We start from the raw sequence: 57671 nt of genomic DNA, 5'->3' as shown, positions 1-57671 counted from the left end.
AGGAGTTTGGGTAAAAGCAACATAGATTTTGCTTATGAAGCATTCATTAAAATTAAAGAAATGGGTGAATGCTGTGCGGTAGCGTTAGATTTCTCTAAGTTTTTTGATACTTTAAATCATGACTTATTGAAAAAGTCATGGTGTAAACTTATCAACAAAGAAAAGCTTCCCTCGGATCACTTCAATGTTTTTAAGTCCATAACTAAGTTTTCGACTGTAGATAAAATGGACCTTTATGAGTTATTTTCAATTTCCAAAAGTAACCCTAAAATTAAGCATAAACAAATATGTTGTGCCAAAGACTTTAGAAATAAGGTACGAGATGGGGGGCTAATAAAGTCTAACTTAAATGATTATGGTATACCCCAAGGTTCTCCTATAAGTGCGCTTCTATCTAACATTTATATGCTGGACTTTGATTTGGAAATGAAAAAGTATGCAGATATTCATGGAGGTTATTACTTTAGGTACTGTGATGATATGCTTTTCATTATGCCTAAAAGACTGAAAAAGAATGTTGCAGGATTTGCTGAAAAACATATCAAAAAGTTAAAAGTACACATTAACCCACAAAAGACAGAAATTAGACAATTTAATAAAGTTGGTAATACCCTTGAAGCTGATAGTCCTTTGCAATACTTAGGTTTTATCTTTGATGGTGAAAATATTTATTTACGCTCTTCTTCTTTGGCCCGCTATTCAGAAAAAATGAGAAGAGGAGTCAGCTTAGCCAAACAAACGATGAGGAAGTACAATAATATCAGGGCTATGAAAGGGGCAGATGAAAAAGATCTATACAAGAAAAAGCTTTACAGTAGATACACTCATCTTGGAGGGCGTAACTTTATTACTTATGGTCTTAGGGCTGCTAACAAAATGAATAGTAATACTATAAAAAAACAACTGAAGCCTCTATGGCGTCGTTTTCATGAAGAGATAGAGAAAGATTAGCTCTTTATAGATTAGTCGTCTTTCACTAAGTTTAGTTTGTATAAAAAGGCAAAGAAGGCAACTAAACCTAAGATTAGAGCACAACCTACAAAAAGCGGTATCATTAGCTAAATCTCCCTTCTTTAATTGCTTCAAATAGATCATGCTTTAATTTGTCGTAGTGGCGAGTAGCGCGGATAGCCAGCACCATTAACACCCATATTTGAAACCATTCATAATCAGTCATAAGTACACCTTAATGTTTCGTATTACCCAAGTAGATATTACCTTCCCAATTGCAAAGCTCTAAAATCCAGTTACTAATCTTCAACCGTTTAGTTGGATTTAGACCTGTGAAAGGAAAGAAAACCTGAGCGCTACGATTTTTAAATGCGGAAAAGGACTCCAGTCGAATATCCCAAATATCGTCATGTTCATTCATAACATCAAATGCAAACGCTTTTTGTGTGGTTAAAGCAACGAACATCTCTTCTTCCGTTTCATTGCGAAGATTAAGCTCTAAACCTAATGGCTCACACTCATCCTCGATACCAGCTAAGCGGATCTTCAGCTCATCATATACAGGCTTAAATGGCCAAAGCTCTTTATTTGTCATCATTTCCCCCTTTAAAATTAGGCATGCCTAATTTACAGATAGGTATCGTAGAGCTCGCCACGCGCTTTAGCGTCTTCAGCTTCTGCGCGAGTCATCTCTTCACCATCAGCTATAATGTTACCCATACCATCATCCAATTCATCTAGCTGATCATTTTCTTCAGAAACTGATAGCAAAACATCAACAACGCCTAATGCCACCAACCCTGTTACTTTTAACGCTTTTTTCCACATAGGAGACTCCTAAAATTAGGCATGCCTAATTTGGTTGATAATTGAGCTTGCTTTTAGTTAAGCCAATAAATCCTTTTAAATCAATATGGAAGATGTCTCACACGTTAAAATTTGAAACACTAAAAACAATAACTTTCATGTGGTTATAGTAAATTATTCAAAATCTATACTTTTACTTTTTTCAAAAAATAAGAATAAATAACTAGCTTTTTGCTCAATAATTGCCATCCTATTAATGCTTAACTTATAAGCGTTAATTTTTAAATCAATCTGATGGAGTAGAATTATGGCTGTTAAACATGTGCCAACTGGAATTGTTCACAAAGGAAGTAAAGGTGGAACAACAGGATGTGGTTTTGATACTAAAAAGGAAGCTACCCATTGGGTAGACTCTCACTCTAAAATCAATTGCGATAAAAACGGATGTAAAAACTGAGGGTTAGTAGATCAATAAACTAGGGCGATGTTAGTGTATTCGCCCATTCAAAATTAGGCATGCCTAATTTTAACTTCCCAAGTAAGCATAGGTTATCTTCAAACGTTCATGACCTAACTCTTGGCTAATTTGCTCTCGGACTTTGGTATCGTGATCATAATTGGCGGGCGACAGCTCTTTTCTATGCGGGCCGCCGTCAGCAGGGCATTTCCAACCTGTAAGCTCTAAATAACGCTCCCTTGCGTAATGGTGACGTAATCCGTGATTTTTATTTAATCCTACACGAACAGTTTCTCTGTCATACTCGCGCATTTGATCCACATACATTCGCTCAGGTTCAATTAGTGCGCCTTTGGTAACGACAGCAATATCACGTATGAGCTGTCGTTGAGATTCTTTTAAGATCGGAATTTTGCGGTATTTACCACCTTTAGCCCATGAGCCTTTTATTTGTAGAGTGTTAGCATCTATCAAAGAATAGGATAAGCTAAATTTCATACACTCTTCTTTTCTAAGCCCAAACTCTTGTTGTAAACGCAGGGAAAGCTTGATCAAGTCACTCTTGATCTTGGCATGCTTATCCATGTCTAACGTTTTTGACTTGCCAATGGGGTTGTTACGAACTCTTGGAATGCCGTAATCATCATTGCTACGTGAACAGATATTAGGTTTACCTATTTTTTCGGCAATCCAACGTAAGGCGGCCATTCTGTTTTTAATCGTTTTTGGTGCTAAACCTTCATCTTGCCAACGCGTTACAAGGTGATTGATATGTTTGGTTTTAAGACCTGATGGATCTCTTAATCTATAACCATGGCTAAGTAGTTGTGCTGCTGCAAGGTTTAATACTTTGCTACGGGTAGCTCTAGTGCTAAAGCTACTTTCGCGGTGTGTGTCGTTTACCATTTGGTGAAGTCGATATCCTAATTGGCTCATTTCATGTTCCTCATAAATTTAAAAAGTAATTTTGAAAGTATTGAGAAAAACACCAAACCGAAGACCAGGGGGCGAAATGCCAAAATAGGTAAGTTTTAAAGCCATATGAACGGTGCGTAACCGAGCATATTGTCGAAAGACATAAAGGCTAACTGGTCTAAAGCAACAAAGCTGAGCCGTGTGATTTCTGTCGAAATACAAGCGCGGACTACTGTGGTTTATATTTGTGTTGTTTATAGGGGGTGGTCGTATGACCCATAATGCTGCGAATGCAGCTCCTCAGGAACGTGTTACGGGCAGTGAGTACGCCCTTTTTCTTGATGCTCATTTCGAGCTAGTTCATAAATAAAATTATCACAGTGATCAGAGATTGCAACACCTTTTTGACACGCTCAAATCTCCATCCCTCTTCTGGCCCTGCAATTTTTCAGGGCGGATTGGGTGTCGAGGCATCATGAGCAGTGGCCTCGACGGGCGACTCTGCGAGTCGTCCCTACCTTTTTCTAGTAGGGACGACTCGTCGCCAATCCGCCTTAAAAAAACCGGGGAAAACTTAGGGGGGGTTTTTCTGACGCACAATGTAGGAAGGTCAGTTATAGTTCAAATCAGTGGTTGCACACCAGCCTCGTCTACTCTACAGACGACCTCTACCTAGGTTGCCGTATGGCTAATGGTACAACCGGGCGTTGCCCAAGAGGTGAACAATCCTAGTAGATGCTTTTTGGGTTTTTAGTCTACCATCTCAAAGGATAGTCGTATCTAGATAGATACGCGGCCTTAGATACTGTCAAGGCGACAAAGGTGTGCAGCTGCTATTTTACCTTTCGTAAAAATTAGCTAAATATGAAGACCGCCATCCCATCCAGCCGTTCTTTCGTCTTTTCCCACTTCGGCATTACCTGGCTCATCAGCCGGTAAAACCGCTCGCTGTGGTTATGCTCAGCTATGTGGCAAAGCTCGTGCAAAATCACGTAATCAATACACTCACGAGGCGCTTTAACCAGGTGAGGGTTCAGGGTGATTCGGCCATTGGGTGAGCAGCTGCCCCATTGGGTTTGCATCGTCACAATACGCAGTTGAGGACATTCATCCACCCAAAGGGCCTGCTCCAACATGGCATCGAAGCGTTTGGCGAAGGTTTCCTTAGCCCGTGCTTTGTACCAGTCAGTCAGTAGCTCTTTCACCTTGTCGGTGGACTTCGCTCGTACTGAAACTTTCAGTTTGCCACGTAGTAGTTTCACGCCTTGAATCTGCTCAGGCGCTTCAATCACTTTCAGCAGGTACTGTTTCCCAAGGTAGTAATGACTCTCACCACTGATGTATTGCCGAGGGGTGGTGAATTCAAGCTGTTTGCGGAAATCCCGAAGCTGCTCGTATATCCAGCGCCCACGCTTTTTAACAGCAGATAACACGGCTTCGCTTTCAGCACCCTCAGGAGCCGATGCGATTACCCGACAATCGGGATGAACCTTAATTAATACCTTGCCTGTGGCTTGCGGACGCTTAACTCGCTCAAACGTAATGTCCTCGTCACCATAGCGGAAGCTCATGGTCTGACTTTGGGGTTTAATCGGCACATTCATCTGGTTATACCCATTCAAGCACCGTTCAACCCGACCCGAGTGATCTGAACAATCATCTCAACAATCTTCTTGGCCTGATCCATTCCGCCACCAATGGCTTTGCATTCCTGGAACATGTGCGGCAGTAGCTTTTTACGAATGTCGGCTTCGATGTTCTGTGGATTGATGGAGTTTTCCGCGACAGAGGTTTCTACCGCCTGGTCAATTTCAAAGGCGACTTTTACCCACTTATCCTGAACTTGCTGGTCGAGGACAGCCAAAGCTTCAGGCAGCACTTTCTTGAAAACACCAAAGTATGCCTGGGCATGGCGATTACCGGCAAAGACATCGGGTATGTCGTTCAGGCGTCTGTCTTGAACTTGCTCTTCGAATTCACGGAACAGCATGTACTGTTTCAGTGGGTGGTCGAATAGTTTTTCAGCTTCCTCAATGGCTTGGCGCAGCAGCTTGGAGAACGCTTCCTGAGTATAAGGGTCATCCCGCAGCTCTTGCTCAATCATGCGGGTTACGCGGGTTTTGATGATGTCGGTTTCGTTGCGGGTTTTATCCTCGCTCCAGTCTTCCGGCTGTTCTTTTTGCCCCATTTTACCCACTTCATACACGCCACAGGGTTCTTTAACCTCTACACCTACCACGTGCTTATCAAGCAGCTTTTTAACCTGTTCGGCGTATTCGTCGTAATCAATCCTCTCGCCCGCATCTTGCTGCACCAGTTGGCGCAGGCTTGAGAATTGCTTAACCGTTTCTTTGTAGTGGCGGCGATCCTGGTCGCTAAAGCTCTTGTCTTCAAAGAAGGTGGCGGATTGCAGTGCTACCTTCAAGCAACTAGCGAAGGCCGTCAGGGCTTCGTAGAAGTCTTCACGCACCTTTAGATGCACGTCAACCAGCTCGCCGCTCTCTCCCGGCGCTAAAGGCTTTTGCTCTTCAATCTTCGGTACCAGCACCTGACGCAATTGCTCGATGTCGTTCTTATTCTTCACGCCATCGAATATGGCCCATAGCTGCTTATAAAGCTGTGGCAGGCGCTTGTATTCGGTACTCATCTGGTTGTAGAGGCCAGCAATATCATTGATGTCGTAACCGCCCTGAGTACGGGAAGCCAGATCCTGATATTTCTGAATGGTGGTATCCAGCTCAGCCAGAATGCCGCGATAGTCGATAAGTAAGCCAAACTTCTTCTTCGGATGCAGACGGTTTACCCGTGCAATCGCCTGGATCAGGTTGTGCTCTTTCAGCGGTTTGTCGATATACAAGACTGCGTTTTTCGGCTCATCAAAGCCCGTGAGCAGCTTATCAACCACGATGAGTATCTTCAGTGAATCATCTTTGTCGAAGCGCTCGATAAGATGCTTGGTGTAAGCCTGTTCATCCTGGCTGCCAACATTGTCTTTCCACCATTGGGTTATTTCCGGTGTGGTGGCCTCATCCACAGCAGTGTTACCTTCACGGCTATCGGGTGGGCTCATCACAACGGCCGATTCAAACAAGCCTGCTTCGTCCAGATACTTTTTGTACTTGATGGCAGATGCTTTGCTGTCGCAGGCTAACTGGCCTTTCAAACCTTCGTCGATGTTCTTTACAAAGTGGTTGGCAATATCCAGGGCAATCAAACGAATGCGGTCATCCGCACCGTATACTTGGCCTTTTTTGGCAAACTTGCGCTTCAGGTCGGCCTTTTGCTCGTCTGAAAGTCCTTCGGTAATACGCTCAAACCAACTGTCGATAGCGCGTTCATTTACATCCAGATCGGGAATACGCTCTTCGTATAGCAGCGGCGTCACCGTCTGGTCTTCTACGGCGCGCTGCATGGTATAAGCGTGCACAATGGGGCCAAACTTATTGGTGGTCTTGTCGTCTTTTAACAGTGGTGTGCCGGTGAAGGCGACAAAGGCAGCATTAGGCAGCGCCTGCTTCATACGAATATGGTTTTCACCACCTTGGCTGCGGTGGCCTTCGTCAATCAGCACAATGATGTCAGAGCTGTGGTTTACACACTCTGGCATTTTGGTTGCGGTATTAAACTTCTGAATAAGCGAGAAGATAATCCGCTCAGTGCCTTTGCCAATCTGTTCGGCTAGGCGTTTGCCTGAGGTGGCCATCGCTGCTTCTTTGTCTTTCTTCCCGGCCAGCTTGCCGCCAGAGGCAAAGGTTTTGCTCAGCTGGGTTTCTAAATCTACCCGATCAGTCACCACCACAATACGGCATTGCTTCAGGCTCTCGTGCAGGATCAGCGCCTTGCTTAAAAACACCATAGTGAATGACTTACCCGAACCTGTGGTATGCCAGATTACACCGCCTTCACGGCCACCTGTGCTACTTCGGGTATTGATGCGTTCAATCAGTCGTTTAATACCAAACACCTGTTGATAACGGGCGACAATTTTGCCAGCCTTTTTATCGAACAAGGTGAAGTAACAGGTCATCTCAAGCAACCGGGCAGGGCTTAACAAGCTGATCAGCAATTGATCCTGGCCCGTAACAGCCAGTTCTCCCGCAGCGGTCAGGCTCTGGTACCAATCCAGGTCTTTTGCCGGACGGTGGCTGAATAAGCCCGCTAACTGCTCATTTTTGAGCGTTTTGTTTTTGATGGCGTACATCTCGGCATCGGAGATGTCTTCTTCACGCCAGGCGGCCCAAAACTTTGCGGGCGTGCCACAGGTACCATAACGGCCTTCGTTGCCGTTTATGGAAAGCAACATCTGGCTATAGGCGAACAATAAGGGGATTTCATCATGGCGCTGGTTACGTAGGCTTTGCGAAATGCCTTCGTCAATGGTGGGGCCTTTTTTCGCATTACCATCCGGGCGCTTCGCCTCAATCACAACAAGAGGAATGCCGTTTATAAAACAGACAATATCCGGTCTGCGGCTCTCGACTCCGCCAGAGCGGGTAACAGTAAACTCTTCGGTAAATACAAAGCTGTTATTGGCCGGGTTTTGCCAGTCAATTAGCGCAACCGTCGGGCTGGCCTTTTTACCATCCACAAACTCAGTGACCGATATGCCATACATCAAGTGGTTGTACAGACGCTCATTGGCAGTTAACAAGCCTTCGTTAAGTGCGGGGCTGCATACCTCGGCAATCAGGTTGTCGATAGCCTTTTCAGACAGCGGGTAGCTCTTACCGGCAAAGGTAAAAGTACGCTTTTGAAGCTCACTGTGTAGCACTTGCCGTAAAACCACTTCATCGGCTTTACCGCCACGAGCGGCTAACGCGAGTTCAGGAGAGAGGAATGACCACCCGAGGTTGGTCAACAACGTCAGCGCCGGTAACTTGGCACTGTATTCTTCCTGAAATTTGGGTGTGTATTGTGTCATTCGTTATCTCTCTTCAACCCCTGGTACCCGAGGTGCAGCTTCGGGTTATGGTTTTGTTCTGTTTTGTCGGCGCATGTTTTCTACAGCCAATGCAAAATCGGCATTGGTAACGTCTTCTTGCCAACGAGACCAGAAATCTATTGTTGCGCTCAGTGGCTTTTCAGCAGGAGGATCAATTTTTATTCTACTCGGCAGCAGTACCGAGTCACCGACAACCATGGCTTCGCCAACATCCATGATGGGTAATGCTTCTAAGAGGCTTTCTAGGCTTTCTGGTAGTAATTTTCGAACAGTTGCTTGGTCATCCGCGTTTGTTAAACGCAATGAAATGATGTTGTTACACTGGCTTAGAATGGTGGCACTTACATCTGAAGGCCGTTGGCTCACAATCATGAGTGCAACGCCGTATTTTCGACCTTCCTTAGCTATCTTCTCAAATGCTTCGACCGCTCTGCGTTCAACTGGGTTGCCTTCTTTTCTTGGCAGATATAGGTGAGCCTCATCGCAGACAAAAGCAACTGGTCTGCGGCTATTCGGAGCAGTCCAAAATTGAACCTGATAGATAATACGAGCAACCAGGCCAATTATTACTGGCAGTATGTCAGCAGGAACCTCTGAGAAGTCGATTACTTTTATGCTTTGCTTTTGATTGCCAAAACCCATCAGTTTTTCAGCAATCATACTCAATGAATCGTATTGGTTGTATTTGTCCGGGCTATTGAATAAGAATCCATAGCGACGGTCATTCAAGCGGCTGGCCATGCGAACTAACAATCTAGAAAATTCGCCATTGAATGGGCCGTTTTTGGGGCCTCGTGATCCTTGAACCTTCTCTTCGTTTAGATATTTGAGTTTCCCAATAACTTCATTTAAGGAGTATGGGATCGGGCTGTCTAGAGTAAAAGACTGCAATAGATCGGTTCGACCATTCGCTTTTAAGAATGCTTTCTTTTGCTCTGTTATGGCATCTTGCACAACCACCACTTGGTTATGTGCACTGAACTCGCTGCGATCAACGAATAATGATTGAATCTCTTCCGAATTAAGCAACCAGTACGGCAGAAAGAGCAGTGAGTCATCATCTACGTTAACCTCATCCGGCCCAGGTACTCTCAGCTGCTTAGCATAAGAAAGTTCCTTGTACTCACCATGTAGGTCGAATACAACAAGGTTTGAAGAAGGTAGCTGCGAGCTTCTTTCCAAAATAGAGGCAACCGTCCATGATTTACCTGAGCCGGTACTGCCAAGCAAAGCGGCATGGCGCTGGAAAAGTTTATTGCCATCGACATAAGCGCGTGCGTTTTCATTAAGCTTATAAGAGCCCAGCTCCAGTGAGTGCTCTCCGTCGCCACACTCAGAAATAACACGCATGAATTCTTCTAGATGAGCGTCTTTAAGTACGTAACAGGTTGAGTCGATTTCAGGGACGTGATCAAGTGATCGTGAAAACTTATATTTTTGATCGACTGCATCCCAGCGGGCTGCACCCATCAAGGTGATCTTAACTGTATTGACTACGCTATCTTCAAAAGCATCTATCTCGTCAGCATCATCTTCAGCTATTTCCGGTGTAAGTGGCTGAGCGACCACCGCTTTGATGACTTTATCAATCATGCCAATCAGCCAACATTCAGTTGCACCACTGAGTTGCACGGTTACAAGCTGGCCAACTCTGGCTTTACGTAGATCTTTATCACTGTTAACCAGAATGGTTACTTTTCGGGTGTCAACTTCACGGATGTTGCCAAGTGTGTAGCTGTCATCATTGAAAGTAAAAAGTGCCATGTTACCCTCCTAAAAATTCGTTGGTAAAAGCGTCAAAACGCCATAATTCCTTGTCATCAATATGTAGCCAGTTTTCATACTTTGAGTTGTAGACCCTGCTTTTGTCTGAGTCAAACTGTTTGCAGATGAGCCACATGTTCGGACATTTATCTAGCCACTCTTCAATTCTTGGGTTCGAATCCCGAGTGATCACCAAAGCACGGCATTGGTCTTGTTCAAGCTTTTGTCTAAATGCGTTGTTAACAAGCTGGGAATTGTTAAAGCCAAACCCCAAAAATAGGAAGCTAGTATGGTTTCCGACAGCTGTGTCGTACTCAGCTAACTGCGCTCTGTCCTTGTGTAATCGTTGATATTTGCCCGTACCAGGAGTGATCATGGCCCGTACAACGCCGTCAGGCTTGTTGAGTATCCAGCTGTTACATTCAATAAGCTGAGCTTCCCATTCAAATGTATTTAACGAACCGTGTGGCTTGTGTAGTCGGATATGCTTGCACTCAACAATTCGTAATGGCGGCCTTGTCTTACCAAGGCCTTTCTGAATGGATTGAACTGACTTTTTTGCCTCAGCCCAGTCGTAGCGACGAAGGAAGCCACCGTGAAACCCGGTAATGTAGGGGATCTTATGCCGGACGAAGGCGTATTCAGCCAGCAAATCGTAATTTGGCGTGGCGACGTGAAGTTGTTTATCTGCCTGCGGTAAAGCTTCAACCAGTTTTTTCAATAGCGAGCCAGCAGGCCAATCGCACGTGCCTGACATGATTGAATGAGCGTAAGCATTATCCTGGTGCGCAACAAAGCTGGCAGTAAGCTCGACTATTCGATTGGTCAGAGCTTCTTCTTTGATGAAATCCATTGCAGATTCAAAATCATGACTACCGATATCAAGAGCAGAGACCACTTGCTGCCATTGTTGTGCTTGTGCTTCGGTCATTCCATGAGCAAGCTCGGCTCGAAGGTGGCGCTCAAGAGCTGGCATCCCAAAACTCAGATCAAGTGCACATGAAGTTCCTGTGCCAAATAATACAAACGGCTTGTCTGTAAAAAACTCAGCAATCGCTTGATATGCAACGTCCTTTGTTAGCTCCACGTGCATCCCCCTTAGCTCACCAAAACTCTTCGCTTTCCCGTCAATAACTGCTGCATCAGGGCTTTTTTCTCTTGCTTTATCGCTTCCAGCTTTTGTTGAAGGGCAGAGATTTCCTTATCGGCAGTAGAAAGTACTGCAGCGATTTTTTGTTGTTCTTCGCTACCCGGAAATGGTGTGACCAGACGAGAATAGATCGAAATCCAGTGTCGCTGATGTCCTCCGACAGAAAAATCCAGCAACTGCATTGCTTCGTATACGTACTTTATTGAAACACCTTCCTTGGCTGTCAGGATTTTCATTGCGCTGGATTTAGCCTTAAAAGGGAAATCCACGAACTTACTGTCAGTAGTAAAATCATCGAAAATTATGGCTGGCAGTTTTTCCGAAAATATTCCCGATTCTTCATCTGTATATCCGAGGATGAATGTCTTTCCAGCCGTAAGAACAGGTGTTGAAAAGTCATCACTGTAGTCTGTGCTCTCAACCAAATAGGGAGTCGGTTGTTGATAATCCAGCAAGTCTCCTAACTCGACCCTTTTCCACTCCCCACTAAACCTAACTCCATTCTTATCTAGTAATCGCTTTTTGCCGGTGAGCAGTTGTTGCATCAGGGCTTTTTTCTGCTGCTGGCTTTTGGCGAGCAGTTGTTCGGTGGTGGTGATGGCCTTCTCCCAGGTGGATAAGATTTGGGCGATTTTCTTTTGTTCGGGAAGTGGGGGAACAAGAACAGGAAACTCTTTAATTTGGGTTGAGTTAATACTTGCCAAGTTAGTGCTTCTCTTCGCACAGCTTAGAAAATAGGTTTTTCCATAATTGCTGGCCGCCAAAGCCGCAAGAAAAAAGGAATCTATAATGTCTTGGTTAGGTCGAACAGCAAATACGTGGTTTTGATGTAAACATGGTTCAATCTGACCCAGCCAGACATCCCCACGGCCTAGCTTATCGTAATCACCACCCTCGTTCATAAGTACATCACCGTACTTCAATGAATAGCGCTCAAGTTTATCTTGCTCGATCTCAATTGTTTTTACTTCAGTTAAATCGACATGCCCATCTTGAACATTAGCTACACGTAAGTATGGGACCTCAATGGGCGCCTTGAGACCTTTTTTTCCTTTCGCCACACCAGAGCGAACTTCGGCAATCTTTTCAAGAGCGATTCGATTCCAACCATTAGGCACCATATCCCAACTCCTCCAGATACTTGGCCATCTCGGTTTTCGGTTCGACCTTTTGGCCAATAATCTGTTCGTGCTCCATAAAATTATTCATGGTCTCTTTCCTCGTCACTAAGGATATCGGGGTTCTTAAGAGATTTTTTTTCTGCGGACGCCAATCTGCGCTCTACCTTCTTAATATCTTCTGCTGGAGGAAGGTTTTCCGGTCTTATACCTCGATTCAACAAAGTGTCTCGTACAGCTTGGTTATTAGTTACATGCTCACTGGATATTTGATGCTCGCGGGTCATTTGCTGTTCACGGGCATTATGTATAGTAATTTCAGTCGCAAAGTCTTTCGCTTTGAGAATAATAGTTGGAGCAAAGTCTGCCAGAGGGCGATTATCAGGTACTTGCCATTGAGCTTTCATAGCCTGTGTATTCTTGCCAAATAGGGCCGCATCACCTTTACTACGGATCAAAGCAAAGTTTTGATTACCACCTGTTTGCTCAAAAATTACACTAGATAGCTCTTTTTCCGTAGCTGATAGTTTTTGCCGTGCGAGTACTCGCTCTGCTTCCAATAAACGTTGTTCTATTAGCTCCGCTTTTCTGGTTTGCATGGCAAAGTAGGTTTGGGCAAACGCTATTTCTTGTTTACGAGGATCACCATTTTGTGCAATTAAATAACAGGCATAGCGAGTGAGCATTACATCATCTATTTCTCGTTGGCTACCCGAGCCTAACTCGACCATTTTCCCGACGTCGGCAAAATGGTCGTCAATGGTATGACCGCTAATTTCACATGCAGTTTTAGCTTTTGATATAACACTGACAAAATTATCCCATTTGCCATAACCCAAAAGATGTTGTAAATCGCGTGCAAGCCAGTACTCGACACTATTTTCAGTTTGCTGAGCATGACCTTCAAAGGTGGTTGTTAGAGATTTAATTTGCTTTTGTTCCATGTCATGTACTCCTTATTTGTCATCATTTAAATAGTTCAACTCAACCAAATAGCTAGTCATCTCGTCTTCTATTTTTGCTAATTGAAACTTCAGTTGCTCCCGCTCTGCTCGCACAGCCATCAAGTCAATTTCTTCCTCTTCTTCAAAGGTATCTACATAGCGTGGGATATTCAGGTTGTAATCGTTCTCTTTGATCTCATCCATACTAGCAACGTAGGCGTATTTTTCGACGCTGGTGTTATTGCGATAGGTCTCAACGATCTTGGCGATGTATTCATCAGTCAGCAGGTTCTGGTTTTTGCTTGCTTTAAACTCACGGCTGGCATCGATAAACAGAGTACTGGTATCTGACTTATCCTTGTTAAAGATCAGGATCGCAGCGGGGATACCCGTACCATAGAAAAGTTTCTCCGGCAGGCCGATAACGGCATCCAGCAGGTTTTCGTCGATCAGCTGTTTACGAATTTTTCCCTCGGACGAACCACGGAACAGCACGCCGTGTGGAACCACCACGCCCATTCTTCCGCTTTTGGGTTTAAGGGTTTCGATCATGTGCAGGATAAATGCGTAGTCACCTTTGGTTTTCGGGGGTACGCCACGGCGGAAGCGGCTGAACTTATCGTGTTCGGCTTCGTCGTGGCCCCATTTATCCAGACTGAATGGCGGGTTGGCGGTCACGATATCAAACAGCATTAAGTCGCCATTTTTATCCAGCAACTTGGGGTTACGGATGGTGTCGCCCCATTCAATTTTGTGGTTGTCTTCGCCGTGCAAAAACATATTCATTTTGGCTAGCGACCATGTAGAGCCGATAGCCTCTTGCCCGTACAGGGCGTATTGCTTGCTGTCGTGGTTGGCCATGACCTTTTGGCCACACTTCATCAAGAGCGAGCCGGAGCCACAGGCGGGGTCGCAGATGCTGTCGCCTGGTTGCGGGTCTAACAGCTCGGCAATCAGGTCACTGACCTCGGGCGGGGTATAAAACTCACCGGCTTTCTGCCCGCCGCTTGCGGCAAAGTTTTTGATCAGATATTCGTAGGCGTTACCGATCACATCCAGCGTGCCTACACGGCTGGGTTTGAGGTTCAGTTCGGGCTTAGCGAAGTCTGCCAGCAGATGACGCAGAATGGTGTTCTTTTGCTTTTCTTCACCCAGTTTGTCAGTGTTAAAGCTGATGTCCTGGAACACGCTTTTACCGGCGTCTTTCAGTTTGGTGCCGTTGGCTTCTTCAATGGCGTGCAGAGCCTGGTCAATGCGCTCGCCGTTACCAGGTTCGTGACGGTGCTCAAAGAGTGTATAGAAGCTGGCTGCTTTAGGCAGTACAAAGCGCTCGCTTTTCATCATCTCCTCGATGAGTTCAGGCTCGTCGCCGAACTCGGCCTTATAGCCATCGTAATGATCTTGCCATACGTCTGAGATGTACTTGAGAAACAGCATAGTCAAGATGAAGTCTTTATAAGTATCGGCGCTGATGGTTCCACGGAATGTATCACAGGCGTTCCAAAGCGCTTTGTTTATACTATCTTGGTTAATTTTTTCGTTTGCGCTCATTTTTAACTCGTCTCTTTAAGTAATTGCTGAAACATGCCTTGCAGCATGGTTTCACGGTTTTTTAATAGTGCTTGGGTAGCTTTTTGTTCTTGCTCCCATAGGTCATTCAAGTGCAGAATTTTCCATTGTGTTTCGATACATGGAACTTCGAGTTTTAACTGAGATACTGTTTTAGTATTCAGCATGGCAATATTTGTACCCTGACTTCCAGCACCTATAGACAGCGAATGCTGAATAGCAGCTCGGTTAAGCGACCAACATAGAAATTGCGGCAAAATTTTTGGTTTAGGAGTGAGCACTAAAAATTGGCTACTAACAACTAGGGGTAGATCTGAAGTAGAGCTACTCCCTATGTATGTAGCCCTGAAGTACCCGCCTTTTGAGCCCCTGGCTGGTATGATTACAGTACCAGATTCAACAAACGCCTTATTTTTACCTTCCCATTTGATTAGGGGCAATTGGCTAGGTATAAGTAAAGAGCTATTACTATGTTCCCATATTTCACGAACATCTTTTATTTGAGCTATGTGAGCATTGCCAATCTCTTTATCTACCTCTTCAGTTTTCTCTCGGAAAGTAAACCCGCTTCGAACATCAGCTATATTACTTAGTAGCTGATAATTATTGTGTATTTTCATATGAGCGCCATTCTGAAGAGTTATTTGTCAGCATGCAGCCAGCAATAGCTTTTGTATGTGACTCAGTTAAGAATTCGATTAAATCCCAACCAACGCTATCTGCATTTTCTTTAAACCAGTTTTGAACAGTCGCTGTTAGTTTTTGGCGTTTTTCGCAATGAGCTTTGTTATACAAAGAAATAATACGAGCAGACGAGCAGAAAAAACTACGGTCATTTGTTTTTATTATCTCTGGTGTTGGAAAAGGGTACTTTTCTTTACCAGAGATACGACTTTGCTTTGATTTATTTGATATAGATGTAATTTTTTTCAATACGTTTTCAGTTTTAACTAGTGTTACCTTTATGGCTTGCACACTTTTAAAACTCTGATACTCTTGTTCCATAATTCAATCTCCTCTTATGCTTCTCGGCATGGTTGATTTTGAATTGCAGTGATAGGCGGCAACCTATCACTGCAAAATCTTCAATAAAAAATACAGTAGAAACTCTATGTATTGGTTTCATGTATACATAGTGATTCAAAAATTTATTTTTGTCAATATTATTTTTACAGTAGAATCTCTACGCTAAACTACTCCTTTCAAACCCTGTAAAGCCATAAATCGGAACCCCGCAAGCTGGGCCCCCTTGCTCCGCAACCCTTCGGGCGATTTCTAGCTTGACTGGCTTTTCTCTGCGTAGTGAAGGTTATCCAAGAGGTATGCGGCGCTCTGAGTGGCAAGCACTCGACGCTTTCCACACCTCCTGGATACAACTGGCTTATCAAATAAAAACGGGAAAGAGGGAAGGTAAATAAATTTATATTTATCTGTTTTTATTATATTTTCCCAGTTTCCCATATTTCCCAACCTAATATCCTTTATTGAAATAGGCTAGGTAAGGTGGTCATTGCCTCTTTTCGCTTACGATCTATGATGTCTGTATAGATTTGTGTCGTTTTTAATTCTGAATGACCAAGTAACTTTGATACGGTATAAATATCAACATCATTAGTTAGCATACGTACAGCAAATGTGTGTCTCGCACAGTGAAAGGTAATGTGCTTTGTAATACCTGCTCTGAGCATCCATTGGCTTAGGGCAACATTTGTATAGCTTGAGTATCTTAAGCCTTTAAAAACACGTTCATGGGCTTCTCCTGGCGAGTCTAAAAGCATAGTGGCATCAGATGGAAGGTATAAGTACTGAAGTTGCCCTGTTTTAATGTGATTAAAAGTTGCTCGTGGATCTATCATTGTGAGTTTTTCCCACGTTAGCTTTTGAATATCACTCCAGCGCATACCTGTGAGGCATCCGAATAAGAATGCTCGCTTCAGTACATCATACCGGCACTCTGTTTTATAAAGTGCAGTTACTTCTTCCTCTTCTAAGTAATTACGAGGGTTTTGCTCTATCTTGATGCTTTTTACTTCGTTTACAGGATTTCGACGAATAATGCCTTCATGAAATGCTTTGTTTAAAGCTGCTCTCACTTTGTTGAAATAGCATGATGTAGTATTTGAAGAGAGTAGCTTATCTGATTTTGTTCGTGCATGTTTTATTAGGTATGTTCTGAACCCAAGTAATACATCAGCATCGAAGTCAGCAAAGGATAAAGGGTTACCATCACAATATCTCTTCAGATGCATTAACGATGACTCCCACAATGATACGTTTGATGGGCTATCAGTGTGCTCTTTGTCGTTTATTATTTGCTGCATGTAGCTATAAAAGCTTTCTTGCTGTTTTTCTGAGTCTTCAAAGTGGTGCTTGTTGTTAGCTAAATCGACAATCGCTTGCGCTCTTATCTTTTCTGAAATATCTAAGGTCTTTTTATTGTGGTCACGTTGGAACTTGTCCTTAGGATTAGCATAAATGAACAAGTCCATTGATTGTCTTTTACGGCGTTTAACTCGTTTGCCGTTTTCGTTTAGGTAAGAACCATAATTTCTGGTTAACAGTAGTTGTTGGCGGCCTGTACTATCAGGTGACTTTTTCTCGATAGTTAATTTCATAATAACTTCCTCTTTGGTGGACCAATAGTGGCCCACAACAAAGAAGTAGGTGGGCCATTCGAGGCCCATATTATGAAACTAAAGGAAACTATTGAAAGATAAAAAAGTTATTAAATGTATGAATAAATTAGTTTTTTTAACTTAAGTTGGATGTTTGTTTCCTTTAGTTTACCTTGTTATTTACCGATACAGAACGAGCTGAAAATTTTGCCAAGCAAATCATCAGAAGTAAATTCACCAGTTATTTCGTTAAGATACTGCTGTGTTAAACGCAGTTCTTCAGCGAGGATTTCACCGGCCACGTGCATCTCTAATTGTGTTTTACCGGTATCTAAGTGATAGGCTGCGTGTTCCAGTGCATCTAAGTGACGACGGCGTGCCATAAACCCGCCCTCTGTGGCACCATCAAAACCAATGCAGGCTTTTAAGTGCTCACGCACTAGTTCTATACCGTCAGCATTTTTAGCGCTTAAACTGATGACCGGATATTGTTGCTCTTGATCCATACCAACCGTATCACCCGATAAATCGGCTTTATTCCTGATCACGGTTACGCCCATACCTTGGGGTAATTTAGCCATAAATTCAGGCCAAATAGCATGTGGATCGGTATCAGTTGTATCGGTACCATCAAGCATAAATAATACCCGATCGGCTTGGTTTATTTCATCCCAGGCACGTTCAATACCTATTTGCTCAACTTTATCTGGGCTTTCTCGTAAGCCTGCGGTATCGATTATATGCAGTGGCATGCCATCTATATGTATATGCTCACGTAATACGTCACGAGTGGTGCCTGCTATTTCAGTTACGATGGCCGCTTCTCGCCCTGCTAATGCATTAAGTAAGCTTGATTTACCTGCATTAGGGCGACCAGCAATTACGACGCGCATACCTTCGCGCATTATGCTGCCTTGTTTGGCTTGATTGGTTACGGCATTAAGCTGCTCAATAATGGCATTTAAATCACCGCCTACTTTTCCATCGGATAAAAAATCGATTTCTTCATCAGGAAAATCAATAGCGGCTTCTACGTACATCCGCAAGTGAATGACTTTTTCAACTAAGGTTTCTATGTGCTTAGAGAATTGGCCTTGAAGTGACTGTAGGGCGCTTTTAGCCGCTTGCTCACTGGTTGCATTAATTAAGTCGGCGATTGCTTCTGCTTGAGTTAAATCAAGCTTGTCGTTCATAAACGCACGCTCAGAGAATTCACCAGGCTTTGCTAAACGTACACCGTCTATTTTACTTATTTCTTTAAGTAGCATATCAAGCACAACAGGGCCGCCATGGCCTTGAAGTTCGAGTACGTCTTCACCGGTAAATGAGTGTGGGCCGGCAAAGTAAATCGCAATACCTTGGTCAAGTTGCTGACCTGCAAGGGTGTTAAATGGCACATAGTCGGCATAACGAACTTTAGGGACTTTGCCAATTATTTTTTCAGCAACCTGTTTGGCTAGGTTTCCTGAAACGCGAATAATACCAACACCGCCTCGGCCTGGGGCAGTGGCTTGTGCTGCAATTGTATCGTGATTGATCATGCGGTTTATTTGCCAACTTAAATAACGTAATGGCGGTATTGTAACCTATCAAATAGGCACTCGCGAATGCTGTTATAAAAAATTGGCAATAAAAAAGGCGACCTAAGTCGCCTTTATATAAGTAGGGAGGATTAATCGCCCCTTACTTTAATACCTTTCTTTTCCATGCCACGGTAGATGATTAACATCTGGACAATAGAGATAAGGTTAGACACTAACCAGTAAAGTACTAAACCAGATGGGAACCATAAGAAGAACACAGAGAAGATAACCGGCATAAAGGTCATCATTTTTTGCTGCATTGGATCGGTAACCGTCATAGGTTGTAGTTTTTGCGTTACAAACATACTCGCACCAAATAAGATTGGTAATACGTAGTATGGGTCTTTCGCAGAAAGGTCAGTTAGCCAAAGTACAAATTCAGCGTGACGAAGTTCTGTAGACTCTAAGAATACATAGAACAAGGCTAAGAAGATTGGCATTTGTAGTAAAATAGGGAAACAGCCACCCATAGGGTTTACTTTTTCTTTACGGTACATTTCCATGGTCGCTTGGCCGAATTTTTGACGATCATCGCCATACTTTTCTTTTAGCGCTTTCATCTTAGGCTGTAATGCACGCATTTTAGCCATTGAGGTGTACTGTGCTTTAGTCAGTGGATACATTAATGTTTTAACGATAATAGTGATAGCAATAATTGCTACACCCCAGTTACCTAAAATGCTGTGTAACCATTTTAATAGTACAAATAACGGCTGAGAGATAAACCATAACCAACCGTAATCAACGGTTAAGTCTAGGTCAGTGTGAATCGCTTCAAGTTTATCTGACTCTTTAGGGCCCATGTAATAAGTTGCAGTAAGTACTTGCTCACTACCAGCTTGAACATTTACCGCTTCGTCTTTAACACCAATAATAGCTGCGTTACTTTTAGTGATTAAACTATAAAGTGTATTCGCTTGATCTTGCATTGGTACCCAAGCACTTACAAAGTAATGCTGAATAAAGGCAACGTAACCACCTTGGGTATTAATGTTTAGGTTTTTATCGGCCATATCTGAAAAACTATACTTTTCGTATGGTTCCTCATCTGTACCGTATGCAGCCCCTAAATAGTTTTGATCAACCATGCTGCCTTTTTCTTGTACGGTACGCTTTATTTGTGTGTAAAGCTGTACTTGTACAGGCGCGCTGGTGGTGTTGTTAACTTTATATTCTAAGCCAACATCATACTGACCCTTTTTGAATACATAAGTCTTAGTAAAGCTTACACCGTTGCTGTCGGTAAATTGCAGTGGAACGCGAAGCTCATCACCTGTTAAGGTGTAAGAGGTTTGCTCTGATTGGTAAGTAGGACGACCATTTGCAGATGCATCTGGGCCATTTAAACCTATTAAACCACTTTGTGAAAAGTATTGTTTACCATCAAACTCACCAAGTAGCATGTAAGGAACATCACTGCCTTTGGTTTCTTTATAATTAATTAAGTCTGTTTCAACAATGTCACCGCCTTTGGTGTCAATTTTAACTTTGAACACGTCAGTTGTAATATCAATGACTGAGCGTTTAGCTAAAGTAGTTGAAGCAGGTAAACCAGAGTCTGATGAAGCTGGAACATAATCATCTGATTCCGGTGAGTTTGCTTTTAGTGTTTGTGTAGTGGCACTAGGATCGGCTTTTGGCGTGTTGTAGTCATTATTCCATTCTTGAAATAATAAAAACGACACTAGCATTAGGCCGATGAATAAAAACGTGCGTTGCGATTCCATAACAGCTCTTATTTCTCGTGTTGGTGGTTAATACGGGTTAATTTTTCAGGAACGGGGTCGTCTCCACCTGAATGTAAAGGATGGCATTTTAATATGCGTTTAACTGCGAGCCAACTGCCTTTTACTGCACCATGCAAATTAATTGCTTGAATAGCGTAGCTAGAACAGGTTGGATTAAAACGACAATGCGGACCCAATAGCGGGCTAATCCACTTTTGATAACCGCGGATCAATAAAACTAAACAACGTGTTGGTAACGCAGCAAGTGGTTTAAGTAACCTCATGTTGTACATGCCCCTACGTTATGTTTAGTGAATAGATACCATGTATTTAAAGACTTACTTTAAGATTTTAAACGCATGATTAAAAGGTGAGCTAAAGATACCTTAATTAACCCTGTAATTCTATTGCTATTGAGTTTGTTTAGTCGATTTAGCTGATTTGTTTGGGCGTTTTTTAAATGGTGGCGGTTTAGGGGCACCGGGTTTGCAGCGTTCATTAATTTTACGCCACAACTTTGTTAGTTGTTTGGTTAATTCTTCATTGGACTGTTCATCAATGCCACTTTTTACCATCAACACAATATCTATATTATCGAGAGTATGTTGGTTTAAACGAAAACTTTCGCGAGCAAGACGTTTAATACGGTTTCGTTGACATGCCTTTTTTACACGTTTTTTAGCAACAGTAAGGCCTAACCTAGGTTTTGACTGGTCACTTGGTTTTGCTAATAAAGTAAAGAAAGGAGTTGCAGCCCGAGCGGGTTCATTAAATATGCGAGAGTAATGCGAGGGAGTTAACAGACGTAACTCCCTGCCAAAGCTAAAGTCTTCCACTTATAAATTAAGCAGAAAGAACTTTGCGGCCTTTAGCACGGCGACGAGCTAATACTTTACGGCCATTTACAGTTGCCATACGAGCACGGAAACCGTGTGTACGTTTGCGTTTTAAAACGCTAGGTTGAAAAGTTCTTTTCATAACAATCTCATCCGATCGGTTAAAGTTAAAACATCCTATGCAGGTCGCGATCCTGGCACAGGTGCCATTGCGAGCGCGAGATATTATAGATGAAGTGACGAAAAGTCAATCATAATAGAGCGCGTAAAGCATGTTTATTTGTGATCAATTTTCATGATCCGATAGGATCATCATAAATAAGAAGTTTTCCACAGCCCCTGTATAAAAAGTGAATAAAAGCATGGGAAAAGTAAATTAGATCATAAATTATAGTCGCGATCTGCTGCCAGTTTTGTTATGATCTCTAATCAGGCTTTAAAATAAAAAGCTATTTAAATCAGTCTGTTATTATATTTATACATCGATATCAACAATTTTATAAAAATCAATCTTTTACTTGTGGATAAAGTGCATTCATAATAGTCGGTCTTGGGCTGCTTATTGAGCCATTTAAACGCAATACAGGTGTGATTTTTGAATCATTATTGATGTGCGGGAATAAAAATTATATCTCTGGGAGTTTTACTGTGTATCTGTCGGTTTGGCAAAGTTGTTTATATGTATTGCAAGATGAATTGCCTTCGCAGCAATTTAGTATGTGGGTCAGACCACTTCAAGCAGAAAGTACCGAAGATACCTTGACGATTTATGCGCCTAATCGTTTTGTACTTGATTGGGTAAGAGAAAAGTACCTAAATAGAATAAATGAGTTACTGGTTGAAATTTGTGGTGTAGAAGCCCCTGAATTACGCTTTGATGTAGGCAGCAAGCCGCTATTAAATGCACAAGCTGCGCCGGTAGTTGAAACACAATCAGCACCAAGTACGCAAGCAACGGCAAAACAACAACCACGAGAACAAAAGCCAGTTGTTGAGCCCGCTCCTAAATCGGGTTATAAATCAAACATTAAAGAAAACTATACCTTTGACAGTTTTGTTGAGGGTAAATCTAATCAATTAGCAAAAGCGGCTGCCACTCAGGTAGCAGATAATCCTGGCTCTGCATTTAACCCTGTTTTTATTTACGGTGGTACGGGCTTAGGTAAAACGCATTTATTACATGCGGTAGGCAACGGTATTATGGCCAATAAGCCAGATGCTAAAATTGTGTACATGCATTCAGAACGCTTTGTGCAAGACATGGTTAAAGCACTGCAAAATAATGCGATTGAAGAGTTTAAGCGTTATTACCGCAGTGTTGATGCACTCATGATTGATGACATTCAATTTTTTGCTAATAAAGAACGTTCACAAGAAGAGTTCTTTCATACCTTTAATGCATTATTAGAAGGTAACCAGCAAATTATTTTAACCTCTGACCGTTATCCTAAAGAGATAGAAGGGGTTGAAGATCGCCTTAAATCTCGTTTTGGTTGGGGATTAACTATCGCGATTGAGCCGCCAGAGCTTGAAACACGCGTTGCCATTTTGATGAAAAAAGCCCAGCAAAGTAAAATTAATTTACCGCATGAAGTGGCATTTTTTATCGCTAAAAAATTACGCTCAAACGTACGTGAACTTGAAGGGGCTTTAAACCGTGTAATTGCTAATGCAAACTTTACCGGCCGCCCAATTTCTATCGACTTTGTAAAAGAAGCACTGCGTGATTTACTCGCACTGCAAGATAAACTAGTCACCATAGACAATATTCAACGTACGGTAGCAGAATACTATAGAATACGTGTGTCTGATTTACTGTCTAAGCGCCGCAGCCGCTCTATAGCAAGGCCGCGCCAAGTTGCCATGGCATTATCTAAAGAACTCACTAATCACAGCTTACCTGAGATTGGGGATGCCTTTGGTGGGCGTGACCATACAACAGTACTGCACGCGTGTCGCAAAGTTAAATCATTACGTGACGAAAGCCACGAGATTAAAGAAGATTACCAAAATTTAATAAGAACATTGTCATCTTAGGGCTGACTTTATTATGCAAATAACAATATCAAGAGAACAATTTTTAAAACCATTGGTGCAAGTATCGGGTGCCATAGAGCGTAAGCATACGTTACCCATTTTATCTAACGTATTACTCGTGGTAGAAAATGGCCAGCTTTCAATGACAGGGACCGACCTTGAAATTGAATTAGTGGCGAGCGTGTTTGTAGGTGATGATGTTGCCGATACCAAGCTCACATTACCGGCTAAAAAATTACTCGATATTTGTAAAAGTTTACCGGATGGTTCTGATCTTACATTAAGCTTACAAGATCATCAGTTACTTTTAACCAGTGGTAAAAGTCGTTTTTCATTGACCACATTAGCGGCTGAAGATTTTCCTAATTTAGAGCAGTGGGATGGTGAGGTCGAGTTTCAACTAACGCGTTTAGAGTTGCGTAAATTACTTGAAAGCACGCACTTTTCAATGGCAAACCAAGATGTGCGTTATTACTTAAACGGCATGTCGTTTGAAGTTGATAACAGCGATATAAAAACAGTCGCCACTGATGGGCACCGTTTAGCGATTGCACAAAAGCAACTAGGTCAGTCATTAAATACACAGCGCCAATTAATTATACCGCGCAAAGGCGTGCAAGAAATTATGCGCCTAATGGTTGCCGACCAAGAGTTAGTCACTATTCAGTTTGGTGCTAACCACATCCGTATTATTGATATTGAGTTTACTTTTACGAGTAAATTAGTTGATGGCCGTTTCCCTGATTACCGCCGTGTTTTACCACGCGGTGGCGATAAAGTTATTACAGCAAACAGAGAATGGTTACGTAATGCATTTCAACGCGTATCGATTTTATCGAACGAAAAGTTTCGTGGTGTACGTTTAAACTTATCAAACGGTTTATTAAAAATTACGGCTAACAACCCAGAGCAAGAACAAGCGGAAGAAGTAGTTGAAGTAATGTACGAGGGCGATGACCTAGAAATAGGGTTTAATGTGTCTTACGTGCTTGATGTATTAAATACATTAAAAACTGAAGATGTGTTATTTACACTTGCCGATTCAAATAGCAGTGCACTAATAGAAGGTGCAGGCGATGAAGAAGCGATGTACGTCGTTATGCCTATGCGTTTATAAGATTATAAATACATAATGAGCTTAAGTCATTTGAGCCTCAAATATTTTCGTAATATTGAGGCGCTGACGCTAGAACCAGTTAATGGCGTTAATATAATTTATGGTGAAAACGGCAGCGGAAAAACCAGCCTTTTAGAGGCTATATATTACCTTTCTCACGGCAAATCTTTTCGAACTTCTAAACATAAAAGTATTATTGCACACCAGCAAGATCAGTTTGTTATTCATGGCCGCAAAGCGTTATACGATTTATCTATCCCTATTGGTATTAGTAAAACCCAAGCGGGTGAAACCAATTTAAAAATCCAGGGTAAGGCGAGTCGAAAAGTATCTGAACTTGCCCAGTTAATGCCGGTACAAATAATAACACCAGAAAGCTACTCACTATTTTTTGGCGGTCCTAAGGAGCGCAGAAAATTTTTAGACTTAGGTTTGTTCCACGTGGAACATGAGTTTTTTTTCTTATGGCAATCGTTTAATAAAGTGCTTAAACAACGCAATGCCTTATTAAAATCTAAGCCTAAGAATTATTTTGACCAAATCAAGTTTTGGGACAAAGAATTTGTTAGACTGGCTGAACAAATAAATAAATTAAGAATCGCGTATATAACTAGGTTTAAGCAGCAATTTTTTGATAAAATGTGTGCAGAATTAACGCTAATACGCGATTTAGAAATTAGCTTCAATGCGGGCTGGAAAGAGAGTGAATCTCTTTGTGATGCGTTAGAGCAAAGTTTTGAGCGAGATGCTCGCCAAGGCTTTACAAGTAAAGGCCCTCATAAGGCTGATTTTAGTTTTAGTGTCGCTGGCAGCAGTGTTGAGAATGTATTCTCACGCGGGCAATTAAAGTTATTGTTGTATGCGTTAAAAGTAACGCAAAATAGCTTAATTGAGTCAGAGACAGATAAGCAATCAATATTGCTAATAGATGATCTACCTTCAGAACTAAGCGAAGATACAAAAGAGAAAGTGGGCCAGTTATTGACTCACTGTAGTTCTCAAATATTTATTTCTTCAATTTTATCTGAAAGTATTTCTGCTGTGGTGGAACCCATGCAACGAGAACTAAAAATGTTCCACGTGAAACATGGCAACCTAATAACAAGATAAGTGGGATTAACCATGTCTGAGAATTATGATTCGTCGAGTATTAAAGTACTTAAAGGATTAGATGCAGTAAGAAAGCGTCCTGGTATGTATATAGGGGACACCGATGATGGTACGGGCTTACACCACATGGTGTTTGAGGTCGTTGATAACTCTATCGATGAGGCCTTAGCGGGTCACTGTGATGATATTTATGTCACTATTCACTTAGACGGTTCGGTATCTGTAAGAGATAACGGCCGTGGTATTCCTACTTCTATACATGAAGAAGAAGGTGTATCTGCAGCTGAAGTAATTATGACGGTGCTACACGCCGGTGGTAAGTTTGATGATAACTCTTATAAAGTATCAGGTGGCTTACACGGTGTTGGTGTATCGGTAGTAAATGCATTATCAGAAAAATTAAAACTAACCATTCGTCGTGAAGGTAAACTTCATGAGCAGTTTTATACTATGGGTGTACCTGATGCACCACTAGCTGTAATTGGTGATTCTGAAACAAATGGTACTGAAATTCGTTTTTGGCCAAGTGGCGAAACGTTCACTAACCTTGATTTTCATTACGATATTTTGGCAAAGCGTTTACGCGAGCTGTCGTTTTTGAATTCAGGTGTAAGTATCATATTAAGCGATGAGCGCGAAGAAAATAAAAGCGACCACTTTAAGTACGAAGGCGGTATCAGAGCATTCGTTGAATACCTAAACCGCAATAAAACACCAGTGCATAAAGGGGTATTCCATTTTACTCACGAACGTGAAGAAGATGGTATTAGTGTAGAAGTATCAATGCAGTGGAATGATGCATTCCAAGAAAACATTTACTGTTTCACAAATAATATTCCTCAACGTGATGGTGGTACTCACTTAGCTGGTTTTAGATCGGCGCTAACGCGTACGCTCAATAACTACATGGAAAAAGAAGGCTTTAACAAAAAAGCTAAAACAACCAGTAATGCAACGGGCGATGATGCGCGTGAAGGCTTAACTGCAGTTGTGAGTGTTAAAGTACCTGATCCAAAGTTCTCATCACAAACAAAAGACAAGCTAGTTTCTAGCGAAGTTAAGTCTGCAGTTGAGCAAGCAATGGCTGAAAAATTCACTGAGTTTTTATTGGAAAACCCATTGGATGCAAAAATTGTTGTTGGCAAAATTATTGATGCAGCACGCGCCCGTGAAGCAGCGCGTAAAGCGCGTGAAATGACACGTCGTAAAGGCGCTATGGACTTAGCTGGTTTACCTGGTAAATTAGCTGATTGCCAAGAAAAAGATCCAGCCCAATCTGAACTATACATAGTGGAGGGTGACTCAGCTGGCGGTTCAGCCAAGCAGGGTCGTAACCGTAAGAATCAAGCGATTCTTCCGCTTAAAGGTAAAATCTTAAACGTAGAAAAAGCACGTTTTGATAAAATGCTTTCTTCACAAGAAGTGGCAACGCTAATTACTGCATTAGGTTGTGGTATTGGCCGTGACGAATATAACCCAGAAAAACTACGTTACCACCGTATCATCATCATGACCGATGCCGACGTGGATGGCTCTCACATTCGTACCTTGTTACTAACGTTCTTCTACCGTCAAATGCCGGAAATTGTTGAACGTGGTTACATTTATATTGCTCAGCCACCTCTTTATAAAGTGAAAAAAGGTAAGCAAGAGCGCTATATTAAAGATGACCCTGCATTAGTTGATTACCTTACATCTTTAGCGCTAAGTAATGCTGCTCTTTACACGAGTGATAGTGCAGAAGCGGTTGATGGTGAAGCGTTAGAAGCAATCGTTCATGATTACCAAAACACGGTTAAAGTTATCGAGCGCTTAAAGCGTAAGTATCCAAACACAGTGATGAACCGTTTGATTTACCAAAGCGAGCTGAAAAAAGAAGACCTTTCAGACGAGGCTAAGGTAATTGCTTGGACCAAAGAGCTTGTTGATGACTTAGTTGCGCGTGATGAAGATGCAACTATTTTCCACGCAGGTACTGAACACGATACAGAGCGTAATTTATATTACCCTGTTGTGAATATTCGTCAGCATGGTGTGGATAAAGCGCATGTACTTCATTATGACTTTATTACTTCAAGAGATTACCAACGTATTGCTGTAACAGGTAAAAATATTGCTAATATCATCACTGAGGGTGCTTACATCCAACGCGGTGAAAAAACAAAACCTGTTGATAACTTTGTGGATGCATTGGAATGGTTGATCGCAGAATCTAAGCGTGGGATCTATATTCAACGCTATAAAGGACTAGGTGAAATGAACCCAAATCAACTTTGGGAAACCACCATGGATCCAAGCGCACGCCGTATGTTGCAAGTAACGATTGAAGATGCTGTTGCAGCGGATCAATTATTTGCTACGTTAATGGGCGATCAAGTTGAGCCTCGTCGTGAGTTCATAGAAACGAATGCACTGCGTGTGGTTAACTTAGACGTATAATTAAATTATGCTAATCACAAAAAAGGAGCCTTAGGCTCCTTTTTTATTTTCTCAATTGCACAAACTGCTTAAAACCTGAGTGTGCACAAGGTATACTGAGGGTAATTTTCACGCTACTTCTCAGATAGTAAAAAGCCAAAATATGCAAAAATATGACGTTAAAACCTTTCAAGGTTTGATCCTGGCTTTACAGGATTATTGGGCACAGCAAGGCTGTGTCATTATTCAACCACTTGACATGGAAGTGGGCGCAGGGACATTTCACCCGCAAACATTTTTAAAATCAATTGGCCCAGAGCCTATGTCGAGCGCTTACGTTCAACCGTGTCGTCGACCTACCGATGGTCGTTACGGTGAGAATCCAAACCGCTTACAACATTACTACCAATTCCAAGTGGTGTTAAAGCCATCTCCAGATAATATCCAAGAGCTTTATTTAGGCTCTTTAGCGGCGATGGGTATTGATACCCTCACTCACGAAGTGCGCTTTGTAGAAGATAACTGGGAGTCACCAACGCTGGGTGCATGGGGACTGGGCTGGGAAATTTGGTTAAACGGCATGGAGGTAACCCAGTTTACCTACTTCCAGCAGGTGGGCGGCTTAGAATGCTCACCGGTCACAGGTGAAATTACCTACGGCCTAGAGCGTTTAGCAATGTATATTCAAGGCGTAGATAGCATTTACGACTTAGTATGGGCAGACGGTCCATTAGGGCGCGTAACCTACGGCGATGTATTCCATCAAAACGAAGTAGAGCAGTCTACTTATAATTTTGAACATGCAAACGTAGAAGACTTATTTGCACAGTTTGATAAGTGCGAAGCAGAAAGCCAAAAGTTAATTGAAGCAAACTTACCATTACCTGCCTACGAGCAAGTAATGAAAGCATCGCACGCATTTAACTTATTAGACGCACGTCATGCTATTTCGGTGACCGAGCGTCAACGTTACATTTTACGCGTTCGTGCATTATCAAAAGCGTGTGCACAAAGTTATTACGATGCACGTGAAGCGCTTGGTTTCCCGCTGTGTAAGGATAAGTAAGCATGTCAGCAGAAAATTTATTAGTAGAAATTGGCACCGAAGAATTGCCACCAAAATCACTTCGAAAATTAGCCGAAGCCTTTGCTGCAAACTTAACAGCAGAATTTGAAAGCTTAGAACTTGCTCACCAAGGTGTGAGCTGGTATGCATCGCCTCGTCGTTTAGGTTTACAAGTAAAAGCACTTGACGCTAAACAACAAGACAAAGAAGTTGAAAAACGCGGCCCAGCAACTAAAGCGGCATTTGACGCTGAGGGCAACCCAACCAAAGCAGCCATGGGTTGGGCTCGTGGTTGTGGAATTGAAGTAAAAGATGCGCAAACACTCGAAACCGATAAAGGCGCATGGTTATTACATATTGCTAAAGTAGCAGGGCAAGAAACCAAATTACTAATGGCTGATGCAATTAGTAAAGCGCTTGCTAAATTACCTATTCCTAAACCAATGCGTTGGGGCGCGAATAAAACACAATTTATTCGCCCTGTGCATACAGTCACTATTTTACTGGGTAGTGAGCTAATAGAGGGTGAGATACTGGGTAAGCAAGTGAGCAATCAACTGCAAGGCCATCGTTTTCATCATCCAGAAAAAATTAGTATTAACCATGCTGATGATGTGTTTGACGTACTTAAATCAGCTTACGTGATAGCTGACTACGAACAGCGTAAAGCACAAATTCGTGCGCAAATAGAAGACGCAGCAAAAGCAGTTAATGCCGTAGTTGCTATGGATGAAGATTTACTTGAAGAAGTTACTTCATTGGTTGAATGGCCAGTAACGCTAACAGCTACATTTGAAGAAGCATTTTTAGATGTGCCAGCCGAAGCGCTTATTTACACCATGAAAGACGATCAAAAATACTTTCCGTTATTAGATCAAAACGGCAAACTTTTAAATAAGTTTTTGTTTGTTTCTAACATCGAAAGTAAAGATCCAAGTGTGGTTATTTCTGGTAACGAAAAAGTAGTGCGCCCGCGTTTAGCTGATGCGCAGTTCTTCTTTGAAACAGATAAAAAGAAAACACTTGAAAGCCGACTTGAGTCGCTAGACAGCGTTTTATTCCAAAAGCAGTTGGGCACACTTAAAGATAAGTCACAGCGTATCAGTGAACTTGCCGGTTACATTGCAGAGCAACTAGGTGCAGATAAAGCACTAGCAGCGCGTGCAGGCTTATTAAGTAAAACAGACTTAATGACCGAAATGGTAATGGAATTTACCGACGTACAAGGTGTAATGGGAATGCATTACGCACGTCATGACGGTGAAGCTGAAGATGTCGCTGTTGCGCAAAACGAGCAGTACATGCCACGCTTTGCTGGCGATAACTTACCAACGAGTTTGATCAGCTGTGCAGTGGCTATTGCTGATAAGTTTGACACGCTGGTGGGTATTTTTGGTATAGGCCAAGCACCAAAAGGTGATAAAGACCCATTTGCACTTCGTCGTGCGGCCATTGGTGCATTGCGTATCATGGTAGAAAAGCAGCTACCACTTGATATTTTAGACCTGGTTGCTAAATCACAAACCTTGTTTGGTGAAAAGCTGACTAACCTAAATGTATCGACCGATGTATTCGAATTTATGCTAGGGCGTTTTCGTGCTTGGTATCAAGATGAAGGCATTGAGGTAGATGTAATTCAAGCGGTACTTGCGCGCCGTCCAACGAAGCCTGTTGATTTTGATCGCCGGGTTAAAGCCGTAAGCCATTTCCGCACTCTAGACGCCGCAGAATCGCTTGCAGCCGCTAATAAGCGTGTAAGTAATATTCTGGCTAAAAATAACATTACAACGCAAGGTGATGTTGATCAGAGCTTATTAAGTGATGAGGCAGAAAAAGTATTGGCTTCGCAAGTTGCAAAATTCGCCACTGATTTAGCACCACTGTACAGCGATGGAAACTACCAAGAGGCATTAAGCCAATTAGCAGGCATTCGTGACAGTGTTGATAACTTTTTTGACAATGTCATGGTAATGGCCGACGATGAAGCGGTTAAGCAAAACCGCCTTGCGCTTTTAAGCCAGCTTAGTGGACTATTTTTAGAAATTGCAGATATTTCTGTATTACAAAAATAACAGCTAACAGCTATTAAAAAAGCCAGCATAATGCTGGCTTTTTAGTGTTTTATTTATATTAGTTAATAGAGGATTCACCATGAAGCTCCCAATGAAACGCATTTTCACGTTAGCCTTAGTGGGCTTATTGAGTGCTTGTACCAGTCAAATTTCAATTAACGACGTGTTGCCGCAGCAAGAATTGGATCGCAGTATTTATTTAAGAGGGGACTTCACATTATGGGATGCCGAACCTCAATATCAATTTAAACAAGTCGGCCCTGCGCTTTACCAAGCCCAAGTTAGGTTTTCGACCCCAGGCAAAGTGTACGAATTTAAAATAGCGGATGCAGATTTTAGTGAAGGTTTTAACTGTGGCTACAGCGATTCACAGCCATCAGGGCAAAGCCTAACACTCGGCCAATCAACACGCGCCGACTGTAATACCATTTATAATTACTTTAGCTACACACCCGCAATCAAAGGGTCGTATATAGTCAGCATTGATTTTAGTGACTACGATGAGCCGCAAGTGACGATAACGAAGAAGTAAAAGCTGTAAGTTAAAAGCTGTCAGTCGTTAGTTTAAAGATAAAATAAAAAACCGTGCTTGATTTAACAAACACGGTTTTTTTATTTTGAGCTGATAGCTGATAGCTGATAGCTGATAGCTGATAGCTGATAGCTGATAGCTGATAGCTGATAGCTGATAGCTGATAGCTGATAGCTGATAGCTGATAGCTTTACAATCCTTTCTTCACCACATATCTATACGGTGATTCTTCAACTTCTTTAGCCACTAGCGTGTGATCCATGAACGTACAAAAGCTGGGTATATCACGGGTGGTTGAGGGGTCGTCGGCAATAATAAGCAGTGTTTCGCCGTCGCTCATTTTGCGAATTGCAGCGCGCACCATCATCACAGGTTCTGGGCAGCGAAGGCCGATAGCATCTAATTGGTGATCGGGGTTATCAAAGCTCATAAAAATTACCTGTAAAAATAGTCGTGGCTTGGTTAGGTCGGGTAGTTTAGCGCAAATAAAGCTGTTGGTTAACTATTTTACGTATAACAAAACAGCTCAACTTATTAATAGATAATCTGAAATAAATTTAATGCACCCGATCACATTATTCATTTTAAACCTGCAAAAGCGGGTGGTATAAAAAAGGCGAACTAACTTGCGCTAGTCCGCCTTTTTAATCACCAAGCTGGTTTTAGATATTCAACACTAATTAGTCTTGAACACGTTCAAATACAGTAGCAATACCTTGGCCTAAACCAATACACATAGTCGCTAAACCGTATTTTGCGTTATTGTCTTCCATTAAGTGAATAAGTGAGGTGCTAATACGCGAACCCGAACAACCCAGCGGGTGACCCAGTGCGATAGCGCCACCATTTAAATTCACTTTTTCGTCAACCACATCCGCTAAACCTAGGTCTTTAAGTACAGGCAGTGATTGTGCTGCGAATGCTTCGTTAAGTTCAGCAACATCGATGTCATCAATAGTAATACCAGCTTGTGCCAATGCTTTTTTACTTGCTGGTACTGGGCCGTAACCCATGATTGATGGATCGCAACCGGCAACGGCCATCGCGCGAATATATGCACGAATTGGTAAGCCAAGTTCTTTTGCTTTTTCTTCGCTCATCACTAACATAGCTGATGCGCCATCAGAAAGTGCTGAAGATGTGCCCGCTGTAACAGAACCCGTAGCAGGGTTAAATACTGGACGCAGCTGCGATAAACCTTCAACCGTTGTTTCAGGGCGAATTACTTCATCATCTTCAACAAGGATAAGTGAACCGTCAGCATCGTGACCTTCCATTGCTAAAATTTCGCGGCGGAAACGCCCTTCAACTGTTGCAGCATGTGCACGTTGATGCGAGCGGTAAGCAAACTCATCTTGTTGCTCACGGCTAATACCGTGAATAGTAGCAAGGTACTCAGCAGTTAAACCCATAGAGCCAGATGCTTGTGCAATTGATGTAGCTAAGCCTGGGTGAAAGTCGTTACCGTGAGTCATAGGTACGTGGCCCATGTGTTCAACACCACCAATTAGGTAAGTATCACCAGCGCCAGTCATAATAGCGCGAGCAGCATCATGCAATGCTTGCATTGATGAGCCACATAAACGGTTCACTGTGGTTGCTGGCACTGAATGTGGAATGCCTGCAAGTAGAGATGCGTTACGTGCAACGTTAAAGCCTTGCTCTAAAGTTTGCTGTACACAACCCCAATAAATATCGTCAATTGACGCAGGGTCAACTGCTGGATTACGTTCTAATAAGCCTTTCATTAAATGAGCGCTTAAGTCTTCCGCACGTTTGTTTTTAAATACGCCGCCTTTTGAGCGACCCATTGGTGTGCGGATACAATCTACAATTACTGGATTATTCATGATATTAACCTTCCACCTTATAGAAAACACGGCCTTCTTCAGCCCACTTGCGAGTTTGCTCTGATACTTGGTAAATCGCACCTAGGTGAGCGTATTTGTCTGCTGCTGCAACAAAGTTAGCTAAACCTGTTTGATCTAAGTAACGGAACGCGCCGCCTCTAAATGGAGGGAAACCAACACCGTATACAAGTGCCATATCAGCTTCTTGAGGAGAAGCAACAATGCCTTCTTGTAAACAAAGTAGTACTTCGTTGATCATTGGGATCATACAACGGTCAATGATTTCTTGTTTATCAAATTCTTTTGGTGCGTCTGTAATTGGTGCAAGTAGTTCAATCGCTGTTTGGTCATGTGATTTTTTAAGACGACCGCGACGATCTGTTTCGTACTTATAGAAACCTGCTTTGTTCTTTTGACCAAAACGTTTTTCGTTAGCAAAAACAGTCACTGGGTCTTTATCTGCACGTGCCATACGCTCAGGGAAACCGTCTGCCATTACGCCAGTACAATGATAAGCCGTATCAATACCGACTACATCAAGTAGGTACGCCGGGCCCATAGGCCAACCAAATACGTTTTCCATTACTTTATCTACTTTTGCAAAGTTAGCGCCTTCAACCACTAATTTGCTAAAGCCAGCAAAGTAAGGGAATAAAACACGGTTTACAAAAAAGCCAGGGCAATCGTTAACAACAATCGGTGACTTACCTAGTTTAAGTGCGTAATCAACCACGGCATTAATCGTTTTATCTGAGGTTTTTGCACCACGGATAATTTCAACTAATGGCATTTTTGGTACTGGATTGAAAAAGTGCATACCACAGAAGTTTTCTGGCTTTTCAAGCGCTTCTGCAAGTAGGTCGATACAAATAGTCGATGTGTTTGACGTCAGTACCGTGCCTTCTGGCATATTCTTTTCAAGATCAGCAAGTACGGCTTGCTTCACTTTAGGATTTTCTACTACGGCTTCAACAATGATGTTGGCGTTTTGTAGGTCTGCATCGTTAAGCGTTGGTTTGATTTTGCTAAGCGTTGCTAGCATTTTTTCCATCGGCATGTGGCCGCGCTTCACTTTTGCACCTAATAGCTTAGACGCTTCACCCATACCTAAGTCAAGTGCATCCTGTTGGATGTCTTTCATTATGATTGGTGTGCCTTTATAAGCAGACTGGTATGCAATACCGCCACCCATAATACCTGCGCCTAATACTGCCGCTTGTTTAATTTCTACATCGCTGTGTTTAGCAAATTTACGTGCTTTACCTTTAATGTATTGGTCTGCTAAAAAGATACCCGTTTGAGCAGCAGCTTCACTAGTACGTGCTAGTTTTGCAAAGTTGGCATTTTCAATTGCCATTGCTTCGGCGCGTGAGCTGTTTGCTGCGGCTTTAATAGTGCGAACTGCCATAACTGGAGCAGGATAGTGGCCTTTGGTTTTACCCATTACCATACCTTCTGCCATTGCAAAGCTCATGCCTTGCTCAACACGGTTTAATTTAAGCGGTTGTAATTTTACAGCACGTTTTGCTTGCCAATCTAGCTTGCCAGCAATTGCTAATTCTAATGTTGCTATACTTGACTCTTGTAGTTTGTTGGCACTAACTACTGCGTCAAACGCACCTACTTTAAGGGCATCAGCTGCGCGATTTTCGTTACCTGTGGTGATCCACATCATCGCGTTATCGGCGCCAATAATGCGCGGAAGGCGCACTGTGCCGCCAAATCCAGGCATTATGCCTAATTTAACTTCTGGTAAACCCATTTTTGCTGAGTCACTTGCAACACGATAATCGGTAGCAAGTGCCCACTCACAGCCGCCGCCAAGCGCCAAGCCGTTTATAACACTTAGTGTTGGGAATGGTAAATCTTCAATTGCATCAAAAACGTCAGTTGCATTTTTGATCCACGTTACTAATTCTGTTTCAGGTTTAGTAAAAGTAGGTAAAAATTCGAAGATATCTGCACCAATAATAAAGTGGTCTTTATCACTGGTAAAAATCATGCCTTTAATATCAGCGTTAGCGGCTAATTCTTTTAATGCTGCCGCGCAATCTGAAAGAGTTTGTTGAGATAATGTGTTTACAGAACCTGTAGCACAAAACTTAAACTCGGCGATGTTTTCCTTCACGAAGCTAACTTCAAAGGAATCGCTTTTATATAACATTATTATTCTCCCTAGTTGATGAACTAAGACTGGTACGATGAGTTCATATTCAGACCAGTGTGCTTGCTTTAAATTAAAAATGCAACGAAAAATTTATCTTGGTTACAAACGTCTGGTTAAAATATAGCTGGTTTGGTGCTAAGGTGGGTTTGAAAGTTTTCTTTATTCATTTTATTGCGCTGTCTTAGTGTTCATAGCTTGGGTTTTATTAGAATAAATAGTACAGCTGTGTATGTGCTGTTGTTTACTTACTCTTCGCCACACTTCGTCAGCCTTGAAGGTTACTATGCCCTAAAGGACATTATGAAAAAATACTTATTAAGCGTAGCGGCAGCGACTCTATTTATTTCTTTTACCTCTGCCAACGCGAAAACTGATATTGATGCATTTTTAGACGCTGAAAAACAGGCGCGCTATGGCAATTATCAAAATTTTAAAGAAGCGGTGGATTCATTGTCTCATCCGCTTAAACCGTATGTTGAAAAAGCCTATTGGGAACGTTACCCAAGCTTAGCCCACCAAACAGAGATAGAAAATTTTCTCACTATTTATGAACATACGCCATTAGAGTGGCCAGTGCGTAAAGCATGGTTAAACTATTTAAAACGCAGAAATCAAAAAGCAGCGTTTATTAAAAACTACCGTGAAACCTCTGACAGTGAGCTTACTTGTACCCACCTTACTTTTCAGCTTGATCTTGGTGCGCCTAAAAAAGCAATACTCAATCAGGTAACCGACTTATGGACAGTGGGTGAGTCGCAGCCAAGTGAATGCGATGGCCTTTTTAAACGCTGGCGTCAAAATGGTTATTTAACGCCCGATGTTGTTTGGCAACGTGTCACTTTAGCGGCACAAGGTGGGTCTTATCGTTTACTGCCTTATTTAAAAACATTGTTGCCAGCCAATGAGCGCTACTTAGCCGATTTATACTCAAAAGTAAGACGTGACCCAAGTGCAGCGGCGGGGTTATACCGTTATAAGCGCAAAACAGTGAAAGAGGGTGAAATAGCGCTTTACGGTATTAAGCGTTTAATTTGGCGTGATAAAGAGTTGGCATTAAAGGCATGGCAAAAAATTGAGGGGTTATTTGATTACACTGATGATGAAAAAGCGGATGTATATTATACCTTTGCGCTTTCATTGGCGTCGAGCGGCCATAGCCAAGCTAGCTTCTATTTAAATAAAGTACCCAAAGAGCGCCAAGATCGTAAATTAATGCAATGGCAGTTAGCTAATCTACTCAAAACCCAAGATTGGGAGGGAATTGCGGCATTTTTTACAGGTAAAGAAAATCTTAGCTTAGGGCAACAGTATTGGCTTGCTTATAGTTATGACAAACGCGCAGATCATGAAAAAGCCAAGGCAATTTGGACTAAAGTGGCCGCTAATCGTGATTATTACGGCTTTTTAGCCGCTGCACGTTTGGGCATACCGGTTGATTTAAATGAGTTGCCCGTTAATGTAAATCAAGCTTTAGTAACAAGAGTGAGTAACGCACCGGGCTTTAAGCGTGCCAAAGCCTTGTATGAGTTAGAGCGCTTTACTGCTGCTCGACGCGAGTGGAATTATTTAACTGATACCTCAGCTGATGATGAAAAATTAGCTGCGTCGGTACTTGCAGCCGAGCTGGATTGGTTTGATAGTACTATATTCACCCTAGCAAAAATAAAAGCATGGGATTATGTGGATTTGCGTTTCCCTTTTGCATTTCAAGAAATGTTTGAGCGTTACAGCAAGCGAAGCAAAATTGACCTAACTTGGAGTATTGCTATTGCACGTCGCGAAAGCTCATTTGCACCTGATGCGCGCTCCCATGCAAATGCACGCGGGTTAATGCAGCTATTACCGAGTACGGCAAAGTATATTAATAAAGGCACGGTTTCTAATCGTCGTTTGTATCAACCAAAAACCAACATTCGTCTTGGGACTCGTTATTTACAGTATTTAAAAAAGAAAAACCACGGCAATGAGGTGTTAGCTACAGCATCTTATAACGCTGGGTATCATCGTATTAAGCGTTGGTTACCAGAAGAAGCAATGCCGGCTGAGCTATGGGTTGAACTTATTCCTTACAGAGAAACCCGAGATTATGTAAAAAATGTATTTGCTTATCGGCAGGTTTATCATACTCGCCTTGGTCGGGAGGGAAACCTTCTAGCCCCCATATTAGAAATGACGATGGGCGGATAGTAAAAATAAATCTACAACCACAGAGGGATATTTACACAGTAAGTATCCCTCTTTTTTGAGCGCTTTGTGTATAAGTGGTAGACTCAAAGCAAGTTAAATTTAACAGATGGGTTTATTATGGAAAAATTAGCCGTTTTATACGCCGAACATATTGCAACATTGCAGCAGCGTACACGTACTATTTGTGAGCAAGAAGGGTTAGAAGGATTAGTCATTCATTCAGGCCAAGCTAAGCGCCAATTTTTAGATGATATGTATTACCCGTTTAAAGTTAACCCTCATTTTAAAGCGTGGCTACCGGTTATTGATAATCCACATTGCTGGATTGTGGTAAATGGTAGCGATAAGCCAAAACTTATTTTTTATCGCCCAATTGATTTTTGGCATAAAGTACCTGATGAGCCAAGAGATTTTTGGGCAGAGTATTTCGATATTGAATTGTTATTACAACCTGATCAGGTTGAAAAGCTACTACCTTACGATAAAGCTAAATTTGCCTACATTGGTGAGTATCTCGAAGTAGCACAAGCACTTGGTTTTAGTATTATGAACCCTGAGCCAGTACTTAACTATATTCATTACCACCGTGCTTATAAAACGCAATATGAACTTGAGTGTTTACGTAATGCGAACCGTATTGCGGTTGATGGCCATAAAGCAGCGCGTGATGCGTTTTTTAATGGTGGTAGCGAGTTTGATATTCAGCAAGCTTACTTAATGGCAACGCGTCAAAGTGAAAACGAAATGCCATATGGCAACATTGTGGCCCTTAACGAAAACTGCGCTATTTTGCACTACACCCATTTTGAGCCAAAAGCACCACAAACGCATAATTCATTTTTAATTGATGCGGGCGCTAATTTTAATGGTTACGCTGCGGATATTACCCGTACCTACGACTTTAAAAAGCAGGGTGAGTTTGCTGACTTAGTTAACGCTATGACAGCGCATCAAATTGAGTTAGGAAAAAGCTTAAAGCCAGGTTTACTGTATGGCGATCTGCATATTGATTGTCATAACCGTATTGCTCAGCTATTAAGTGATTTTGATATTGTTAAACTACCTGCAGCGGAAATTGTTGAGCGTCAAATTACCTCAACTTTCTTCCCGCATGGACTCGGGCATCATTTAGGTGCACAGGTTCACGATGTGGGTGGTTTTATGCGTGATGAAACAGGGGCACATCAAGCGCCACCAGAGGGTCATCCATTCTTGCGCTGTACTCGCTTAATTGAGAAAAACCAAGTGTTTACTATTGAGCCAGGTTTGTACTTTATTGACTCTTTATTGGGTGATTTAGCACAAACAGACAATAAGCAGTTTATTAACTGGGAAAAGGTCGAGGCGTTTAAACCTTTTGGCGGTATTCGTATCGAGGACAATATTATTGTTCACGAAGATAGCCTAGAAAATATGACGCGTAATTTATTACTCGACTAAATCCTTATTAAAGACGAGTTAGTCAATACGCGCTAAAATAAACGGATACAAAGGGGCCTTTTGGCCCCATTTTTTTAATTAAAGCCTAAGTAAGTGCTATGTCTGAATATAAATACCCAGCCGAAGCTGTATTTCATCAAGAAGAAATTAAAAAAAGTACCTTCATTGTTCATATAGGTCACACGTCCGATCTAAATGCTGCGAAAGCCTTTATTAAAAATATTGAAGAAAAATATAGTGATGCACGCCACAATTGCTGGGCACATGTTGCAGGTAACCCAGGGGGCAGCCATGTTTATGGCTTTTCTGATGACGGGGAGCCCAATGGCACCGCCGGTAAACCCATGCTCAATGTGCTAGTGGGCTCAGGCTTAGGTGAAGTGACCGCTGTGGTAACACGTTACTTTGGAGGTATAAAGCTCGGTACGGGTGGGCTGGTGCGTGCTTATGGTGGTTCACTCAATAATGCCTTAGCAAAACTACAAACCGTGGTGAAAGTGCCGAGCGCTGAGCTGGTGGGCTTTAGTGAATACAGTATGCAAGGGGCGATAGAGCAACATTTAAAAACGAACTTTCAGGTACTTAATATTGAAAAGCAGTTTACTGCAAATATTGAGTGGACTATTACCATTGATAGTCGCCAAGCGCAGCAAGCCATCAAAGATATTTTTGATTTAAGCCACGGCGCAGTTGAGTTAACAATCAAAGAGTAATAGTCTTACATTCATCCCATTTAATGATTAAACATTAAATTTCGAGTCATACAGTAGTTATTTTAATTTACTAATAAAAAAGCGATACGCTCAATGCAATTTCGTACCATCATAAAAATTCTTGGCCAATTGGTTGCGCTATTCAGTATTACTATGGTGCCACCAGCGCTAGTGTCTTTAATTTATAAAGATGGTGGAGGGGTGCCGTTTGTTTTAGCCTTTATATTCAGTGTTGTTATTGGCTTAATGGCTTATTACCCAAATAGGCATGAGCATGGCGATTTAAAAGCCCGCGAAGGCTTTTTAATCGTGGTTTTGTTTTGGCTAGTACTAGGCGCGTTTGCCTCCTTACCGCTGGTATTTTTACAAGAACCCAACCTCTCTTTAGCCGACGCCGTGTTTGAGGCCTTTTCTGGCTTAACCACAACAGGGGCTACCGTACTGACCGGCATAGAGTATCTGCCTAAATCGGTCTTGTTTTATCGCCAACAATTACAGTGGTTTGGTGGTATGGGGATCATTGTATTAGCGGTAGCAATCCTGCCAATGCTTGGCGTAGGTGGTATGCAGTTGTATCGGGCTGAGATTCCAGGCCCCGTAAAAGATTCCAAAATGACCCCGCGTATAGCCGACACCGCTAAACACCTTTGGTATATTTATGTGTCTATTACCCTGGCATGTACTTTGGCGTATTGGAGTGCTGGCATGAATTGGTTTGATGCAATTTGCCATGCTTTTTCTACGGTGGCCATTGGTGGTTTTTCTACTTATGACGCTTCAATGGGGCATTTTGATAGCCCAGTAATTAACTTTATTTGTGTGTTCTTTTTAATTATCGCAGCCATTAACTTTTCTCTGCATTATGCTGCTGTAGCGAGTCGTAATATTAGTGTCTACATTCGTGACCCTGAATTCAAAGTGTTTCTATGTATTCAGCTCGCGCTGGTGGTGATTTGTTTCACGGTACTTTCATCTCACGATGTTTATGCCAATGGCGATGAAACCCTCGATCAGGCATTGTTTCAAGCTGTATCTATAAGCAGCACCGCAGGATTTGCCACAGATAACTTTTCTGCTTGGCCTTTGTTTTTACCTATTTTATTAATATTCTCTAGTTTTATTGGTGGCTGTGCTGGTTCAACTGGCGGCGGTATGAAAGTTGTGCGCGTGTTTTTACTTTATCTACAAGGGGTGCGAGAGCTAAACCGCTTAGTGCATCCTCGAGCTATATACTCTATAAAGTTAGGACGAAAGGCGCTACCAGATAAAGTAGTTGAAGCGGTATGGGGTTTTTTCTCGGCTTATGCACTAGTCTTTATTATTATTATGTTAGCGTTAATGGGCACCGGGTTAGACAATATAACGGCATTCTCAGCAACGGCAGCGTGTTTAAATAACCTTGGGCCTGGTTTAGGTGATGTTGCTTCTCATTATGGCGCTATTACCGATGCTGCAAAATGGATATTAACCGTGGCAATGGTATTTGGCCGTTTAGAGATATTTACCTTACTCGTGCTATTTACTCCAACATTTTGGCGTGGATAACGTTTTAAATATTAGGAAGGAAATATGCGAAAAACCAATTTGGAAAAGTTAAACCAAATCGTCACGGGTGGCATAGTTGATTTAGAAATCCTCACCCCCACGAGTAGCCGACGCGTAAAAACAGAGTTTATAGGCTTATTAGAAAATAAGTTTATTATTTTAAATTACCCCAATGCAAAAAGGCTCCCCATGGCAAGTGATTATTTACGCGATGGTGTGATGGTGGTGGTAAGAGCGCTTATAGAGGGCAGTGGTGGGCATGTTTTAGCGTTTCGTCAGCAGCTTATGTCTGTAGCATCTCACCCGGCTAAGTTATTGTTTATCGACTATCCTTCACAAGTACAGCTATTTGAACTGCGCTCGCAAGCGCGTATACCCACGTTGTTTCCTGCTAAGTTAAAATTATCGGATGATCGCCCTTCCTTTGAAGGTGTTATAAAAGATATTTCGTTAACGGGTGTTATGTTTGATATTAAAACAACCCAAGAAATCGACGACATTAAAGATATGCGTTGCATCGTAGTGTTTGATGAAGATACAAAGCACGAAGGGCAAATATGCAGTGTGAAAAAACATGCTAAGGGCATATATTGCGGAATTCGATTATTTGCCAGTGAAGAGCAAATGAAAGCCCTGATGGGGGATCACTTCATTGACCCTAGTGCACTTGAAGTTGAAATTGTATAAGACCTGTTATCTTTCGAAGTTGAACATTTTACAATCCTAAAAGGTCAACAAGCCCTAACATTTTCGCTCTTTTGCAACAAATAGCGGTGTGTTGTTGTGTTTTTTAAAAGCCATTTTAAATTTATTTTATAAATCAATTAAAAACAGTGGGTTAAAGCTGTTTTTTAATTCTAATTTTTTGTTTATAACAAAATTAAACTCAATTCCTCCTCCTTTTTGTTTATTTAATCCTCTTTTTTAGCGGTTGCTCACCGACTGTGTGGTGTTTTCCTTAAACTCAACTCTTTGATTTTTATTGTTTTAATTTTATCGCCTCATCTACTGTTGCTAAAAAGCAACAAAATAACGAGTTAAATAGCGCTATTTTCAGCTAGGTTTTGGTTAATTTATTGAAAAATATGGTTTTTATATTATTGGCATCGAAGTTGTAATAGTCAGGCTGTATTGAACGAAACGTGATTTAAAGTAAAACACTTAATCGCATAAAACATAAACTTTGAAGGAAGATTGATTATGAAAAGCATTAATAAAACTTTAGCACTTATCGCATTGGCTTCTTCATCAGCCGCTTTTGCAGCAAGCGACTTTGACACGCTAGACGTTGACGGCAACGGCGCAATCAGTCAAAGCGAAGCATCGGTTGATGCAAAATTAATGAGCATGTTTTCAGAGCTTGATACTGACCAAAACGGTGAGTTATCAAAACAAGAGTTCTCTAAAGCATAACCCTAAGCTATTAAAGTTTTGGGAGTTAAAAGCTCCCCCATTATTTAAACGATTTTAAGGAATACTCATTATGAAAACATTACACAAAACATTTGCACTTATCGCTCTTGCTTCTTCATCAGCAGCTTTTGCTGCCAGCGATTTTGATACACTTGATACCGACGGTAACGGTGCTATTAGCCAAAGCGAAGCATCGGTTGATGCAAAGCTAATGAGCATGTTCTCAGAGCTTGATACTGACCAAAACGGTGAGCTATCAAAAGAAGAGCTTTCGAAAGCATAAGACAAGGCTAAGTATATTCTGAGTTGCCAAAGACAACCTAAATAGGCAAGGAAGCCTATGAAAGAGAATAACAAGGACCGTGATAGCCAGACACAATTTTTTGATAGACCATTGCATTACATTTTGAAGGATTAAATTATGAAAACATTACATAAAACATTCGCACTTATCGCTCTTGCTTCTTCATCAGCTGCTTTTGCAGCAAGCGACTTTGACACGCTTGATACTGATGGTAACGGCGCTATTAGTCAAAGCGAAGCCGCTGTAAACGCTGATTTAACAGCCGCATTTACTGAGCTTGATACTGACGGTAATGGTGAGCTTTCTAAAGCTGAGTTTGCAAACTTTTAATTTTTGACTTTTTTCATTGCACAGGGATCTCAGAAAAGGATTTCCCTCTTATAGGAGACTTATTATGAAAGCATTAAACACAACACTTGCGATTTTAGTATTAGCGTCATCATCAGCGGCCTATGCAGCAGTAGATTTTGCCTCTTTTGACAGTAATGGCGATGGTGTAATTAGCCAGCAGGAAGCCGCCGCTAATAAACAGCTAATGAACATTTTTGAGGATTTAGATACCGACGGAAATGGTGAGCTTTCTAAAGAAGAGTTTGCAAGAGTACAATAAGTATTAACCCATCATACTCCACTAAAGCCGCTTAATAGTCAGCGGCTTTTTTGTTGGTGATTACTTAACTCGAGCCGTTTAATTACAGAAAAATTGCGCTAACTTGGAATAACTTTTCAACCACGTTAATGTGCTTTTTATCAATTAAGAACATGATTACATGATCGCCTGACAAAATAATTGTATCGTCATGGGCAATGAGTACATCGTCATTTCGCACAATTGCACCTATTGTGGTACCTGCAGGCAATTTAATATCGGCAATTGCGCGACCTACCACTTTAGAGGTATTTTCATCACCATGGGCAACCGCTTCTATGGCTTCTGCAGCCCCTTTACGCAACGAGTACACGTTTACAATATCACCACGGCGCACGTGAGTCAGCAATGCAGAAATAGTCGCTTGTTGTGGTGAAATAGCAATATCTATTTCGCCGCCCTGTACTAAATCAACGTAAGCGCCTCGTTGAATAAGTACCATGGTTTTTTGTGCCCCCATGCGTTTTGCGAGCATAGCCGACATTATATTTACTTCATCGTCGTTGGTAACGGCAATAAACACATCAACCTGTTCAATGTGTTCTTCAGAGAGCAGCTCCTGATCGGATGCATCACCACAAAATACCACGGTGTTGTCGAGCATTTCAGAGAGTTGTTCGGCACGCTCTTTACTTCGCTCTAGTAACTTAACGCTGTGGTTTCTTTCCAGTGAACGGGCTAGGCCTGCACCAATATTACCGCCACCGGCAATCATGATTTTTTTATACGAGCGTTCCAGCTTTTGTAGCTCGTTCATTACCGCACGAATGTGTTTGGTTGCGGCAATAAAAAATACTTCATCGTCGGCTTCTATTACGGTGGTACCCTGCGGTTTTATTGCCTTGCCTTGACGGTAAATAGCGGCTACTCGGGTTTCTACATTAGGAATATGCTGCTTAAGTGTAGATAGGGCATAGCCTACCAATAAGCCGCCATAGTAGGCCTTTACAGCCACTAAAGAGAGCATGCCATCGGCAAATTGCAGTACTTGTAATGCGCCAGGGTAGTCTATTAGGCGGCGAATATACTTAGTAACGAGTGCTTCTGGGGCTATGTAATGATCGACAGGTAAGTCATCATTATGAAAGAGTTTTTCGCGGTATTTTAAATACTGCTCAGAGCGAATACGGGCTATTTTGGTCGGTGTATTAAAAATACTGTAGGCAACTTGGCATGCCACCATGTTAACTTCATCTGAGCTGGTTACGGCGATAATCATATCGGCATCTTCAGCCCCTGCGCGACTTAACACGTCAGGGTGAGCGCCGTGGCCTGCAACACCTTGTAAATCGTACTTATCTTGCAGTTCGCGCAAGCGGTTACCGTCGATATCAACTACGGTTATTTCGTTTTGTTCACCCACTAGGTTTTCTGCGAGTGTGCCGCCAACTTGCCCAGCACCGAGTATGATTATTTTCATTATGTACCCGTATTATTAATACTAATTACATCAAAGTATTAGCTACCTCTAAACTGAAGTAGCTAAATGTGTTGCCTAGGCTTTTTTAACTAATTTAGCGTAGTAAAAACCGTCACTTTCGCCTGGTAATAACTGCAAGCCTGGTATGGTTTTAGTGTCTTCGCTGTGCAAAGGAATATGCTCTGCGTCTTCATTATTAGCTAAAAACTTAGCAACTTGTTGTTGGTTTTCTTGAGGAAGCACCGAACAGGTTGCATACACCAATGTACCGCCTGGCTTTAACAATGGCCAAATGCTGTCGAGTATATCGCCTTGGAGGGTCGATAAATCGTTAATGTCGGATGCGCGACGTAACCATTTTATATCTGGGTGACGACGAATTACGCCAGTTGCAGAGCAGGGTACATCTAACAAAATACGATCAAACTGTTCTTCATCCCACCAAGTGTGAGGTTGCGATGCATCACCACATTGTAAGTCGGCGCCCAAACCTATGCGTTCTAGGTTTTGTTTAACACGTTCTAGGCGTGTGGCATCGCTATCAAGCGCAAGCACATCTGCGTCGGCAAGCTCTAAAATATGGCAGGTTTTACCACCAGGCGCTGCACAGGCATCGAGTATTGCATCACCATTTTGTGGGTCTAGGTAGCGTGCAGCAAGCTGCGCTGCCGCATCTTGTACTGAACAGGCACCGGTATCAAACTCAGGAAGTGAAAACACATCGCGTGGTTTGCTTAGTTTAATGCCATCAATAAAATCAGGATTTAGAGTATGTTCAATATCGTTAGCGGTTAGCATTTCGCTATATTCTTGGGTGCTAAACTGCGATTGATTCACTCGAAGCCACATTGGCGCTTGTTGCTGATTAGCTTCTAGAATGTCTTCCCAGCTATCTGGGTAGGCTTCTTTTACTTGCTTTATAAACCAGTTTGGATGGTTGTATAAACATACCGGAATTTGTTTGGCTTTTTCTTCAAGCTCAACTTGCTGACGTTGAAAGCTTCGTAAAATGGCGTTAATAAGCCCTTTTAAGCCAAGAGCGCGCAATTGTTGTAACGCATTAACCGTTTCGCTAATTGCTGCATGCGGCGGTACACGCATGTGTTGTAGTTGGTAAATGCCCACATACAATAAAAACTGAAAAATACGACGTTTGCCTTTAAGCGGTTGTTCTACTAAATGCTGGCAATAATTTTCTAGGCTAGGTAAGTAACGTAATACTCCGTAGCAAATTTGCTGCAGTAAGGCTTTATCTTTAGGAGATAGGCCTTGGCTAGCGAAAGGGAGTTCTTGATTAAGCGATGCGCCTTTATCAACCACGTTATATAAAGTTTCAGCGGCTAGCGCTCTGACATTGCTTACATTACTCATTATTTTCGCCTAATACGGTGCCGGGTGTGACCCAGTCGCTACGACCGTTTAAAAAATCATTAATTGCCATTGGCTTTTTGCCTTGTGGTTGTAATTCGCCAATAGATAAAGCGTGTTTACCACAAGCCACAACGATACCGTTTTTATCACTTGTTAATACAGTGCCAGCTGCGCCTGATTGTTCAACCACGTTTGCTTGGTATATTTTTACCGTATTACCACGCATTTGGGTAAAGCATACTGGCCATGGGTTAAAGGCACGAATGTTACGCTCGATTTGCTCGGCATCCATAGACCAATCAATGTTGGCTTCGTCTTTTGAGAGCTTTTTAGCGTAATTGGCATCAGCGTCGTTCTGTGGCTCAGGCGTTATGTCCCCGTTGGCTAAACGATTTATGGTGTCGATTAATACATCAGGCCCGAGTTCAGCAAGCTTAGTGTATAAGCTTGCACTGGTTTCAGCACTATCAATAGGGCAGCGGCTAATATGCAGCATATCGCCGGTATCTAGCCCTTCATCCATTTGCATTATGGTTACACCGGTTTGCTGATCGCCTGCCCAAATAGCACGTTGAATAGGCGCGGCGCCACGCCAGCGCGGTAAAATAGAACCATGTACATTTAAACACCCTAAACGTGGGGCATCTAAAATGGCTTTAGGTAAAATTAAACCGTAGGCAACGACAATCATGATATCGGCATTGAGGCTGCTTAGCTCTTCAAGTGCGTCGTCTGTTTTGAGTGATTGCGGTTGAAAAACGGGTAGGTCATGTTCTAATGCAAGCGCTTTTACTTCACTGGCTTTTAGTTTTTTTCCGCGACCCGCTGGACGATCTGGTTGACTGTAAACGCCCACTATTTGGTGTTCACTATTTATGAGTGCTTGCAGATGGCGTGCAGCAAAGTCCGGCGTACCGGCAAATATAATGCGTAATGGTTGTGTCACTGAGTTTCCTAATTATTTACTAAGGTGCTTATTACTGCGCTGCAAACTTCGCTTCTTTTTCAAGCTTTTTACGAATGCGTTGGCGCTTTAATGGAGATAAATAATCAATAAATAATTTACCTTGAAGGTGATCAAGTTCATGCTGAATACAAATCGCTAATAATTCGTCAGCATCAAGAATAAATTCTTTACCTTCTTCGTTCAGTGCAGCTACGGTAACGGTTTCTGCACGGTCAACTTTTGCATACGAATGAGGAACTGATAAACAGCCTTCTTCGCTCACGGTTGAGCCATCTTTTTTGATAATTTGCGGATTGATAAGCACGAGTGGTTCATTGCGCTCTTCTGATACGTCGATCACCACAATACGCTGGTGAATATCAACCTGTGTAGCAGCAAGCCCAATACCATTTTCATCGTACATAGTTTCTAGCATATCTTTGACAATTTCACGCACTTGATCGTCAACAACAGTTACTTCTTTTGCGATTGTACGTAAACGTTCATCTGGAAATCTTAAAACTTCTAACCTAGCCATAGTTACCTTTTACACTTATGCTTAAATTTAGGGTATTGTATGTTCTTATTTTAGCCATTCACGTTCCCCTTTAACAGGTTTTGGTTAATAATAATGAAAAAACACTATGAGGAAGCTCAATGAAATCTCCATTAATTGCAATTATACTTGCATTAAGTGCAACTTTTCCTGTGCTGGCAGATGTACTAACTATAAAAAAAGATGCACCTAAACAGTATGTTGTGAAAAAAGGTGACACGCTTTGGGATATCTCAGCTATATATCTAAACGAACCTTGGTTATGGCCTGAACTATGGCAAATGAACCCACAAATAGACAACCCTCACCTTATTTATCCGGGAGATGCGTTAGCATTAATTTACGATACAGACGGTAATCCGCGTTTAGTGATTAATAAAGCGTATCGAAAGCTATCACCTATGGGACGTATTACGCCAAAAGGGAAAGATGCGATAACAACTTTACCTCTTGCGTTGATTAAACCGTATTTGTCGTTTGAGCAAGCTATTAACAGCGATACCATAAAAGAAAAGCCCTATATTTTGGGCGCCAACGAAAATACCAAAACCCAAACTATTGACCATATTTTATATGTAAAAGGTAACTTAAAACGTCATCAGGCATATGCTATTTATCATAAAGGTGCGCCTTATACTGACCCTAATACCGGTGAAGAGTTAGCGAGTAGAGCATCTTATGTGGGTATGGCTCGCGCTTTTAGAGCTGGTGATGCGGCTAATGGTGAACCTGCCTCAGTCAGAGTTGAATCAGTTAAGCGCGAAATCAAGCAAGGTGATTTTTTATTACCCGCGATGGAAGGACAGATGCTGCCGGTGTATTTTAATATGCATCGTCCTACCCAGCCGTTGCAGGGTCATGTAATTGCCTCTCCCCGTGAAGTGAGAGAATTTAGCACGATGGATGTGGTGGTGCTAAACTTAGGCTCTGAACAACAAGTTGAAGTAGGTCATGTAATTGATATTGAACGTCAATCACCTAAAGTAATTGATGGCGCTCGAGGTCCGCGTTATACAGAAGACTCAAGTCGTTTAGAAAAATTGGTATCGGCTACTAGCGAATTATTTGGCTCAGAGAGCGACGAAGATAGCATTACTTGGAAAATGCCAGCAGAGAAAGTTGGTGAAATGATTATTTTTAAAGTGTATGACAAAGTTAGTTATGCACTGATCACTAAAAATCAGCACCCAATTCGCATTGGAGATTTGGCAGTAATTCATTAAGTAGCGAGTCGGTGTTCTAGGAGGGAACATGGAGCAATCGTGTGGCAAGTTAAATCATTGGCTTGCCTTTTACTTATGCAAAGGGCTTGGAATAAAAACGCTATTAGCCCTCTCTAAGCAGCACAGTTTAGAGTCGCTGTTTTCCTTATCGCATTCCCAGCTGGTTATGTTGGGCTTAACAGCGAGTCAAGCAAGCAATTTACTTAATACAAATTGGCAGCAAGTTGCGCATTATGAACAGCTTATTAGCCAGCAACATATTATTGTTATTAGTATTTTTGATACCACCTACCCAGAACACCTAAAACAAATAGCCAGTGCGCCATTATTACTTTTTTGTAAAGGCGATATCAGCTTACTGTCTTCTCCACAAATTGCGATTGTTGGCAGTCGAAATGCAACCACCACAGGACTTGAAATTGCTGCAGAATTTGCACATCAGCTAACGCTTGCTGGCATAACAGTAACCTCTGGTATGGCGCGTGGCATTGATGGTGCTGCCCATAAAGGAGCGCTGGCAGGAAATGGTAAAACCATTGCCGTACTAGGGACTGGTGTTGATGTTTATTACCCTAAACGCCATAAGTTACTTACAGAGCAAGTATTAACACAGGGTTTATTGGTAAGTGAGTTTTTACCGGGCACCGCGGCCAACGCGCATAACTTTCCACGGCGTAATCGTATTATTTCAGGACTCTCTTTAGGCGTTTTAATTGTTGAAGCCGAAATTAAAAGTGGCTCACTGATCACCGTACGTTATGCGCTTGAACAAAATAAAGACGTTTTTGCGGTGCCAGGCTCAATTAAAAACCCGCTGGCACAAGCAAGTCATTTTTTAATTAAGCAAGGTGCTAAGCTGGTAGAAAACGTCGCCGATATTCTTGATGAGATGAACTTTTCATACCCTTCTGGTCTAAACTATAAAGAGTTAACTGATGCTGTAACCTCTGATTGCGAGGTGCTTAACAGTATTGGTTTTGAGGTGACCAGTGTGGACGATATTATGCGTCGAGTACAGTGGCCAATTGATAAAGTACAAGCGCGATTGCTTGATTTAGAGTTAGACGATCAAATTGAACGTGTATTAGACGGCTATATTAAATTAAGCGCTGGAGGATAATATGTTTGATATTCTCATGTATTTATTTGAAAACTATGTTCACAGCGAAAGTGATGTATTTGTTGAGCAAAGCACACTTACCGATGAGTTACTCCGCGCAGGGTTTAACAAACCCGAAATTAACAAAGCCATTGACTGGTTAGATCAACTTGCCGCATTACAATACAGCAATGAATCGCCTTATTTATTAGCCACTGAGCAGCATGCAGTGCGTATTTTTACCGACAGTGAGTGCCAAGTTCTCGACACCGAGTGTCGCGGCTTTTTAATGTTTGTTGAACAAACGGGCGTTATTAATAGCACCACTCGTGAAATGGTGATGGACCGTTTAGCGGCGCTTGATAATTCAGCTATTACTTTGGAAGATTTAAAATGGTTAATTCTTATGGTGTTATTTAACGCCCCTGATTCTCAGCAGGCGTATGAGCAAATGGAAGATCTTATTTTTGATGAGCCCAGTGAAGTGTTACATTAATCATTATTGCGTGTTTTATTATTTTCAGCGTTAACAAACCGACTGCCATAGCTTGTATCTTTAAGGGTTTTGGGTATATTAGGCGAAAATTCACCAACCACTAGGATTTACATGAGTAAAATCGATCATTCACTTTTCTCGGCTAATAAACACGCCTTAGAAAAAGAATATGAGATATGCCCGCAATGTGGTTCAGAACTCGTCATTCGTAATAGTAAATCTGGGCCTTTTTTAGGCTGCGCTAGTTACCCTAAGTGCGATTTTATTCGCCCGCTTGCACATCATGATAGCAATGAAATCAAAATACTTGAGGACAGCGAGTGTCCAGAGTGTAGCAAGCCGCTGGTGGTGAAAAATGGCCGCTACGGTATGTTTATTGGCTGTACCGGTTACCCTGAATGTCATTATATTGCCAGTGAGCATGACGATACGCCAAGTGAAGAGCCTGTGATTAGTTGTCCTAAATGTAAAAAAGGCCACTTGGTTTCACGCAGCAATAAATTTGGGAAAGTGTTTTATTCTTGCGACTGTTATCCAAGCTGTAAATATACGCTTAACCATAAACCTGTAGCTCAAGCGTGTCCTGTATGTGACTGGCCAGTTGTTACTGAGAAAAAAACCGCGAGTGGTGTTGTGTTACAATGCCCACAAAAAAGCTGTATGCATAAGTTTGCTGCCACTGAATAACGTAAATATCTCTGGAGACAATTTTGTCTGACCTTTCTTCTTTATCTGCTGCAATAACTAGCTTAGAACAAGGCGATGTTATTTTATACCCAACCGAAGCTGTTTATGGCCTTGGTTGCGACCCTGACAATCAACAGGCGGTGGAACGTTTATTGAGTATTAAACAACGCCCCGTTGAAAAAGGGCTTATTTTAATTGCTGACAATTACGGGCAATTATTAAAATACGTCGATGACGCTAAGCTGCCTATGGATAAACGTGCCGATATTTTTTCAAGTTGGCCAGGCGCACTCACTTGGGTGATGCCTGCAGCTAAGTCTACCCCAAAGTGGTTAACAGGGCAGTTTGATACTATTGCAGTAAGAGTAACTAACCACCCTACAGTTAAACGTTTATGCCAACAGTTTGGTAAACCACTGGTATCAACAAGTGCTAATTTAACCGGCCAAGAAACGGTAACAAGTATTGTTGAAGCTCAGCAGCAGTTTGGCGAGCAGGTTAGTTTTTATGTTGATGAACCATTAGGTGGTAATACGCAACCAAGTACCATTAAAGATGCCATGACAGGCAATGTATTCAGAGGTTAACGATGCAAAGCGAATTATTAAAACAAGTAAAAGCGTACTTTATGGCTTTGCAAGATACCATTTGCCAAGGCTTAGAAGCGGCTGATGGAAAAGCACAGTTTGTTGAAGACAGCTGGCAGCGAGAAGAGGGCGGCGGTGGTCGTACTCGCGTTATCACCAATGGTAATGTGATAGAGCAAGGGGGAGTTAATTACTCTCATGTATTTGGTGCCTCTATGCCGGGCTCTGCCACTGCACATAGACCTGAGCTTGCCGGGCGCAGTTTTCATGCGTGTGGTGTATCGTTAGTGATCCACCCTAAAAACCCACATATACCAACAAGCCATGCCAATGTGCGCTTTTTTATTGCCGAGAAAGAAGGTGAAGAACCGATTTGGTGGTTTGGTGGTGGTTTTGATTTAACCCCGTTTTACCCTGTACTTGAAGATGTAGTGCATTGGCACCAAGTTGCGCACGATGTGTGTCAGCCGTTTGGCGATGATGTATATCCAAAATATAAAAAATGGTGTGACGAATACTTTTATTTAAAACATCGTGATGAAACTCGCGGCGTAGGCGGCTTATTTTTTGACGATTTGAATGAGTTAGGTTTTGAGCAAAGTTTTGCATTTATGCAATCGGTGGGTAATGGCTTTTTAGATGCTTACGTTCCTATTATTGAACGTCGCAAAAACGATAAGTACACCGAACAACAGCGCGATTTTCAATTATATCGCCGTGGTCGTTATGTTGAGTTTAATTTAGTCTGGGACCGCGGCACATTATTTGGCTTACAAAGCGGTGGCCGAACTGAATCTATTTTAATGTCGATGCCACCTTTAGCTCGTTGGGAATATAACTATACCCCAGCCGAAGACAGTGCAGAGGCATTACTATATAAAGATTTCTTAAAGCCACGTGATTGGTTAGCTCTAGGCTAGAAATTGTCCGCCAGTCAATAAACTACTTATTGACTGGCTTTTAAAATTATTGTTTTAGTTTAAAACTGTGTACCTGCTCATCTAACGAACGAGCTAAATTGAGTAACTCTTCACTGACTTTTTGATTTTCATCCGCATCCACTAATGATTGCTCGGCGTTATCGCTAATACCAACAACACTTATATTTATTTCTTCAGCAGCTTGGTTTTGTTGCTCTGTTGCATCGGCTATTTGTATATTGAGCTCATTTATTTCATTCATTTGCCCTGAAATATCTTTTAAAGCTTGTGCAACTTGCTGTACTTGTTGCGCTCTTTCGTCTGCCTCTGCACAGGACTCCCCCATGGTTTTAACGGTTTGCGCGGCTTCTGACTGCAGCTTATCAATTGTGCGACGTATTTCATCAGTAGATGCATGAGTTCGAGTTGCTAAAGTACGTACTTCATCAGCAACAACGGCAAAGCCTCGGCCAGCTTCACCTGCACGGGCAGCTTCAATGGCAGCATTAAGCGCTAATAAATTTGTTTGCTCGGCGATACTGCTGATCACCTCAAGTACTTTTCCCACTTCAAGCGTTTGCTCTTGTAGTTGTCTCACTTGATCTGCCGCTTGGCGTACATCTTCTGCTAACTGATTGATACTGAGTTCGGTTTGCTCAGCAACCTGCATGCTTTGTTGTGCTAGTTCATTACTGTTCTCAGATTTTTCTTGAGCAAAATGAGTGGTGTTTCTTACTTCATTGGATGAGCATTCTAGTTCATTAATTGCTGCGGCCACCGAATCGGTACTTTTCTTTTGTTCTAAAATAGCGCGCTCAGTGGCATCGGCCGAGGTATAAATTTTCTCTGCTGAATGAATAAGCACTTTTGAAGAGTGAGATACCTGAGCAATGTTATCTTTAAACGTAGCAATCATTTGGTTAAAACTAGTGGCAAGCCAGCCGAGTTCATCTTCGGCGTTATCTTCAATGCGTAAGGTTAAATCTTTATTAGTAGTGGCTAAGTGCATTGCATGGCCGAGCTTTTTAAGGCGCACTATAAATATTTTTCTAAACACTATACCTAGCAGCACAAAGGCAATAATAAAAATAGTAGAAAGTAGGCTGGTGGTTACTAAGGTGTTGTAAGTTACCTCATTATCAATATCGGCTAAGGAATAGCTAATTTTTACCACACCTAGTACATCGCCTTCTTGCGCTTGATGGCAGCCTAAGCAGTTTGTACCTTTGTAGTCTGTGCTCGCAAACATAGGGCGAAGGTAGGTCATGCTGCGGTTGTTATTGCTTTGCTCTATAAATAAACTTTCTTTGCCTTGCAGCGCTTCGCGTTCGTTGTTATTACTTGCTGTTTGGTTTTTATTTCCGGCCCCATACAGTTTATTAACTATATCGGAGCGAATAATATGAGCATCTTCTATATTAGGGTGTTTGCGTAGCTTTTGGCTCAATAATTCTCGATTAGCCATAGTACCGGTTAACATCATGGTGTTTATTGAATCAAAATAGTTATCGGCAAGTAGCTTAATGTTTTCTGCCACCGTATCTTGTGCGAGCGTGCGCTGTTGACTCGCACTACTAAAAATACTGGCTATGAGTACTATAATGCCGGTTAATGCTAACAAAGCATAAATTTTATGTTGGATTGATTTCACACGCGCCACGCTTTTCTAACTATTTAATAGGGTATTATCTTTATTTTAGAAAAGCGGGTTTTGACTTAGCGCAAATAATCCCCAATTAAAGAATGAGGTAGGTTAATGCTGATTAATCATATGACTGGCAAGCTGTGCCAGTGATTGGCGTAAACCTTCGCGTAAAACGGGGTTATCAATTTCTATGTCTAAGGTTTTATTCATGCAATACATCCACTGATCACGTAAATCTTGATCAATAGGAAATGGCATATGACGTTTGCGCAGCATTGGATGGCCATGTTTTTCTACAAATAAGTCTGGGCCACCAAGCCAACCCGATAAAAACTCAAAAAATACTTGGCGAATTCTATCTAATGGTTGAGGATGCATATCATATAACGGTTTAGCGTATTCATCGCTGGCCATTATGTCGTAGAATCTATTGGCAATTGCACGCGTGGGCGCTTCTCCGCCGATGATTTCATACGGGGTTTTCTCTGGAGTAGGCGCTTGCGTAGTTGTAGACGGCTTTGATCTTGAAAAGAGTCTTTTAATCATAATTTTATCATCGTTAATAGGCAGTACTAAAACTGCGAAGAGGTTGTTTAAAATGGACAAATATGCGGTTTTTGGAAATCCAATCAAACATTCAAAATCTCCCAGCATACATCAGCAGTTTGCTAAGTCATTGGGAGAGCAAATCGACTATAGCGCAATCTTAGCACCTATCGATGAGTTTGAAAAAACAGTCGCTACTTTTTTTGAGCAAGGGGGCAAAGGCGCAAATGTCACTGTTCCTTTTAAAGAGCAGGCCTTTGCTTTAGCCGATGAACTCACCCCAGTGGCTAAACTTGCAGGCGCAGTAAACACCCTTAAAAAGCGCGATGATGGGACCTTACTTGGTGATAACACCGATGGCATAGGCTTTGTTAACGACTTACTGGCAAATAAAATAACAATAACAGGTAAACGCCTGCTGATCATTGGTGCGGGTGGCGCTGCTCGTGGTGTTATTTTACCTTTACTTGAGCAGCAGCCTAAAGAAATCATTATCGTTAATCGCACGGCACACAAAGCCCAAACATTGGCAAAACTCTTTACTGGGCACGGCAATGTTTCGGGGTATGGTTTTGACGACCTTCCTTTTGCCGATTATCATTTAGTTATTAACTCAACCTCAAGTAGCATGAATAACGAGTTACCTGCGTTAAGCGAAAAGCACTTAAGCGCATGTGAAATGGCTTACGATATGTTTTATGCCACGCAAAATACGCTATTTATGAATTGGGTGAGCGAACACAGTAAAGCAGCTAAGCTATTAGATGGCAGTGGCATGTTAGTAGGCCAAGCTGCGCAAGCTTATTATGTATGGCGAAATAAAATGCCTGAGATTGTTCCCATTGTTACTGCACTAAAGCAGGGAGTGCTTAAATGAATCAAGCAATACAGTTTATAGACCGACTCGAATTTAGAGAGCCAACTCACCAGCTAGTTTTTTTTGCACAAGTAAGCGGAATGCTAGTTGAGTGTGTGATTGCTGTCAGCAGTTTAAATTTAGCCGATGAGAGTCATGCAACGCGTTATTTTGAACAATATCGATTTGATTATGAAGAGCGTGCCGAGCAGCTAATCGAAGACGAAAGCTATAACTCGGCAGGGCAAATAGAAGTGAGTTTACTTAATTAAGCAAAAAAGCTGTGGTTAATTCGCGTCTTCAGCTAAGTATTCATCTTTAAGTTGCACGTAATTATCGGCAGACACTTTTAAAAAGCTCAGCTCTTGCTCTGTTAAAGGGCGGGCTTGTTTCGCAGGGCTACCTACATATAAATAGCCAGACTCTAAACGCTTATTAGGAGGTACTAAAGCTCCACCACCAATAATCACCTCGTCTTCTACAATCACGTTATCCATAATAATAGCGCCCATGCCCACGAGTATGCGGTTACCTAGAACGCAGCCATGCAGCATTACCTTATGACCCACGGTAACATCATCACCAATAATAAGTGGGTAACCCTCAGAATTGCTTTTAGTCGCTCTTGATAAATGTAAAACACTGCCATCTTGTATATTAGTACGCTTACCGATACGAATATGATTAACATCACCACGGGCAGCAACTAGTGGCCATACACTACTATCATCACCTAGGGTGATATCACCGACTAATACAGACGACTCGTCTATATAAACAGAATCATTAAACGCAGGAGTTATTCCTTTATAAGAACGTATTGCCATATATGCACCTTTAAATTAAACAATATGAATAGTATCAGTGTAACAGTAGCGCTTATTTAAGTACCAGCAAAGCCTGATTTGATTATAAAACTAGCTGTTTTATCAGTTTTAGCTCAGATACTGACCGAACAGTGTGTTTTTTTAGTTTTTCTTTAAAAAAGTACTTGCGTAAAAATCTGTTCTCCCTATAATGCGACCCCACTGAGACGGCAGAGCGCAACGCATAGCGAGGCATGAGCTACTCAGAGAGTTAAGTAAAACTTAAGTTTAAATCATCGCAAGAAAGTTTAAAATTAAGTGTTGACTAGAAAAATAAAGGATGTATTATACGCATCCCTAGCGACAATGTCGCAACGTTCTTTAACAATATAAAGCAATCATCTGTGTGGGCACTCGTACAGATTGAGTTCTAACAGCCAAGCTACTTAGGTGGTGAGGCAAACAAATTTAGAGTCTCAATTGAAACTGAGTGACCAACAGAATAGTTACTTTTA

The 57671-nt window shown here is 42.0% G+C and carries 55 protein-coding genes (1 of these 55 running past the window's edge); 26 read left to right on the top strand and 29 right to left on the bottom strand.

Annotation, left to right across the window (positions count from 1 at the left end):
- Positions 1–951, top strand: partial view of an antiviral reverse transcriptase Drt2 gene (gene drt2 / locus ACTRWE_RS10480; RefSeq protein ID WP_199525110.1) — the 3' portion only. The gene continues 330 nt to the left of window position 1, outside the view; 951 of the gene's 1281 nt are visible here — the last part of the coding sequence; the start codon falls outside the window, past its left edge; it ends in the stop codon at positions 949–951.
- 103 nt (positions 952–1054) lie between these two features.
- Here the strand turns inward: drt2 and ACTRWE_RS10475 are convergent, their stop codons facing one another.
- The 3 genes from ACTRWE_RS10475 to ACTRWE_RS10465 are packed head-to-tail and all read right to left on the bottom strand — an operon-like array spanning position 1055 to position 1779.
- Positions 1055–1177, bottom strand: a complete 123-nt coding sequence (locus ACTRWE_RS10475) for a hypothetical protein (RefSeq protein WP_275668343.1) — start codon at positions 1175–1177, stop codon at positions 1055–1057.
- Between the two features lie 9 nt (positions 1178–1186).
- A complete protein-coding gene (locus ACTRWE_RS10470) occupies positions 1187–1549 on the bottom strand; it encodes a hypothetical protein (protein ID WP_239982414.1) in 363 nt (120 codons plus the stop codon).
- A 29-nt stretch (positions 1550–1578) separates the two neighbouring features.
- Positions 1579–1779 carry a hypothetical protein gene (locus ACTRWE_RS10465; protein ID WP_024601501.1) on the bottom strand — a complete coding sequence of 67 codons (201 nt, stop codon included), beginning with the start codon at positions 1777–1779 and terminating at the stop codon, positions 1579–1581.
- Between the two features lie 286 nt (positions 1780–2065).
- Between ACTRWE_RS10465 and ACTRWE_RS10460 the strand changes: the two genes are divergently transcribed.
- A complete protein-coding gene (locus tag ACTRWE_RS10460) occupies positions 2066–2215 on the top strand; it encodes a hypothetical protein (RefSeq protein WP_006793968.1) in 150 nt (49 codons plus the stop codon).
- 69 nt (positions 2216–2284) lie between these two features.
- Here the strand turns inward: ACTRWE_RS10460 and ACTRWE_RS10455 are convergent, their stop codons facing one another.
- The 16 genes from ACTRWE_RS10455 to rpmH all read right to left on the bottom strand — a co-directional run bounded on the left by ACTRWE_RS10455 (position 2285) and on the right by rpmH (position 21520).
- Entirely contained in the window at positions 2285–3151 is an 867-nt protein-coding gene (locus ACTRWE_RS10455) for a phage integrase N-terminal domain-containing protein (protein ID WP_199525111.1), read from the bottom strand.
- A gap of 833 nt (positions 3152–3984) precedes the next feature.
- Positions 3985–4734, bottom strand: coding sequence for a M48 family metallopeptidase (locus tag ACTRWE_RS10450; RefSeq protein ID WP_249406694.1), 750 nt, complete (start codon positions 4732–4734; stop codon positions 3985–3987).
- 14 nt (positions 4735–4748) lie between these two features.
- On the bottom strand, positions 4749–8051 hold the full coding sequence (locus ACTRWE_RS10445) for a type I restriction endonuclease subunit R (protein ID WP_462879968.1): 3303 nt from the start codon (positions 8049–8051) through the stop codon (positions 4749–4751).
- Positions 8052–8096: 45 nt separating this feature from the next.
- Positions 8097–9836: an ATP-binding protein gene (locus tag ACTRWE_RS10440; protein ID WP_462879966.1), complete on the bottom strand. Its 1740-nt coding sequence runs from the start codon at positions 9834–9836 to the stop codon at positions 8097–8099.
- A 1-nt stretch (position 9837) separates the two neighbouring features.
- Positions 9838–10923: an SIR2 family protein gene (locus ACTRWE_RS10435; protein WP_462879965.1), complete on the bottom strand. Its 1086-nt coding sequence runs from the start codon at positions 10921–10923 to the stop codon at positions 9838–9840.
- 11 nt (positions 10924–10934) lie between these two features.
- Positions 10935–12107 carry a restriction endonuclease subunit S gene (locus tag ACTRWE_RS10430; protein WP_199525115.1) on the bottom strand — a complete coding sequence of 391 codons (1173 nt, stop codon included), beginning with the start codon at positions 12105–12107 and terminating at the stop codon, positions 10935–10937.
- Positions 12108–12187: 80 nt separating this feature from the next.
- Entirely contained in the window at positions 12188–13048 is an 861-nt protein-coding gene (gene dinD / locus ACTRWE_RS10425; RefSeq protein ID WP_199525116.1) for a DNA damage-inducible protein D, read from the bottom strand.
- A 12-nt stretch (positions 13049–13060) separates the two neighbouring features.
- Positions 13061–14599, bottom strand: coding sequence for a type I restriction-modification system subunit M (locus ACTRWE_RS10420; protein ID WP_199525117.1), 1539 nt, complete (start codon positions 14597–14599; stop codon positions 13061–13063).
- 2 nt (positions 14600–14601) lie between these two features.
- On the bottom strand, positions 14602–15237 hold the full coding sequence (locus tag ACTRWE_RS10415; protein WP_199525118.1) for a restriction endonuclease subunit S: 636 nt from the start codon (positions 15235–15237) through the stop codon (positions 14602–14604).
- A complete protein-coding gene (locus ACTRWE_RS10410; RefSeq protein ID WP_199525119.1) occupies positions 15221–15622 on the bottom strand; it encodes a hypothetical protein in 402 nt (133 codons plus the stop codon). The genes ACTRWE_RS10415 and ACTRWE_RS10410 overlap by 17 nt, the downstream gene beginning before the upstream one ends.
- Positions 15623–16098: 476 nt before the next feature.
- Positions 16099–17232 carry a tyrosine-type recombinase/integrase gene (locus ACTRWE_RS10405; protein ID WP_199525120.1) on the bottom strand — a complete coding sequence of 378 codons (1134 nt, stop codon included), beginning with the start codon at positions 17230–17232 and terminating at the stop codon, positions 16099–16101.
- A gap of 176 nt (positions 17233–17408) precedes the next feature.
- Complete coding sequence (gene mnmE, locus ACTRWE_RS10400) at positions 17409–18773, bottom strand: tRNA uridine-5-carboxymethylaminomethyl(34) synthesis GTPase MnmE (protein WP_010392700.1); 1365 nt, start codon at positions 18771–18773, stop codon at positions 17409–17411.
- Positions 18774–18904: 131 nt separating this feature from the next.
- Positions 18905–20542: a membrane protein insertase YidC gene (yidC, locus tag ACTRWE_RS10395; RefSeq protein WP_462879964.1), complete on the bottom strand. Its 1638-nt coding sequence runs from the start codon at positions 20540–20542 to the stop codon at positions 18905–18907.
- 8 nt (positions 20543–20550) lie between these two features.
- Complete coding sequence (gene yidD / locus ACTRWE_RS10390; RefSeq protein WP_036957173.1) at positions 20551–20826, bottom strand: membrane protein insertion efficiency factor YidD; 276 nt, start codon at positions 20824–20826, stop codon at positions 20551–20553.
- Positions 20827–20952: 126 nt separating this feature from the next.
- Positions 20953–21378, bottom strand: coding sequence for a ribonuclease P protein component (gene rnpA / locus ACTRWE_RS10385; RefSeq protein ID WP_008467046.1), 426 nt, complete (start codon positions 21376–21378; stop codon positions 20953–20955).
- 7 nt (positions 21379–21385) lie between these two features.
- Entirely contained in the window at positions 21386–21520 is a 135-nt protein-coding gene (rpmH, locus tag ACTRWE_RS10380; RefSeq protein WP_008112968.1) for a 50S ribosomal protein L34, read from the bottom strand.
- A gap of 506 nt (positions 21521–22026) precedes the next feature.
- On the opposite strand from rpmH, the gene dnaA reads away from it, so the two are divergent.
- The 7 genes from dnaA (at position 22027) to ACTRWE_RS10345 (ending at position 31730) form a co-directional block, all read left to right on the top strand.
- Positions 22027–23415: a chromosomal replication initiator protein DnaA gene (gene dnaA / locus ACTRWE_RS10375; protein ID WP_008467048.1), complete on the top strand. Its 1389-nt coding sequence runs from the start codon at positions 22027–22029 to the stop codon at positions 23413–23415.
- A 13-nt stretch (positions 23416–23428) separates the two neighbouring features.
- On the top strand, positions 23429–24532 hold the full coding sequence (gene dnaN / locus ACTRWE_RS10370) for a DNA polymerase III subunit beta (protein WP_008112965.1): 1104 nt from the start codon (positions 23429–23431) through the stop codon (positions 24530–24532).
- A gap of 15 nt (positions 24533–24547) precedes the next feature.
- Entirely contained in the window at positions 24548–25642 is a 1095-nt protein-coding gene (gene recF, locus ACTRWE_RS10365) for a DNA replication/repair protein RecF (RefSeq protein ID WP_028834900.1), read from the top strand.
- A 12-nt stretch (positions 25643–25654) separates the two neighbouring features.
- On the top strand, positions 25655–28081 hold the full coding sequence (gene gyrB / locus ACTRWE_RS10360; protein ID WP_013463644.1) for a DNA topoisomerase (ATP-hydrolyzing) subunit B: 2427 nt from the start codon (positions 25655–25657) through the stop codon (positions 28079–28081).
- A gap of 142 nt (positions 28082–28223) precedes the next feature.
- Entirely contained in the window at positions 28224–29126 is a 903-nt protein-coding gene (gene glyQ, locus ACTRWE_RS10355; RefSeq protein WP_013463645.1) for a glycine--tRNA ligase subunit alpha, read from the top strand.
- Between the two features lie 2 nt (positions 29127–29128).
- Positions 29129–31198, top strand: coding sequence for a glycine--tRNA ligase subunit beta (gene glyS, locus ACTRWE_RS10350; RefSeq protein ID WP_462879963.1), 2070 nt, complete (start codon positions 29129–29131; stop codon positions 31196–31198).
- A 79-nt stretch (positions 31199–31277) separates the two neighbouring features.
- On the top strand, positions 31278–31730 hold the full coding sequence (locus ACTRWE_RS10345) for an early set domain-containing protein (RefSeq protein ID WP_024601485.1): 453 nt from the start codon (positions 31278–31280) through the stop codon (positions 31728–31730).
- 190 nt (positions 31731–31920) lie between these two features.
- Here ACTRWE_RS10345 and tusA read toward each other — a convergent pair whose 3' ends face one another.
- The 3 genes from tusA to fadB all read right to left on the bottom strand — a co-directional run bounded on the left by tusA (position 31921) and on the right by fadB (position 35744).
- Positions 31921–32160: a sulfurtransferase TusA gene (gene tusA, locus ACTRWE_RS10340; RefSeq protein ID WP_008112953.1), complete on the bottom strand. Its 240-nt coding sequence runs from the start codon at positions 32158–32160 to the stop codon at positions 31921–31923.
- Positions 32161–32410: 250 nt separating this feature from the next.
- The gene (gene fadA / locus ACTRWE_RS10335; protein ID WP_033102898.1) at positions 32411–33580 is read right to left on the bottom strand and encodes an acetyl-CoA C-acyltransferase FadA; all 1170 of its coding nucleotides are present in this window, start codon (positions 33578–33580) and stop codon (positions 32411–32413) included.
- Between the two features lie 4 nt (positions 33581–33584).
- A complete protein-coding gene (gene fadB / locus ACTRWE_RS10330; RefSeq protein ID WP_462879962.1) occupies positions 33585–35744 on the bottom strand; it encodes a fatty acid oxidation complex subunit alpha FadB in 2160 nt (719 codons plus the stop codon).
- A gap of 303 nt (positions 35745–36047) precedes the next feature.
- Here fadB and ACTRWE_RS10325 point away from each other — a divergent pair, with 303 nt between their 5' ends.
- The 9 genes from ACTRWE_RS10325 (at position 36048) to ACTRWE_RS10285 (ending at position 43959) form a co-directional block, all read left to right on the top strand.
- Entirely contained in the window at positions 36048–37934 is a 1887-nt protein-coding gene (locus ACTRWE_RS10325; protein ID WP_462879961.1) for a lytic transglycosylase domain-containing protein, read from the top strand.
- 117 nt (positions 37935–38051) lie between these two features.
- Positions 38052–39374 (top strand): Xaa-Pro dipeptidase, encoded by a 1323-nt coding sequence (gene pepQ, locus ACTRWE_RS10320; RefSeq protein WP_013463654.1) that lies wholly within the window; start codon positions 38052–38054, stop codon positions 39372–39374.
- Between the two features lie 98 nt (positions 39375–39472).
- Entirely contained in the window at positions 39473–40087 is a 615-nt protein-coding gene (locus ACTRWE_RS10315; RefSeq protein ID WP_033102901.1) for a YigZ family protein, read from the top strand.
- A gap of 93 nt (positions 40088–40180) precedes the next feature.
- The gene (locus ACTRWE_RS10310; RefSeq protein ID WP_273001557.1) at positions 40181–41632 is read left to right on the top strand and encodes a TrkH family potassium uptake protein; all 1452 of its coding nucleotides are present in this window, start codon (positions 40181–40183) and stop codon (positions 41630–41632) included.
- Between the two features lie 24 nt (positions 41633–41656).
- Positions 41657–42319, top strand: coding sequence for a flagellar brake domain-containing protein (locus ACTRWE_RS10305; RefSeq protein ID WP_064663327.1), 663 nt, complete (start codon positions 41657–41659; stop codon positions 42317–42319).
- Between the two features lie 513 nt (positions 42320–42832).
- Positions 42833–43045 (top strand): EF-hand domain-containing protein, encoded by a 213-nt coding sequence (locus tag ACTRWE_RS10300; protein WP_013463658.1) that lies wholly within the window; start codon positions 42833–42835, stop codon positions 43043–43045.
- 70 nt (positions 43046–43115) lie between these two features.
- Positions 43116–43328: an EF-hand domain-containing protein gene (locus ACTRWE_RS10295; protein ID WP_462879960.1), complete on the top strand. Its 213-nt coding sequence runs from the start codon at positions 43116–43118 to the stop codon at positions 43326–43328.
- A 138-nt stretch (positions 43329–43466) separates the two neighbouring features.
- A complete protein-coding gene (locus ACTRWE_RS10290) occupies positions 43467–43679 on the top strand; it encodes an EF-hand domain-containing protein (RefSeq protein WP_462879959.1) in 213 nt (70 codons plus the stop codon).
- A gap of 64 nt (positions 43680–43743) precedes the next feature.
- On the top strand, positions 43744–43959 hold the full coding sequence (locus ACTRWE_RS10285; protein WP_462879958.1) for an EF-hand domain-containing protein: 216 nt from the start codon (positions 43744–43746) through the stop codon (positions 43957–43959).
- An 82-nt stretch (positions 43960–44041) separates the two neighbouring features.
- On the opposite strand, the gene trkA is transcribed toward ACTRWE_RS10285, so the two are convergent.
- The 4 genes from trkA to def form a co-directional block, all read right to left on the bottom strand.
- Positions 44042–45418 carry a Trk system potassium transporter TrkA gene (gene trkA, locus ACTRWE_RS10280; RefSeq protein WP_054202928.1) on the bottom strand — a complete coding sequence of 459 codons (1377 nt, stop codon included), beginning with the start codon at positions 45416–45418 and terminating at the stop codon, positions 44042–44044.
- A 75-nt stretch (positions 45419–45493) separates the two neighbouring features.
- A complete protein-coding gene (gene rsmB, locus ACTRWE_RS10275) occupies positions 45494–46789 on the bottom strand; it encodes a 16S rRNA (cytosine(967)-C(5))-methyltransferase RsmB (protein WP_462879957.1) in 1296 nt (431 codons plus the stop codon).
- Entirely contained in the window at positions 46782–47735 is a 954-nt protein-coding gene (gene fmt / locus ACTRWE_RS10270; protein ID WP_462879956.1) for a methionyl-tRNA formyltransferase, read from the bottom strand. The genes rsmB and fmt overlap by 8 nt, the downstream gene beginning before the upstream one ends.
- A 31-nt stretch (positions 47736–47766) precedes the next feature.
- On the bottom strand, positions 47767–48273 hold the full coding sequence (gene def / locus ACTRWE_RS10265; RefSeq protein ID WP_013463665.1) for a peptide deformylase: 507 nt from the start codon (positions 48271–48273) through the stop codon (positions 47767–47769).
- A gap of 119 nt (positions 48274–48392) precedes the next feature.
- On the opposite strand from def, the gene ACTRWE_RS10260 reads away from it, so the two are divergent.
- The 6 genes from ACTRWE_RS10260 (at position 48393) to hemF (ending at position 53303) form a co-directional block, all read left to right on the top strand.
- The gene (locus ACTRWE_RS10260; protein ID WP_462879955.1) at positions 48393–49514 is read left to right on the top strand and encodes a LysM peptidoglycan-binding domain-containing protein; all 1122 of its coding nucleotides are present in this window, start codon (positions 48393–48395) and stop codon (positions 49512–49514) included.
- A gap of 28 nt (positions 49515–49542) precedes the next feature.
- A complete protein-coding gene (gene dprA, locus ACTRWE_RS10255; RefSeq protein ID WP_462879954.1) occupies positions 49543–50634 on the top strand; it encodes a DNA-processing protein DprA in 1092 nt (363 codons plus the stop codon).
- A gap of 1 nt (position 50635) precedes the next feature.
- Complete coding sequence (locus tag ACTRWE_RS10250) at positions 50636–51109, top strand: DUF494 family protein (RefSeq protein WP_462879953.1); 474 nt, start codon at positions 50636–50638, stop codon at positions 51107–51109.
- A 111-nt stretch (positions 51110–51220) separates the two neighbouring features.
- A complete protein-coding gene (locus ACTRWE_RS10245; protein ID WP_013463670.1) occupies positions 51221–51796 on the top strand; it encodes a DNA topoisomerase family protein in 576 nt (191 codons plus the stop codon).
- Positions 51797–51819: 23 nt separating this feature from the next.
- On the top strand, positions 51820–52383 hold the full coding sequence (gene tsaC, locus ACTRWE_RS10240) for an L-threonylcarbamoyladenylate synthase type 1 TsaC (RefSeq protein WP_033102908.1): 564 nt from the start codon (positions 51820–51822) through the stop codon (positions 52381–52383).
- 2 nt (positions 52384–52385) lie between these two features.
- Positions 52386–53303: an oxygen-dependent coproporphyrinogen oxidase gene (gene hemF, locus ACTRWE_RS10235; protein WP_013463672.1), complete on the top strand. Its 918-nt coding sequence runs from the start codon at positions 52386–52388 to the stop codon at positions 53301–53303.
- A 46-nt stretch (positions 53304–53349) separates the two neighbouring features.
- On the opposite strand, the gene ACTRWE_RS10230 is transcribed toward hemF, so the two are convergent.
- Both ACTRWE_RS10230 and ACTRWE_RS10225 read right to left on the bottom strand, forming a co-directional pair.
- Entirely contained in the window at positions 53350–54954 is a 1605-nt protein-coding gene (locus ACTRWE_RS10230) for a methyl-accepting chemotaxis protein (RefSeq protein ID WP_462879952.1), read from the bottom strand.
- 102 nt (positions 54955–55056) lie between these two features.
- Complete coding sequence (locus tag ACTRWE_RS10225; RefSeq protein WP_013463674.1) at positions 55057–55494, bottom strand: group II truncated hemoglobin; 438 nt, start codon at positions 55492–55494, stop codon at positions 55057–55059.
- A gap of 52 nt (positions 55495–55546) precedes the next feature.
- On the opposite strand from ACTRWE_RS10225, the gene aroE reads away from it, so the two are divergent.
- Positions 55547–56371: a shikimate dehydrogenase gene (aroE, locus tag ACTRWE_RS10220; protein WP_462879951.1), complete on the top strand. Its 825-nt coding sequence runs from the start codon at positions 55547–55549 to the stop codon at positions 56369–56371.
- Entirely contained in the window at positions 56368–56622 is a 255-nt protein-coding gene (locus ACTRWE_RS10215) for a DUF1488 family protein (protein WP_013463676.1), read from the top strand. Before aroE ends, ACTRWE_RS10215 begins: the two co-directional genes overlap by 4 nt.
- A 15-nt stretch (positions 56623–56637) precedes the next feature.
- Here ACTRWE_RS10215 and ACTRWE_RS10210 read toward each other — a convergent pair whose 3' ends face one another.
- Positions 56638–57177: a gamma carbonic anhydrase family protein gene (locus ACTRWE_RS10210; RefSeq protein WP_462879950.1), complete on the bottom strand. Its 540-nt coding sequence runs from the start codon at positions 57175–57177 to the stop codon at positions 56638–56640.
- Positions 57178–57671 lie beyond the last annotated feature (494 nt).

This window comes from Pseudoalteromonas sp. G5_S1_54_S4 (assembly GCF_054968565.1).
Note: the sequence above shows the minus strand (reverse complement) of the source record. Positions and strands in the feature narration are given on the sequence as shown.

Coding starts and splice junctions, on each gene's coding strand:
- dnaN (WP_008112965.1), top strand. CDS start 23,429: ATGCAAATAACAATATCAAGAGAACAATTTTTAAAACCATTGGTGCAA.
- ACTRWE_RS10290 (WP_462879959.1), top strand. CDS start 43,467: ATGAAAACATTACATAAAACATTCGCACTTATCGCTCTTGCTTCTTCA.
- ACTRWE_RS10305 (WP_064663327.1), top strand. CDS start 41,657: ATGCGAAAAACCAATTTGGAAAAGTTAAACCAAATCGTCACGGGTGGC.
- ACTRWE_RS10420 (WP_199525117.1), bottom strand. CDS start 14,599: ATGAGCGCAAACGAAAAAATTAACCAAGATAGTATAAACAAAGCGCTT.
- rsmB (WP_462879957.1), bottom strand. CDS start 46,789: ATGAGTAATGTAAGCAATGTCAGAGCGCTAGCCGCTGAAACTTTATAT.
- ACTRWE_RS10210 (WP_462879950.1), bottom strand. CDS start 57,177: ATGGCAATACGTTCTTATAAAGGAATAACTCCTGCGTTTAATGATTCT.
- ACTRWE_RS10430 (WP_199525115.1), bottom strand. CDS start 12,107: ATGGTGCCTAATGGTTGGAATCGAATCGCTCTTGAAAAGATTGCCGAA.
- ACTRWE_RS10225 (WP_013463674.1), bottom strand. CDS start 55,494: ATGATTAAAAGACTCTTTTCAAGATCAAAGCCGTCTACAACTACGCAA.
- ACTRWE_RS10445 (WP_462879968.1), bottom strand. CDS start 8,051: ATGACACAATACACACCCAAATTTCAGGAAGAATACAGTGCCAAGTTA.
- fadB (WP_462879962.1), bottom strand. CDS start 35,744: ATGTTATATAAAAGCGATTCCTTTGAAGTTAGCTTCGTGAAGGAAAAC.
- ACTRWE_RS10295 (WP_462879960.1), top strand. CDS start 43,116: ATGAAAACATTACACAAAACATTTGCACTTATCGCTCTTGCTTCTTCA.
- ACTRWE_RS10260 (WP_462879955.1), top strand. CDS start 48,393: ATGAAATCTCCATTAATTGCAATTATACTTGCATTAAGTGCAACTTTT.
- ACTRWE_RS10250 (WP_462879953.1), top strand. CDS start 50,636: ATGTTTGATATTCTCATGTATTTATTTGAAAACTATGTTCACAGCGAA.
- ACTRWE_RS10465 (WP_024601501.1), bottom strand. CDS start 1,779: ATGTGGAAAAAAGCGTTAAAAGTAACAGGGTTGGTGGCATTAGGCGTT.
- ACTRWE_RS10460 (WP_006793968.1), top strand. CDS start 2,066: ATGGCTGTTAAACATGTGCCAACTGGAATTGTTCACAAAGGAAGTAAA.
- pepQ (WP_013463654.1), top strand. CDS start 38,052: ATGGAAAAATTAGCCGTTTTATACGCCGAACATATTGCAACATTGCAG.
- def (WP_013463665.1), bottom strand. CDS start 48,273: ATGGCTAGGTTAGAAGTTTTAAGATTTCCAGATGAACGTTTACGTACA.
- ACTRWE_RS10405 (WP_199525120.1), bottom strand. CDS start 17,232: ATGAAATTAACTATCGAGAAAAAGTCACCTGATAGTACAGGCCGCCAA.
- mnmE (WP_010392700.1), bottom strand. CDS start 18,773: ATGATCAATCACGATACAATTGCAGCACAAGCCACTGCCCCAGGCCGA.
- rpmH (WP_008112968.1), bottom strand. CDS start 21,520: ATGAAAAGAACTTTTCAACCTAGCGTTTTAAAACGCAAACGTACACAC.
- aroE (WP_462879951.1), top strand. CDS start 55,547: ATGGACAAATATGCGGTTTTTGGAAATCCAATCAAACATTCAAAATCT.
- ACTRWE_RS10245 (WP_013463670.1), top strand. CDS start 51,221: ATGAGTAAAATCGATCATTCACTTTTCTCGGCTAATAAACACGCCTTA.
- yidC (WP_462879964.1), bottom strand. CDS start 20,542: ATGGAATCGCAACGCACGTTTTTATTCATCGGCCTAATGCTAGTGTCG.
- ACTRWE_RS10215 (WP_013463676.1), top strand. CDS start 56,368: ATGAATCAAGCAATACAGTTTATAGACCGACTCGAATTTAGAGAGCCA.
- ACTRWE_RS10325 (WP_462879961.1), top strand. CDS start 36,048: ATGAAAAAATACTTATTAAGCGTAGCGGCAGCGACTCTATTTATTTCT.
- ACTRWE_RS10285 (WP_462879958.1), top strand. CDS start 43,744: ATGAAAGCATTAAACACAACACTTGCGATTTTAGTATTAGCGTCATCA.
- ACTRWE_RS10415 (WP_199525118.1), bottom strand. CDS start 15,237: ATGAAAATACACAATAATTATCAGCTACTAAGTAATATAGCTGATGTT.
- yidD (WP_036957173.1), bottom strand. CDS start 20,826: ATGAGGTTACTTAAACCACTTGCTGCGTTACCAACACGTTGTTTAGTT.
- ACTRWE_RS10450 (WP_249406694.1), bottom strand. CDS start 4,734: ATGAATGTGCCGATTAAACCCCAAAGTCAGACCATGAGCTTCCGCTAT.
- trkA (WP_054202928.1), bottom strand. CDS start 45,418: ATGAAAATAATCATACTCGGTGCTGGGCAAGTTGGCGGCACACTCGCA.
- gyrB (WP_013463644.1), top strand. CDS start 25,655: ATGTCTGAGAATTATGATTCGTCGAGTATTAAAGTACTTAAAGGATTA.
- hemF (WP_013463672.1), top strand. CDS start 52,386: ATGCAAAGCGAATTATTAAAACAAGTAAAAGCGTACTTTATGGCTTTG.
- ACTRWE_RS10470 (WP_239982414.1), bottom strand. CDS start 1,549: ATGATGACAAATAAAGAGCTTTGGCCATTTAAGCCTGTATATGATGAG.
- ACTRWE_RS10475 (WP_275668343.1), bottom strand. CDS start 1,177: ATGACTGATTATGAATGGTTTCAAATATGGGTGTTAATGGTGCTGGCT.
- ACTRWE_RS10410 (WP_199525119.1), bottom strand. CDS start 15,622: ATGGAACAAGAGTATCAGAGTTTTAAAAGTGTGCAAGCCATAAAGGTA.
- recF (WP_028834900.1), top strand. CDS start 24,548: ATGAGCTTAAGTCATTTGAGCCTCAAATATTTTCGTAATATTGAGGCG.
- fadA (WP_033102898.1), bottom strand. CDS start 33,580: ATGAATAATCCAGTAATTGTAGATTGTATCCGCACACCAATGGGTCGC.
- ACTRWE_RS10345 (WP_024601485.1), top strand. CDS start 31,278: ATGAAGCTCCCAATGAAACGCATTTTCACGTTAGCCTTAGTGGGCTTA.
- ACTRWE_RS10310 (WP_273001557.1), top strand. CDS start 40,181: ATGCAATTTCGTACCATCATAAAAATTCTTGGCCAATTGGTTGCGCTA.
- dinD (WP_199525116.1), bottom strand. CDS start 13,048: ATGGAACAAAAGCAAATTAAATCTCTAACAACCACCTTTGAAGGTCAT.
- ACTRWE_RS10315 (WP_033102901.1), top strand. CDS start 39,473: ATGTCTGAATATAAATACCCAGCCGAAGCTGTATTTCATCAAGAAGAA.
- tusA (WP_008112953.1), bottom strand. CDS start 32,160: ATGAGCTTTGATAACCCCGATCACCAATTAGATGCTATCGGCCTTCGC.
- ACTRWE_RS10300 (WP_013463658.1), top strand. CDS start 42,833: ATGAAAAGCATTAATAAAACTTTAGCACTTATCGCATTGGCTTCTTCA.
- ACTRWE_RS10455 (WP_199525111.1), bottom strand. CDS start 3,151: ATGAGCCAATTAGGATATCGACTTCACCAAATGGTAAACGACACACAC.
- dprA (WP_462879954.1), top strand. CDS start 49,543: ATGGAGCAATCGTGTGGCAAGTTAAATCATTGGCTTGCCTTTTACTTA.
- glyQ (WP_013463645.1), top strand. CDS start 28,224: ATGCAAAAATATGACGTTAAAACCTTTCAAGGTTTGATCCTGGCTTTA.
- glyS (WP_462879963.1), top strand. CDS start 29,129: ATGTCAGCAGAAAATTTATTAGTAGAAATTGGCACCGAAGAATTGCCA.
- ACTRWE_RS10440 (WP_462879966.1), bottom strand. CDS start 9,836: ATGGCACTTTTTACTTTCAATGATGACAGCTACACACTTGGCAACATC.